This window comes from Microcystis viridis FACHB-1342 (assembly GCF_014698335.1).
GTDB lineage: Bacteria > Cyanobacteriota > Cyanobacteriia > Cyanobacteriales > Microcystaceae > Microcystis > Microcystis ichthyoblabe_A.
On sequence record NZ_JACJSV010000009.1, the window covers coordinates 1 to 56,686 of the forward strand.

59 protein-coding genes, 2 pseudogenes and 1 riboswitch are annotated in these 56,686 nt (G+C 42.3%); of the genes and pseudogenes, 19 read left to right on the forward strand and 42 right to left on the reverse strand.

Features of this window, described 5'->3' with window-relative positions; translation table 11 throughout:
* The 7 genes and pseudogenes from H6G40_RS04905 to H6G40_RS04935 all read right to left on the reverse strand — a co-directional run.
* Positions 1-201: pseudogene (locus H6G40_RS04905) on the reverse strand (hypothetical protein); the annotation flags it as partial.
* Positions 202-254: 53 nt separating this feature from the next.
* Positions 255-545 carry a DUF4347 domain-containing protein gene (locus H6G40_RS04910; protein WP_190537347.1) on the reverse strand — a complete coding sequence of 97 codons (291 nt, stop codon included), beginning with the start codon at positions 543-545 and terminating at the stop codon, positions 255-257.
* Positions 546-758: 213 nt separating this feature from the next.
* Positions 759-1,167 (reverse strand): annotated as a pseudogene (locus H6G40_RS23875) (type II toxin-antitoxin system VapC family toxin).
* A 5-nt stretch (positions 1,168-1,172) separates the two neighbouring features.
* Positions 1,173-1,433, reverse strand: a complete 261-nt coding sequence (locus H6G40_RS04920; protein ID WP_002733873.1) for a hypothetical protein — start codon at positions 1,431-1,433, stop codon at positions 1,173-1,175.
* 325 nt (positions 1,434-1,758) lie between these two features.
* Positions 1,759-2,874, reverse strand: a complete 1,116-nt coding sequence (locus H6G40_RS04925; protein WP_190537349.1) for a TIGR03032 family protein — start codon at positions 2,872-2,874, stop codon at positions 1,759-1,761.
* A 539-nt stretch (positions 2,875-3,413) separates the two neighbouring features.
* A complete protein-coding gene (locus H6G40_RS04930; RefSeq protein ID WP_002732736.1) occupies positions 3,414-3,752 on the reverse strand; it encodes a XisI protein in 339 nt (112 codons plus the stop codon).
* Positions 3,737-4,156, reverse strand: coding sequence for an element excision factor XisH family protein (locus H6G40_RS04935; protein ID WP_002764234.1), 420 nt, complete (start codon positions 4,154-4,156; stop codon positions 3,737-3,739). The genes H6G40_RS04930 and H6G40_RS04935 overlap by 16 nt, the downstream gene beginning before the upstream one ends.
* Positions 4,157-4,671: 515 nt before the next feature.
* On the opposite strand from H6G40_RS04935, the gene chrA reads away from it, so the two are divergent.
* Positions 4,672-5,829, forward strand: coding sequence for a chromate efflux transporter (gene chrA / locus H6G40_RS04945; protein WP_069474987.1), 1,158 nt, complete (start codon positions 4,672-4,674; stop codon positions 5,827-5,829).
* Between the two features lie 262 nt (positions 5,830-6,091).
* On the opposite strand, the gene hisG is transcribed toward chrA, so the two are convergent.
* The 3 genes from hisG to deoC form a co-directional block, all read right to left on the reverse strand.
* Positions 6,092-6,739, reverse strand: coding sequence for an ATP phosphoribosyltransferase (gene hisG / locus H6G40_RS04950; protein WP_002794444.1), 648 nt, complete (start codon positions 6,737-6,739; stop codon positions 6,092-6,094).
* A gap of 60 nt (positions 6,740-6,799) precedes the next feature.
* Entirely contained in the window at positions 6,800-7,591 is a 792-nt protein-coding gene (locus H6G40_RS04955) for an HAD family hydrolase (protein WP_069474986.1), read from the reverse strand.
* Positions 7,592-7,720: 129 nt separating this feature from the next.
* Complete coding sequence (deoC, locus tag H6G40_RS04960; protein WP_190537352.1) at positions 7,721-8,398, reverse strand: deoxyribose-phosphate aldolase; 678 nt, start codon at positions 8,396-8,398, stop codon at positions 7,721-7,723.
* A 159-nt stretch (positions 8,399-8,557) separates the two neighbouring features.
* Here deoC and acnB point away from each other — a divergent pair, with 159 nt between their 5' ends.
* From acnB to H6G40_RS04995, 7 genes are all read left to right on the forward strand, one after another.
* Positions 8,558-11,167 (forward strand): bifunctional aconitate hydratase 2/2-methylisocitrate dehydratase, encoded by a 2,610-nt coding sequence (gene acnB / locus H6G40_RS04965; RefSeq protein ID WP_190537353.1) that lies wholly within the window; start codon positions 8,558-8,560, stop codon positions 11,165-11,167.
* Positions 11,168-11,306: 139 nt separating this feature from the next.
* Positions 11,307-11,600: a BrnT family toxin gene (locus tag H6G40_RS04970; RefSeq protein WP_002735016.1), complete on the forward strand. Its 294-nt coding sequence runs from the start codon at positions 11,307-11,309 to the stop codon at positions 11,598-11,600.
* A complete protein-coding gene (locus H6G40_RS04975; RefSeq protein WP_002746336.1) occupies positions 11,548-11,814 on the forward strand; it encodes a BrnA antitoxin family protein in 267 nt (88 codons plus the stop codon). The genes H6G40_RS04970 and H6G40_RS04975 overlap by 53 nt, the downstream gene beginning before the upstream one ends.
* Before the next feature lie 131 nt (positions 11,815-11,945).
* On the forward strand, positions 11,946-12,911 hold the full coding sequence (locus tag H6G40_RS04980; RefSeq protein ID WP_069474983.1) for a hypothetical protein: 966 nt from the start codon (positions 11,946-11,948) through the stop codon (positions 12,909-12,911).
* Positions 12,912-12,986: 75 nt separating this feature from the next.
* Positions 12,987-13,211 (forward strand): element excision factor XisH family protein, encoded by a 225-nt coding sequence (locus H6G40_RS23135; RefSeq protein ID WP_069474982.1) that lies wholly within the window; start codon positions 12,987-12,989, stop codon positions 13,209-13,211.
* Positions 13,199-13,540 (forward strand): XisI protein, encoded by a 342-nt coding sequence (locus H6G40_RS04990; protein ID WP_069474981.1) that lies wholly within the window; start codon positions 13,199-13,201, stop codon positions 13,538-13,540. The genes H6G40_RS23135 and H6G40_RS04990 overlap by 13 nt, the downstream gene beginning before the upstream one ends.
* A gap of 178 nt (positions 13,541-13,718) precedes the next feature.
* Positions 13,719-14,615, forward strand: coding sequence for a polyphosphate kinase 2 family protein (locus tag H6G40_RS04995; protein WP_069474980.1), 897 nt, complete (start codon positions 13,719-13,721; stop codon positions 14,613-14,615).
* Positions 14,616-14,715: 100 nt separating this feature from the next.
* Here the strand turns inward: H6G40_RS04995 and H6G40_RS05000 are convergent, their stop codons facing one another.
* From H6G40_RS05000 to H6G40_RS05045, 10 genes are all read right to left on the reverse strand, one after another.
* A complete protein-coding gene (locus H6G40_RS05000) occupies positions 14,716-15,630 on the reverse strand; it encodes a DNA adenine methylase (protein WP_002733157.1) in 915 nt (304 codons plus the stop codon).
* Positions 15,631-15,703: 73 nt separating this feature from the next.
* Positions 15,704-16,219: an alpha/beta hydrolase gene (locus H6G40_RS05005; protein WP_123230515.1), complete on the reverse strand. Its 516-nt coding sequence runs from the start codon at positions 16,217-16,219 to the stop codon at positions 15,704-15,706.
* A gap of 167 nt (positions 16,220-16,386) precedes the next feature.
* Entirely contained in the window at positions 16,387-16,776 is a 390-nt protein-coding gene (locus H6G40_RS05010) for a hypothetical protein (protein WP_002777582.1), read from the reverse strand.
* 166 nt (positions 16,777-16,942) lie between these two features.
* A complete protein-coding gene (locus H6G40_RS05015; RefSeq protein ID WP_002777584.1) occupies positions 16,943-17,905 on the reverse strand; it encodes an orange carotenoid-binding protein in 963 nt (320 codons plus the stop codon).
* A 301-nt stretch (positions 17,906-18,206) separates the two neighbouring features.
* Complete coding sequence (locus H6G40_RS05020; RefSeq protein ID WP_002760935.1) at positions 18,207-18,965, reverse strand: ABC transporter ATP-binding protein; 759 nt, start codon at positions 18,963-18,965, stop codon at positions 18,207-18,209.
* A 70-nt stretch (positions 18,966-19,035) separates the two neighbouring features.
* On the reverse strand, positions 19,036-19,851 hold the full coding sequence (locus tag H6G40_RS05025) for an ABC transporter permease (RefSeq protein WP_069474978.1): 816 nt from the start codon (positions 19,849-19,851) through the stop codon (positions 19,036-19,038).
* Positions 19,852-19,937: 86 nt separating this feature from the next.
* Positions 19,938-20,978, reverse strand: coding sequence for an ABC transporter substrate-binding protein (locus tag H6G40_RS05030; protein WP_069474977.1), 1,041 nt, complete (start codon positions 20,976-20,978; stop codon positions 19,938-19,940).
* 63 nt (positions 20,979-21,041) lie between these two features.
* A complete protein-coding gene (gene hypB / locus H6G40_RS05035) occupies positions 21,042-21,731 on the reverse strand; it encodes a hydrogenase nickel incorporation protein HypB (protein WP_002734828.1) in 690 nt (229 codons plus the stop codon).
* A 58-nt stretch (positions 21,732-21,789) separates the two neighbouring features.
* Positions 21,790-22,146, reverse strand: a complete 357-nt coding sequence (hypA, locus tag H6G40_RS05040) for a hydrogenase maturation nickel metallochaperone HypA (protein ID WP_002760929.1) — start codon at positions 22,144-22,146, stop codon at positions 21,790-21,792.
* 6 nt (positions 22,147-22,152) lie between these two features.
* The gene (locus H6G40_RS05045) at positions 22,153-23,331 is read right to left on the reverse strand and encodes an agmatinase family protein (protein WP_069474976.1); all 1,179 of its coding nucleotides are present in this window, start codon (positions 23,329-23,331) and stop codon (positions 22,153-22,155) included.
* Positions 23,332-23,399: 68 nt separating this feature from the next.
* Positions 23,400-23,534, reverse strand: a riboswitch (guanidine-I (ykkC/yxkD leader).
* Positions 23,535-23,816: 282 nt separating this feature from the next.
* Here H6G40_RS05045 and H6G40_RS05050 point away from each other — a divergent pair.
* Together H6G40_RS05050 and H6G40_RS05055 are read left to right on the forward strand one after the other, a co-directional pair.
* Complete coding sequence (locus H6G40_RS05050; protein WP_190537355.1) at positions 23,817-25,238, forward strand: hypothetical protein; 1,422 nt, start codon at positions 23,817-23,819, stop codon at positions 25,236-25,238.
* Positions 25,207-27,714 carry a tetratricopeptide repeat protein gene (locus H6G40_RS05055; protein ID WP_190537369.1) on the forward strand — a complete coding sequence of 836 codons (2,508 nt, stop codon included), beginning with the start codon at positions 25,207-25,209 and terminating at the stop codon, positions 27,712-27,714. Before H6G40_RS05050 ends, H6G40_RS05055 begins: the two co-directional genes overlap by 32 nt.
* Before the next feature lie 118 nt (positions 27,715-27,832).
* On the opposite strand, the gene H6G40_RS05060 is transcribed toward H6G40_RS05055, so the two are convergent.
* From H6G40_RS05060 to H6G40_RS05095, 9 genes are all read right to left on the reverse strand, one after another.
* Positions 27,833-28,798: a permease gene (locus H6G40_RS05060; protein ID WP_190537357.1), complete on the reverse strand. Its 966-nt coding sequence runs from the start codon at positions 28,796-28,798 to the stop codon at positions 27,833-27,835.
* A gap of 161 nt (positions 28,799-28,959) precedes the next feature.
* Positions 28,960-30,297, reverse strand: a complete 1,338-nt coding sequence (locus H6G40_RS05065) for an anthranilate synthase component I (RefSeq protein ID WP_069474973.1) — start codon at positions 30,295-30,297, stop codon at positions 28,960-28,962.
* Between the two features lie 129 nt (positions 30,298-30,426).
* Positions 30,427-30,804 (reverse strand): hypothetical protein, encoded by a 378-nt coding sequence (locus H6G40_RS05070; protein ID WP_002734118.1) that lies wholly within the window; start codon positions 30,802-30,804, stop codon positions 30,427-30,429.
* 36 nt (positions 30,805-30,840) lie between these two features.
* On the reverse strand, positions 30,841-32,559 hold the full coding sequence (locus H6G40_RS05075; RefSeq protein WP_190537359.1) for an AarF/UbiB family protein: 1,719 nt from the start codon (positions 32,557-32,559) through the stop codon (positions 30,841-30,843).
* A gap of 146 nt (positions 32,560-32,705) precedes the next feature.
* Entirely contained in the window at positions 32,706-33,284 is a 579-nt protein-coding gene (locus H6G40_RS05080) for a HEPN domain-containing protein (protein ID WP_242028711.1), read from the reverse strand.
* A gap of 2 nt (positions 33,285-33,286) precedes the next feature.
* The gene (locus tag H6G40_RS23140) at positions 33,287-33,466 is read right to left on the reverse strand and encodes a hypothetical protein (protein WP_242028712.1); all 180 of its coding nucleotides are present in this window, start codon (positions 33,464-33,466) and stop codon (positions 33,287-33,289) included.
* Entirely contained in the window at positions 33,450-34,523 is a 1,074-nt protein-coding gene (locus H6G40_RS05085; RefSeq protein ID WP_069474971.1) for a ParA family protein, read from the reverse strand. The genes H6G40_RS23140 and H6G40_RS05085 overlap by 17 nt, the downstream gene beginning before the upstream one ends.
* A gap of 172 nt (positions 34,524-34,695) precedes the next feature.
* Positions 34,696-35,400, reverse strand: a complete 705-nt coding sequence (locus tag H6G40_RS05090; protein WP_002731745.1) for a Uma2 family endonuclease — start codon at positions 35,398-35,400, stop codon at positions 34,696-34,698.
* A gap of 159 nt (positions 35,401-35,559) precedes the next feature.
* Positions 35,560-35,799 carry a hypothetical protein gene (locus H6G40_RS05095; protein ID WP_002750530.1) on the reverse strand — a complete coding sequence of 80 codons (240 nt, stop codon included), beginning with the start codon at positions 35,797-35,799 and terminating at the stop codon, positions 35,560-35,562.
* Positions 35,800-35,807: 8 nt separating this feature from the next.
* Here H6G40_RS05095 and H6G40_RS05100 point away from each other — a divergent pair, with 8 nt between their 5' ends.
* Positions 35,808-36,074: a glutaredoxin family protein gene (locus tag H6G40_RS05100; RefSeq protein ID WP_002777606.1), complete on the forward strand. Its 267-nt coding sequence runs from the start codon at positions 35,808-35,810 to the stop codon at positions 36,072-36,074.
* Between the two features lie 3 nt (positions 36,075-36,077).
* Here H6G40_RS05100 and H6G40_RS05105 read toward each other — a convergent pair whose 3' ends face one another.
* Together H6G40_RS05105 and H6G40_RS05110 are read right to left on the reverse strand one after the other, a co-directional pair.
* Positions 36,078-37,259: a serine hydrolase gene (locus H6G40_RS05105; protein ID WP_002777608.1), complete on the reverse strand. Its 1,182-nt coding sequence runs from the start codon at positions 37,257-37,259 to the stop codon at positions 36,078-36,080.
* Positions 37,260-37,286: 27 nt separating this feature from the next.
* Positions 37,287-38,087, reverse strand: coding sequence for an RNA methyltransferase (locus H6G40_RS05110; protein ID WP_069474970.1), 801 nt, complete (start codon positions 38,085-38,087; stop codon positions 37,287-37,289).
* Positions 38,088-38,123: 36 nt separating this feature from the next.
* Here H6G40_RS05110 and H6G40_RS05115 point away from each other — a divergent pair, with 36 nt between their 5' ends.
* The 4 genes from H6G40_RS05115 (at position 38,124) to H6G40_RS05130 (ending at position 41,709) form a co-directional block, all read left to right on the forward strand.
* Complete coding sequence (locus H6G40_RS05115) at positions 38,124-38,279, forward strand: DUF2256 domain-containing protein (protein ID WP_002801262.1); 156 nt, start codon at positions 38,124-38,126, stop codon at positions 38,277-38,279.
* A 169-nt stretch (positions 38,280-38,448) separates the two neighbouring features.
* A complete protein-coding gene (locus H6G40_RS05120; RefSeq protein WP_069474969.1) occupies positions 38,449-39,597 on the forward strand; it encodes a glycosyltransferase family 4 protein in 1,149 nt (382 codons plus the stop codon).
* A gap of 9 nt (positions 39,598-39,606) precedes the next feature.
* The gene (locus H6G40_RS05125; RefSeq protein WP_069474968.1) at positions 39,607-40,941 is read left to right on the forward strand and encodes a TrkH family potassium uptake protein; all 1,335 of its coding nucleotides are present in this window, start codon (positions 39,607-39,609) and stop codon (positions 40,939-40,941) included.
* A 78-nt stretch (positions 40,942-41,019) separates the two neighbouring features.
* Positions 41,020-41,709, forward strand: a complete 690-nt coding sequence (locus H6G40_RS05130) for a potassium channel family protein (RefSeq protein ID WP_002732601.1) — start codon at positions 41,020-41,022, stop codon at positions 41,707-41,709.
* A gap of 148 nt (positions 41,710-41,857) precedes the next feature.
* Here H6G40_RS05130 and H6G40_RS05135 read toward each other — a convergent pair whose 3' ends face one another.
* The 6 genes from H6G40_RS05135 to pirA all read right to left on the reverse strand — a co-directional run bounded on the left by H6G40_RS05135 (position 41,858) and on the right by pirA (position 47,972).
* Positions 41,858-43,456 (reverse strand): SpoIID/LytB domain-containing protein, encoded by a 1,599-nt coding sequence (locus H6G40_RS05135; protein WP_002733423.1) that lies wholly within the window; start codon positions 43,454-43,456, stop codon positions 41,858-41,860.
* 157 nt (positions 43,457-43,613) lie between these two features.
* Positions 43,614-44,663, reverse strand: coding sequence for a hypothetical protein (locus H6G40_RS05140; protein ID WP_002734161.1), 1,050 nt, complete (start codon positions 44,661-44,663; stop codon positions 43,614-43,616).
* A gap of 124 nt (positions 44,664-44,787) precedes the next feature.
* Positions 44,788-46,791, reverse strand: a complete 2,004-nt coding sequence (locus H6G40_RS05145; RefSeq protein WP_190537361.1) for a PP2C family protein-serine/threonine phosphatase — start codon at positions 46,789-46,791, stop codon at positions 44,788-44,790.
* A gap of 256 nt (positions 46,792-47,047) precedes the next feature.
* Positions 47,048-47,503: a GNAT family N-acetyltransferase gene (locus H6G40_RS05150; protein ID WP_002732819.1), complete on the reverse strand. Its 456-nt coding sequence runs from the start codon at positions 47,501-47,503 to the stop codon at positions 47,048-47,050.
* On the reverse strand, positions 47,496-47,660 hold the full coding sequence (locus tag H6G40_RS05155; protein WP_002732944.1) for a hypothetical protein: 165 nt from the start codon (positions 47,658-47,660) through the stop codon (positions 47,496-47,498). The genes H6G40_RS05150 and H6G40_RS05155 overlap by 8 nt, the downstream gene beginning before the upstream one ends.
* A gap of 150 nt (positions 47,661-47,810) precedes the next feature.
* A complete protein-coding gene (gene pirA, locus H6G40_RS05160) occupies positions 47,811-47,972 on the reverse strand; it encodes an arginine synthesis PII-interacting regulator PirA (RefSeq protein ID WP_002733724.1) in 162 nt (53 codons plus the stop codon).
* 134 nt (positions 47,973-48,106) lie between these two features.
* Between pirA and H6G40_RS05165 the strand changes: the two genes are divergently transcribed.
* On the forward strand, positions 48,107-48,904 hold the full coding sequence (locus tag H6G40_RS05165) for an SAM hydrolase/SAM-dependent halogenase family protein (RefSeq protein ID WP_123230502.1): 798 nt from the start codon (positions 48,107-48,109) through the stop codon (positions 48,902-48,904).
* A 47-nt stretch (positions 48,905-48,951) separates the two neighbouring features.
* On the opposite strand, the gene nadC is transcribed toward H6G40_RS05165, so the two are convergent.
* The gene (gene nadC / locus H6G40_RS05170; RefSeq protein WP_002731530.1) at positions 48,952-49,800 is read right to left on the reverse strand and encodes a carboxylating nicotinate-nucleotide diphosphorylase; all 849 of its coding nucleotides are present in this window, start codon (positions 49,798-49,800) and stop codon (positions 48,952-48,954) included.
* A 71-nt stretch (positions 49,801-49,871) separates the two neighbouring features.
* Positions 49,872-50,438, reverse strand: a complete 567-nt coding sequence (locus H6G40_RS05175; RefSeq protein ID WP_002750507.1) for a Uma2 family endonuclease — start codon at positions 50,436-50,438, stop codon at positions 49,872-49,874.
* 161 nt (positions 50,439-50,599) lie between these two features.
* Between H6G40_RS05175 and H6G40_RS05180 the strand changes: the two genes are divergently transcribed.
* The 3 genes from H6G40_RS05180 to H6G40_RS05190 all read left to right on the forward strand — a co-directional run bounded on the left by H6G40_RS05180 (position 50,600) and on the right by H6G40_RS05190 (position 52,499).
* Positions 50,600-51,067: a CBS domain-containing protein gene (locus H6G40_RS05180; protein WP_002750505.1), complete on the forward strand. Its 468-nt coding sequence runs from the start codon at positions 50,600-50,602 to the stop codon at positions 51,065-51,067.
* A gap of 42 nt (positions 51,068-51,109) precedes the next feature.
* Positions 51,110-51,361 (forward strand): hemolysin XhlA family protein, encoded by a 252-nt coding sequence (locus tag H6G40_RS05185; protein WP_069474967.1) that lies wholly within the window; start codon positions 51,110-51,112, stop codon positions 51,359-51,361.
* Between the two features lie 91 nt (positions 51,362-51,452).
* Positions 51,453-52,499 carry a S66 peptidase family protein gene (locus H6G40_RS05190; RefSeq protein WP_190537363.1) on the forward strand — a complete coding sequence of 349 codons (1,047 nt, stop codon included), beginning with the start codon at positions 51,453-51,455 and terminating at the stop codon, positions 52,497-52,499.
* Positions 52,500-52,826: 327 nt separating this feature from the next.
* On the opposite strand, the gene H6G40_RS05195 is transcribed toward H6G40_RS05190, so the two are convergent.
* The 3 genes from H6G40_RS05195 to H6G40_RS05205 form a co-directional block, all read right to left on the reverse strand.
* Positions 52,827-54,932: a secretin N-terminal domain-containing protein gene (locus H6G40_RS05195; protein ID WP_002732522.1), complete on the reverse strand. Its 2,106-nt coding sequence runs from the start codon at positions 54,930-54,932 to the stop codon at positions 52,827-52,829.
* Between the two features lie 73 nt (positions 54,933-55,005).
* Positions 55,006-55,797 carry a hypothetical protein gene (locus tag H6G40_RS05200; protein WP_002734484.1) on the reverse strand — a complete coding sequence of 264 codons (792 nt, stop codon included), beginning with the start codon at positions 55,795-55,797 and terminating at the stop codon, positions 55,006-55,008.
* Complete coding sequence (locus H6G40_RS05205; RefSeq protein ID WP_002733761.1) at positions 55,794-56,555, reverse strand: PilN domain-containing protein; 762 nt, start codon at positions 56,553-56,555, stop codon at positions 55,794-55,796. Before H6G40_RS05205 ends, H6G40_RS05200 begins: the two co-directional genes overlap by 4 nt.
* Positions 56,556-56,686: the final 131 nt, after the last annotated feature.

Sequence of the window (56,686 nt, forward strand, 5' to 3'; positions counted from 1 at the left end):
TTTATAGAGTTTGTCAGCGAAACGTTTTTTTGTCTTTGCTGAAGCGGTAATCCGTTTGAGTTCTTTTTCTAGGGATTCGGGAATTTTTGTCCAATCAATTAGTTGGTGAACTTCAGGAAAAAAGAAGTATAAAAACGCTTCAAAATACTCGGTTAATGCTTCTTTCCAGGGTTCATCATAATTGGCGGTTGTTGGGTTCATTTGAGTTGTCCGCTTACTCTTAGGGGTGAAGCGCGATAGCGTAACGCACCGATTTAATAATAGAGGTGAATGGTGGTAATCTGGGGATTTTGTTGTAAAAAAGCGGATATTTGTTCGATTCCGTCTTCGTTGGGAGAGAGAATAACGGTGGCGACTTCTGGAATTACTCCAGCTTGGAGACTTTGATAATCGGTAACACCAGCATCGAGGAAAACTACGGTAGCGGTTAAACGCTGATTTCTCGCACTATCCACCCGATTAGCTTGACTCAAGCCATCAGATTGAGCAAAATTGCACAAAACATCGTCAACAGCAGAAAGGCTCGGCAAAAGGGTAGAAGTCATGACGTTAACCGCAAAAGATTAATGCGACTATTTTGTGCAAACAATCCCGAATTTTTCAAGGTTTCTATAACAAAAATTAACATTTATACAAGAAACCGGGTTTCTAAATAGGCGTTTTCTCATGGTTTCTTGAAAAAAACCATTTTCTCAGTTTCGTGGGTTGTTGCAAGATATGCAATCTGAACGACGTTCATAAATTGTATTTTTATTAGTTTATGGGACACAAACAATTCCTAATCCTGCCATTTGACGAATATGATCATCAAAAGCGAATACCTTAAATATTTGTAAACGATGAGCCATAACTAAAATAGAACAATCTGTGTAACTCCATTTTTTATCATTGTACTGACAGAAAGCTTCCAAATATTGCCAGATCATCGCTATCTGACACATTGATATAACGATGATCTTCTCTTAGTATTTGACCCACTTGGATTGAGGCTCGACTAGATACCTTGCTCCGAATCCAAGTCACAGTTTCATCGAATACCGATTCGAGAATAATCCAATTATTATGAGGATTTTCTAAGTAATATTTTTGAGCGCTTTCGTGATGAGTTTCAGATTTGACAAAAAAGGCAATTAAAGCAGAAGTATCAACAATAATTTCTTTGTCCACAATTTTTAATAAATAATTTCATCGATGTTTTCAGCGTAGTTAGTTACAACTTGACCCCGATTATCTTGTCCGATAATATATTTAGGCTCAGGTTGGACAATTTCTAAACTTCCACAAAGTTCCCAAGTACGAGTCTTAGTAATATCTGGTAATTCAGCTTGAACATAATTTTCCAAAGCTTTGATAACAATCTCTTGAACCGAGGATTTTTGTTCTTGCAAACGAGATATTAATTCGTCGGGAATTTCGATCAATATTTGAGTCATTGATAAACCTTAGAGATTAACGTTGTTTTACTAACATTATAGCCTGTTTGTGAATTATAACCAAGAGACGCAAATGCAATTACCTGAATCAGTTACCAAAAGGCTAACAACTGTTCACTGATTCAGGTGATTCGCCATAAGTCCAGAAAACGGGTTTCTTGAAGAAACCCGTTTTCTAGATATTGATTTTTGCCAAAGACTGCTTAAATTCTGCGAGAGAATTAGCAGTAGCTGCTAATTTTAGTAGCTCTTCTAAGATAGTAGGGTTAGTCATTTTAAGGAGTTGACATGATTTTTTCCTGAATAAAGAGTAAAAATTAAACAATTAAGCCCCTAAAGAAGGCACCATCCACACCGATTGAGTGCCGTCGAGGTCGGTATCTGGTCCAATTAGCGCCGGGTTGCGGTAGCCCGGGAGGACGGAGACGGCGAAAACCTCCTCCACGCCGCTATTGAACCAAAAAGTCGCCACCAGTTGACTGGTAGCCAGGTTGACAATAGCCAACCCGCACCGCAATTGATTACGTCGCTCATCCAGGGGTAAACCGCCAAAAATCGCAGTTTCCCGGATTTGGGACAACCCGACAAAGGCGTGACCTTCCCAACAGTCTAAACCCCGGGTAAAACCGGGCAATTCCGCCACGATTTCCGTGCTACCAGTTTGGGGATGCCAACGGTTCAAGGTTCCATAACCGGAATTGAGGAAATAGAGATTACCCTGGTAAAGACGGGGAGAATGGGGCATGGCTAAACCCCGCAAAATCACCTCTCCCCTAGCCACATCAATTAAGCATCCGCCCTGGGCCTTATTCTCTCGCCAGAGGCTTTCCTCGTTGGTTTCCCCCAATGCCGTTACATATACGGGAGTGCCGCTATTTTCAGCCATAGCCAAGCCATTGAGGTGGCAGCGGTCTCCGGGGACTAACTCGGTAATAAAGGGCGGTTTCCACTGGGGTAGAAAACTCCAATTTCCTTCGATAGTTGCCAGACAGTTAAATAGGGTATTGACCACCCAAAGGCGATTACTGCCAAAGGCCAAATCATGACCCATAATCGGGCCGGTGAGGTGAGAGGAGCGGGCCAAAAAGGCGATATCCTGTTCCCCTTCCGGTTTAATCTGGGGGGCAATCTCTCGATTAGCGGGTAAATTCCAAATTGCCTGACGAGCGCCCACAGCAATTCCGGTAGCGGTTCGGGTTAAACCCATTGCTTGGTCAAAATGGGCGAAACTCACCCGTATTTGTCCTTTATAAGTGCCAATGCTGGCCACTCGTCCCGCTTGGTAGGTGGAAATCAACACTGAGAGGTCAAGCTGGTTGAGTAATTCCGGCAGATTGAGGCTGTACTCATAATTGACCGGCACTGCTTGGCGCTGAGATGGACTCGCTGCTGGCTCTTGGGTATCTGAAAACTGGTTAGTCTTGGGCGGCAAGCTGTCCATAGAGTTTTTTTTGCATGGATTAGAATCGATTGTGATAATTGATTATTGTTTATGGTTTGTTGACTAAGGGGTTCTAATTAATCCCCCCTTGCCCCCCTTAATAAGGTTTGATCCCCCCTTGCCCCCCTTAATAAGCTATCCCTTATAGGGATCTTTCTTAACAATTTTTGCAGTAAGCACTCCAACCCTTATCCTGACTTGATTTCAGTTTTTTCTTTGTTTTGTAAGGGTGTCAACAAGGAATATTACAAATTGTTAACCGAGTCTTGAAAGCCTTGTGCTACAAAGGTTTGAAATGTTAAGAAAGATGTGACTAAAGGACAGCTTAATAAGGGGGGTGGTGATGGGTTTCAGTTGGCATTAATGGGTTCTATTATAGACAAATTAATCAATATTATTTATAAAGTTTTCTTAACTTTTTTTGTATCAAATTTACCTGAACGGTAGTATTAAATACTTATGATTGAGTTTGTATAAAACACTTTTGCAATTTAAGCTTGTGTATAAAGTTTTATACACAGATTCAACATTTCTGGTCACTAAGCCACAGCAAATCCCGTATATTTGCGTATTTTAGGATAACGAAAACCCAGGACTATATCTTCTTTGGGAATACCTGCCTCCATCAAATCAGTAGCTATGCCTTCCTCCGTTTCATCACATTGAATCCAGACTTTATCGACAACCAAGCTAAGGTGAATTGGTGTTGCATGGAGATACTTATTACCACTCCAACCGAAATCTAAAACTAGATAATGTCCTCGTTCATCATCAAATATAACCTGAGAAGTGTAGCCATCAGGTAAAGTAGCACGATAGTTAGCATGATTCTGGAGAACAGTCTTAATAATACCTTGATATTTTAATCGGGTATCCATTGCACGATTACCTCACTTTCATCATCAAAGACAATTAATTTCACAATCTGATTCTTTAGCAATACCTGCCCTAATTCTATACTAAAAACACTGTTAAAAGTTGGCTGAGATATGGCCAGATAAAGAACTCGCTCAACTTTCATCTCGTTAAGGATTTGACGATACAAGACGTACTGCCCCAAAGCTTGCTGTAAATCCTTTACGTCAGACTGTCCTACAAAGCTTTTCACTTCAACGACAATTTTCCGCAATTCTTTCTCCGCACTGATTAAGCGTTCTGCTCCCAAATCAGCGGATAAACGCTTCTTGCCAATTTGAAGTGGAAAAGGATCGTGAGTGATTGCCCACCCGTCCTTCTCTAAAGCAAGTTTTACAGTGTCGTGGTAAATATCTCTTGCAGACACAAAAATTCAGAGGATAAATACTCTAATCAGCAGTATAGCAAATTTTTCTGTTCTCAAGACCTCTTGTAAAAATCAAAAGACGAGTGCCTACAGCAATTCCGGTAGCAGTTCGGGATAATTGACCGACACTGCTTGGCGCTGAGATGGACTCGCTGCTGGCTCTTGGGTATCTGAAAACTGGTTAGTGTTAGGCGGCAAGCTGTCCATAGAGTTTTTTTTGCATGGATTAGAATCGATTGTGATAATTGATTATTGTCTATGGTTTATTATGGTTTCAGTTGGCATTAATGGGTTCTATTATAGACAAATTAATCAATATTATTTATAAAGTTTTCTTAACTTTTTTTGTATCAAATTTACTTGAACGGGAGCATTAAATATTTATAATTGAGTTTGTGTAAAACACTTTTGCAATTATGGAATTTTGGAATTGATGAAATCTAGCCAAGAATTTAACTTAAGCTTATTCTTTTGGATATAAACTTGATTCTAGAAAAACTATTGGTAATCAGAAAATGCTGACTTCATCGCCTCCCAATCTCTCGCAACTTGCCCTTTTATTTCTCAAAATCGGCATTATCGGTTTTGGTGGTCCGGCTGCCCATATCGCTTTAATGGAGGAAGAAGTGGTTAAGCGTCGCGGTTGGATGACTAAGGAGCGATTTCTCGATTTGGTGGGGGCAACTAATCTGATTCCCGGTCCTAATTCCACGGAAATGGCCATTCATATCGGTTATATTTTTGGTGGTTTAGCGGGTTTAATAATCACGGGGGTTTGTTTTATCACTCCTGCGGTGTTAATTACGGGTTTTCTAGCTTGGATTTATACTACCTACGGGACTTTACCGGATGTGGCTCCGATTTTTGCGGGGATTAAACCGGTAGTAATTGCGGTGATTTTTCAGGCCCTCTGGCGCCTAGGCAAAAAGGCACTGAAAACCCGTCAATTACTCTTCATCGGATTGGGAGTTATCGGATTATTAATCTTAGGTTTAAATGAAATTATCGCTTTACTGTTAGGGGGAATTATCGGGATGTTTATCCTAAAAAAATTCGCTACTTTTCCCCTGATTGTGGCAGGAATAGGCGGTGCGACGGCGGTTGCTACTCCTAGCAATATCCCACCGACATTAACAGGATTAGGGCTATTTTTTCTCAAGGTGGGTAGTGTTTTATTTGGTAGTGGTTATGTGTTAGTTGCCTTTTTAGAAGCGGATTTAGTGCAGGGGAGAGGATGGTTAACCCAGCAACAATTATTAGATGCTATTGCTGTAGGTCAATTTACCCCCGGTCCAGTGTTATCTACAGCCACTTTTATCGGTTATCAAATATTAGGAGTATCGGGGGCAATTGTGGCAACTCTAGCGATTTTCTTTCCTTCTTTTATCTTTGTTTTATTACTTAATCCTCTTATTCCTAAACTGAGAGAATCGGCTTGGGCAGGGGCTTTTTTAGATGCAATTAATGCTAGTGCTGTGGCTTTAATGGCAGCGGTAATTTTTAATTTAGCTCTAGCTACTTGGTTACAACCCTACGGGAATTTACCTTTTAATTTATTGGCTATCATTCTATCTCTTATCTCCGCTATTCTTTTACTACGTTTTCAGGTTAATTCTACTTGGTTAATTCTTGCTGGCGCGCTTATTGGTTTGCTCTTAAAACAATTAGGTTAGGGGGAAATAAGTCAATGGTTCTAATTGAATATTAAGATAGATTTTGCCTTTTATCCCCCCTTAATTCCCCCTTGATACCCGCTTAATAAGGGGGGTGCTGATCCCCCCTTAATCCCCCCTTAATAAGGGGGGCGCTGATCCCCCCTTAATCCCCCCTTAATAAGGATTGATCCCCCCTTGATACCCGCTTAATAAGGGGGGTGCTGATCCCCCCTTAATCCCCCCTTAATAAGGGGGGTGCTGATCCCCCCTTAATCCCCCCTTAATAAGGGGGGCGCTGATTCGTTAAACTGAGCTTTTCTACCCAGTTGTAGATCTGATCGCGATTTAGTCTATAGCTTAGAGGATGGGCGATTAATCGAGCGCTACTAGCAAATAATTCGGCAATTTCTACTAAACCATTTTCGCGTAAAGTTCGACCAGTGGAAACTAGGTCAACTATCGCTTCTGACATCCCCGTAATCGGGCCTAATTCTACGGAACCATAGAGAGGTATAATCTCGACGGGAATATCTAAACGACGAAAATAATCCTTAGCACAATTGACAAATTTTGAGGCAACTTTACCGTGATGGGGAATATCTAAGGGACTTTGATAGGGACTATCAGCAGGGACAGCTACCGACATCCGACAATAACCAAATTTTAGGTCAATTAAATTAGCCACATCGGGAGATTTTTCCAATAAAATATCATAACCGGCGATGCCTAATTGTGCCTGACCGTATTCTACATAAACTGGTACATCTGTGGCTCTGACTAATAACGCTTTCGCTTGGTTAGTGGGATCGGTAATCTGTAATTGGCGATTTTTTGAGTCAAGAAAGGCACTAAAATCTAAGCCAATCTTTTGAAATATTTGGATACTTTCGTTTAGTAAAGCACCCTTCGGTAAGGCAATTGTTAGCATAGAGGGAATTATGAATTGGGGTGTGGGGTTTTTCAGTGAACAGTAAACAGTAATCAGTAATCAGTGAACTGAAAATTCGCCTCTGATAACCGAGATGGCAGTAAGTTCTCTAATGACCACATCAGCTAATTGTAAATCTTGATGGTTTTCCGGTTGCCAACTAATTGCGATCGCAGCTGCTGATTTTGCCTGTTTAGCCATTTCCCAATCGGCCCTAGTATCCCCTATCATCAGGGTTTTGTCCACTGGGGTCCCCAAAGCTTGACAGGTTTCTTGCAATAATAAGGGATCGGGTTTACTTAAACCTCGATCGCAGCCCCGAACAATTTTAATATAATTTAATAGGTGATTTTCCTTGACAAATTGCTCAACTCGTGCTGTGGTATCGGAGGAAAGAATCGCCAATTGTAAACCGGCCGCGTGCAGATAACGAATTACTTCTAAACATTGGGGATAGAGGGGATTTAAGCGGGGGGGAACCTTTTCATCGGCCGCTTGAAAGGCCGCTTTTGCGATCGCCATGGCCGTTAACCAATCCCGGCCGGTGGAAGCAATACAACCGGCAGCGACGATATGATTATCTCTGCGGCTGCCCACTGCCATTAAACCAGCAGGATTGAGACTATTTGCCCCAATACCGAAAGTTTTGGTTAATAAAGACTCTAAACCAGGGATTTGCGATTCAATGGCTTGTATCCGGGCTATAGCTCGATCGTACCAGAAAGCTCGCGAATCCTCTAGCGTACCGTCCTTATCAAAAACAATCCCTTGAATATCTCTAAATTCTCGATTACCACAGCGAATTATCGGCAAATAAACCTCCTTATTTTTATCTATATTGTCAGTCATCATTTTAGCTTTCAGGATTAAGGAGACAGGATTCAGGAGACAGGAGATTATTTCTATTTATTCTCCCCATCCCCCCACTACCCCACTACCCCACACCCCACTTTCCTATACCTTTTAAAACAGGATTTAGTATTACTCCTCAAAAGCAGCTTTTTGCTGACGGACTAAATCGACACCGCGAGAAGTCCCCAGACGGGTGGCCCCGGCCTGGATAAGAGCGATTGCTTGTTCAATGGTGCGAATTCCGCCGGATGCTTTAATTCCTACCCGGCCTTTGCTAATTTCCTTGAGAAACTTCACATCGCTAACCGTTGCTCCTCCAAACCAGCCGGTACTGGTTTTTAGATAACTCACTCCTGCATCCATGCAAATTTCTGCCGCTAAACGTTTCTCGGTGTCCGTTAGTTGCGAGGTTTCCAGAATCGCTTTCACTGTCTGGCCAGTTTCCTGACAAATACTAGCAATTTCTTGGAATAATTCCTCGGATTTCCCATCTTTTAGCCAACCGAGATTAATAACCACCTCTAACTCCTTAGCACCATTATCTACGGCTTCTAAAGCCTCATAACGTTTAACTGCGGAGGTAGTGGCCCCTGCGGGAAAACCAATCACGGTAGAAACTAAAGTTTTTTTGCCGTGGAGTAACTGCACCGCTTGCTTAACGGCAGCGGGATAAACGCAGACGGTGGGAAAATGATATTGATCAGCCTGTTGACAGTAAGCCTCTAATTGTTCCCTGGTGGCGGTGGGGATGAGGAGAGAATGGTCGATATATTGTGCTAAATCTAGATCAGAATCGGTGATAGCCATTATCTACGCCTCAATATAGTCAATCGATCGCTATTTTCTCATTTTATGGAAGTCACACAGCAAAGTCATCTCTCGTTAACCTAGAAATTCCGAGACTAGCAAAAATCCAGTAACCTAGGAAGAAACCGTCACAAGTGAAGACTAGGAGACAATAGACCTATGTTAGAAGCGTATCATCAGCACGTTGCCGACCGAGCGAAATTAGGTATCCCTCCCCTTCCCCTCAACGCTCAACAAACGGCGGAATTATGCGAAATACTCAAAAATCCGTCCGAAGAACTCAAAGGAGAATTGCTGACCCTGCTGCGTGACCGTGTTCCCCCCGGAGTTGACGAAGCGGCCTACGTTAAAGCGGGATTTTTAACAGGAATTGCCAAAGGTGAAATAAAATCTAGCGTTATCTCCGCTCAGGGTGCGGTTAGCTTACTGGGAACCATGGTAGGTGGTTATAACGTTCATTCTCTGATTGAACTGCTGAAATCCAGAGATATTAATATCGCCGCCGCTGCTGCCAGCGCTTTAAGTAAAACCCTGCTGGTATTCGACGCATTTAACGAGGTTTTGGAATTATCCGACACCAATCCCTATGCTAAACAGGTCATCGATGCTTGGGCCAATGGCGCTTGGTTTATCGCTAAACCGAAACTTGCTAAAGAAATTACCGTCACCGTCTTCAAAGTACCGGGAGAAACCAATACAGATGACCTATCTCCTGCCCCCCATGCCACCACCCGGCCCGATATTCCCCTTCATGCCTTGGTAATGTTAGAAACCCGTCAACCGGGGTCCTTAGAAACCATTGCCGAATTGAAAAAATTAGGCCATCCGGTCGCCTATGTGGGGGATGTGGTTGGGACTGGTTCCAGCCGAAAATCGGCAATTAACTCGGTTCTCTGGCATATCGGCGATGATATTCCCTTTGTACCTAATAAACGTGCTGGTGGCTATATTTTAGGTAGTAAAATCGCCCCTATCTTCTTTAATACTGCTGAAGATTCCGGCGCTTTACCGATTGAATGCGATGTTAGCCAAATGAACACGGGGGATGTGATTAAAATCTATCCCTACGAAGGCAAAATCACCAACGAAGCGGGCGCAACTATTAGCACTTTTAGCCTCAAACCTGAGACAATTCTGGATGAAGTGCGCGCCGGCGGTCGTATTCCCCTCTTAATCGGTCGCAGTCTCACCGATAAAACCCGTCACGCCTTGGGACTTGAGGCTAGTACCCTATTTACTCGTCCAACTATGCCTAGTGACACGGGTAAAGGTTACACCCTAGCGCAAAAAATGGTCGGCAAAGCTTGCGGTTTACCCGGGGTGCGGCCGGGTACTTCCTGTGACCCAATTATGACTACGGTAGGGTCTCAGGATACCACCGGCCCGATGACCAGAGACGAGTTAAAAGAGTTAGCCTGTTTAGGTTTTAGCGCCGATTTAGTCATGCAGAGTTTCTGTCACACGGCAGCCTATCCCAAACCGGTTGATATTCAAACTCATCACCAATTACCGGACTTTTTCTCTACCCGGGGTGGGGTGGCTTTACGTCCGGGAGATGGCATTATTCATTCCTGGTTAAATCGGATGTTATTGCCGGATACGGTGGGGACTGGAGGCGATTCTCATACTCGTTTTCCCCTGGGAATTTCCTTTCCTGCGGGGTCGGGTTTAGTGGCATTTGCGGCCGCTTTGGGAGTAATGCCTTTGGATATGCCGGAATCGGTTTTAGTGCGTTTTACGGGGGAATTACAACCCGGTGTAACTCTGCGCGATATTGTTAATGCTATTCCCTACGTTGCCATGCAAGAAGGCAAATTAACCGTGGAAAAACAGAACAAAAAAAATGTTTTTAACGGTCGTATTATGGAGATGGAAGGGCTGCCGGATTTGAAATTAGAACAGGCTTTTGAGTTAACCGATGCCACGGCGGAACGTTCCTGTGCCGGTTGTACGATTAAGTTAAGTACCGAGACAGTGGCGGAATATTTACGCTCTAATGTGGCCCTGTTAAAAAATATGGCGGCCCGGGGTTATAGTGATGCCAAAACTATCCTACGTCGGGTAGCAAAAATGGAACAATGGTTAGCTAATCCTGTCCTGATGGAGGCGGATAAGGATGCCGAATATGCGGATATTATCACCATCAACTTAAGCGAGATTAAAGAACCCATTGTCGCGGCACCCAATGACCCCGATAATATCAAGTTAATGTCGGAATGTGCCGGGGATAAAATTGATGAGGTGTTCATCGGTTCTTGTATGACTAATATTGGTCATTATCGCGCCGCCGCTAAGATATTAGAAGGCGCAGGAGTTGCTAAGGCTAAACTGTGGATTTGTCCCCCCACCCGCATGGATGAAAAACAATTGCGCGATGAGGGAATGTATGGCATTTTTGCCGCTTCTGGGGCCCGTACTGAGATGCCTGGATGTTCCCTTTGTATGGGTAATCAAGCGCGGGTTGAAGACAGAGCGACGGTATTTTCTACCTCGACTCGTAACTTCAATAATCGCATGGGAAAAGATGCGCGAGTCTATCTCGGTTCCGCTGAATTAGCGGCGGTTTGTGCGCTGCTAGGACGCATTCCCACCCTTGAGGAATACCTGGCAATTGTCACCGAGAAAATTAATCCTTTTGCCAGCGATTTATACCGCTATTTGAACTTTAATGAAATCGCTGGTTTTGAGGATGAAGGCCGGGTAATTCCCCTAGAAGATTTACCTAAGATTGAGGATATCTTAGGGATTCCTTCTGGTGTTTTGAGTTAGTTGACCGGTTATGGGTCATTTTGATCGAGGCGAAAGATTTCTTTTGATTTCGATCAAGATGACCCCTCTAACGATCAAATTTTCGACAATTATAGGATTTTTTTCGATATACGGAATGACAACTCGATAAAATAAAAATATGAAATTCGAGTGGGATCGACAAAAGAACCGAGCGAATATCATCAAGCACGATCTAGACTTCGCGGACGCGCAGCGGATATTTGAACATCCCATTCGAGTTTCCCTTGACGAACGAGAAAATTATGGCGAAGATCGATTGATAGGAATCGGTACGCTCGATGGCCGAGTGGTAGTTGTCGTTTTTACAGAACCGAGTAGAGATACAATTCGTATTATTTCACTTCGTAAAGCTTTACCCTATGAACGAAAACGATATGAACAATACCTCCGAGACGAATTGGGAGAAAGTTGACGCTCTTACGGAAGAGGAAATCGACACATCCGATATTCCGCCCTTAACCGAGGAGTTTTTTAGTAAATCGCGGTGGTGGAAACCTGTAGAGAAAGTAAATGTTCTTGTTCAAGTAGATCCCGAAACCCTAGCTTGGTTTCAATCACAGGGCGAGGATTGTGAACAAAAAATGTCCGCCGCTTTACGGATTTATGCGGAGGCTCACAAAGTATAGTCAAGTTTAGTTCGGGTACAAGCCACACAATAAAAAAGTTCGCTATCATTTTGAGCGGGATGAAAAGCCACACAATCTCATTTACCAATAAATCGCCTTAAATGAAATGATAAAAGTGAGTACGAAAAATTATGATTATAGATGTACCGACTGGAGATGATTTTAAATCCGCTGGCATTGATTTTTTAAATCTGGCTTGGGATACGCTGATAAGTTTATCTACAAAACTTAAGGATGCGGAATATTTTTATAATGTGTATTATAGCGATGAGAATGAAGAAGTAATCGATCAATTGTCATCTGAGCAATATTGGAAACAAGCACAACGTCCATTGAGTACAGCCCTTTCCCTTATTCAACAAGGAACCGAATTTCTCTTAAAAGGTCATATTGCTACAGTTAGCCCGTATTTACTAATTTCAGGAGATCCGAGTAATTATCCCAGTAAATCTCATGAGCGCAATATCCGTTTTAGTGAATTTAAAACAATTGATGCACAGGATTTAGTCAAAGTTTATAATACCGTATCGACTGATCGATTACCAGATAACTTTCGACAAAGATTTGAAGATTTGAGAAGCAAGCGAAATATAATTATGCACACTGTAGATCCTGAATTATATATAAAAACTAAAGATCTGTTTGTTGAAATTCTAGAAATTTGTCATTATTTGATAGAGCCAAACTCGTGGATAAAAATTCGAGGACAATTCATTCAAAATGAACCTGAATCTGTTCTATATAGCTCTGAAACCAGAGAATTATATAATTTGCTGCCTTTAGAAATAAACCTTGTAATTGATTTATTAACACCTTCAGAAAATAATAAATATTTTAATTTTAATAAAAAAACAAGACGTTATTTCTGTCCTAGTTGTTATAGTGGTTTTAGGGAAGATTACGAAGACGAACAGATTCCAAGATTAGCTCAACTAATACCTAATGAACCAACTAGCAACACTATTTATTGCCTTGTATGTAATGAATCTTATGAAGTATTGCGGGAAGATTGCACAGCTGAAGATTGTCTGGGTAATGTCATAGATCCTGATGATGGTACATGTCTTACCTGTGGTTCGGACAATTTTCGAGATTAATTGTTGAAATTGTAATATAGCGTTTCCTAAGCTAGTGAGGTACACCTGTTTTTCTTCCCCTTTGCCCTTTGCCTTTTGCCTCTTGCCTTTTGCCTAAAACCCATAACTTTTGTACCTCAGCAGACTGAAAAACGCTATAAATATCTTGTATGTATTAATTTCTTTATTTTTTTAATCGGACAAGAAATTTATGAAAAGTTTTTCGCTCAAGCTGCCATACAAATAATCTTGCAAAAGTATCAAATTTTATTGTTAATTGTTGACACTAATCAGGAGGAAATAGTTCAATGGATAAACTAAATTATTATCAAAACATAATCAAGAAAATTCTCACAGAATATGCAGAAATTTCCTCACAAGTACCCGATCAAGACATAGAAGAAATATTGATGTTTGACGATAATAGAAGCCAATATCTTTGGTTTAATATTGGCTGGAAAAATGGCAAACGAATTAAAGCAATTTCCGTTTATCTTCGTCTAAAAAATGACAAAATTTATATTGAAGAAGATTGGACAGAAGCAGGTATCGCCACGGAATTAATGCGCTTAGGAATTCCCAGCAGTGAGATAGTTTTAGCTTTTCAACCTCCCGAAGTGCGTCAGTTTACCGAGTTTGCGATCGCCTAAAAATTATTCTTTACTTTCTCTTCAGATGAGGAGTCGCTAAAATCGAGTATTTAAATATACTTGTTTCTCGGTCATTGCTGCCACTTCATCCTTGACTCGCCAGTTCAAGGGTTGGATATTTTCCGAGCAAAAGTGCTACAATGTAATTTTAGGGGTCAAAACAATCAAGGAGAAGAGCATGGTCAGCAAAATTGATCGCCAAGCATTTTTACAATCCTTAATCGTGCCACCGGGTAAAGAAATTTCTCTGCACAAAGACTACGATCCTGGGTTTAAGCCAGACTACATTACCAAAGAAGATGCCACACTGCTGCTGCAACAGGGGATCGAAAAAATGGCCGAGTTTCAAGATAAACTCTATGCCCAGGATACCTATGCCCTCTTAATTAATCTGCAAGCCATGGATGCGGCGGGTAAAGATGGTACGATCAGACACGTTATGTCGGGCTTAAATCCCCAAGGCTGTCAGGTATTTAGCTTTAAAGTTCCCTCGGCCGAAGAACTAGATCACGATTATCTCTGGCGATATTATAAAGCTTTACCAGAGCGGGGTCGTATCGGTATTTTTAATCGTTCCTACTACGAAGAATTATTAGTCGTGCGCGTCCATCAAGATTTATTGGAACGGCAAAAACTCCCCCCAGAAGACAGAACCAAGAAAGTTTGGCAGCGACGTTTTGAGGAGATTAATAATTTTGAAAAATATCTAGTTAACAATGGGGTTATTGTCCTAAAATTCTTTCTCAATGTTTCTAAAGAAGAACAGAAAAAACGATTTTTAGAAAGAATTGATCGCCCCGAAAAAAACTGGAAGTTTTCCGAAAATGATGTCAAAGAAAGAGCTTTTTGGGATGATTACACGAAAGCCTACGAGGAGGTATTCAATCATACCAGTACCGAGTGGGCCCCCTGGTATATTATCCCGGCTGATCGCAAATGGTTTACCCGTTTAGCTGTGGGGGCGGTTATTTATCACACCCTGGAATCCCTCGGTTTACGATATCCCACCGTCACGGAAGAACATCGCCAAGCTTTACTGAAAGCCAAAGAAATCCTCGAAAACGAGCCAGATTAAAAATGGAAGAAAATCCCGAAAAAGCGATAATTGCCAGAAAATCGATCTCTTGAAGAAATATTTTTATTCATGTCGTCTTTTCTGTTAGGCTGAATTTTTGTCAGTTATTGATCAGTAATTCCCAGATTTCTCCCCTATTATTGCCCTGGGAATTAATATTTCTTCGGGCTTTTACCCTTTGAATATTATAATTTTTATATAAGTCATCAAAAAAATTATTGTCAGAGTCAAAGTTTTTAAGGTCGGAATTGCTTAAAATAAATTTATAACCCGCTCGATCGACTTGATCGATAAATTGTTTTAATCGCATTTGCTCCTCATCGTTAAAATCTTCTTTGGTATAAGAGGTAAAAGCTGATGTTTTTTTAATCGGTTTATAGGGAGGATCAAAATAAAATAAAGTCTTGTTATTGGCATAATTTAGAGTTTGGACAAAATCTCCTTGTAGGATCGTCACTTTCTGTAAATGATGATTGACAGCTAATAAGTTTTCTTCATTGCAGATCAACGGTTTGACATATTTTCCAAAGGGGACATTAAAAAGTCCTTTGCTATTGACTCTATAAAGTCCATTAAAACAAGTTCTATTGAGAAATAATAACAAAACTGTTTTTTCTAGACAGTCATCGCAGCTGCGAGAATTAAATTCTATTCTTTTATCCAAAAAAAACTTTTGTTGTTCCTCTAGATTTTTAAGTTCATAAAAATCCTGCTGAATTTTTTTAAGCTTGACTATTAATTCTTTGACATTATTTTTAATAACATTATAAGCCATGATTAAATCAGGATTAATGTCATTAATAATGACTTTTTGGACAGGAGAAAAATCATTTAAGACTGAGAATAAAACTGCCCCACCTCCGACAAAAGGTTCAATGTAGTTAAACTGACAATTTTGAGAAATCTGGGAATTAATCAAAGATAGAATATTGGGAACCAGTTGAGTTTTGCCTCCCGCCCACTTTAAAAAAGGTTTGGCACTAACTGTTTTCCTTTCAGACAAAGAAGTGGTCATTATTCCTACCAGATTATCCTAATCTATTCAATTTACAGCGCAATTCATGAAAACCTGAAAGGCGGATTTGATATCAGAAAGGTAAACGGGGCATTTTTTTCAATACTGACTCAATTTGGTTGATTAAATCCAGCAGACGATTGCCATCCACATGAACCTCGCTGGTGGGATAATTAGCGAGGACTTCGATGATTTGAATCTCATTATCATTAAGTGCAGAAGTGACTAAGGCACCGCGTAAAGCTTGCCGACTAGCAGCTCTATTGGGGGTATGGACAATTTCAGTCGCATAATCTAGCAAACTTTCGCCAAAAAAACTATTAAGAAATTTGGAAAGAAAGACGGCATCCACCGCTACCCGACGATTAAGGATTTTGCGGAATTCTTCAGGTTTTTGGTTAGCCATCTTTAATTGTGCCGCTAAAGCGGGGGCTAATTCGCCTGTTTCGCTCAATTGCTTTAATTCTGATACCGATACGGACCCTTGGAAGATGTAGTATTTGATGATAGCTGATTCGGCGGCTGACAAAGGCTGACAAACACCGAGAAAGATAGATATTCCTAGGGGAAGTAAAAGATTTTTGAACATAAACCAAAGGTACAAAACAAGCGAAAAGCGATCAGGATGATTGACTCATTCTAGCGAAATTGGTTGCCGCTTAGGAAAAACTGAAGACGGTGTTGGTTATCTAGAGATGAATTTTCTAGTCACCCAACTAGAAGCAGAAAGCTGATAGCTTAATGCCAATCATTAATTTACATTCGCGAGAGGGCAGCGATTTTTGCTAGTTTATCTTTTTCCAAACCGTTGAGATCCTCTAGCTTCAACCATCCTTCCTTTAATAGTTGAGCAAAGACAAAAATTAGGGAAGTATAGCGATACTCATATTTACCATCAATCTGATGTCGTCGGGCGCTTAGATAATCGTGCATTTGCCAGATATCATCTAAAACCGTGATCTGACCAGACTGTTCTTTAATATGTTCTATTAAAGTCCTAGTTTCTCGCTGATAAGCTTTTTGGAAAGCAGTTTGAGCAATTTCTTGTTCGGTATCTGACCAAATTATTTCACTCATAGGCATGATTTTAGTTTTAGGGATGATAATTTTGGGTTTTTGAACTACCTCGACTCTTTTCGCCCACATCTGTAAGAATGATTGTTTAGTTATTCTTACCTAGATCGCAGAAGAAACCGGTGTATTTACCAATTTTTTTAAGTCAGCCTTTTAATTGTATAAAAAAAAGAGTTCACTTGACAAGGAACTCTAATAAGTTTCATCAGAATTTTTAATGATTTCTCTCAGTAGCTATTTAGCCACGGGCAAAGTTTAATAATTCTTTCGGAGAAGCTAATAAATCGATCGCCACGAAGAAAATTTTATTATCAGGAGTTAGGAGGAAGCGCCATGCCATATTCATACCCACACCCGCACCAAACCAGGGGGTTTGTACTTTTCCCGTCACTTTAATCTGAGTAAAACCGTCATCGGCGGGTTCCACCACACCGCGTTCGGGGATTAATTTTAAATTTTGGCATTCTTCGCGGAAAAAGCGATATACTGCCTCTTTACCGACGACGGGACGTTGGAAAGGTGGTTGCAGAGCGCCGTCAGGGGTGAATAATTCAATTAATACATCAAAGTCATTAGCGTTGAGGTTGTCCATATAGTTGAGGACGGTGGCATTGGTAACGCCTTCAATGCTAACTTTGGTCCGTTCGGCAATATTTTGGGGAGGAACCACGGGTTCGGAAATACGGTTATAATCGCCCAGTTTCTTCGGATCGTAGCCCATATCGACCACACAATTCCGCAGAACGGTGATTTGTTGTCCCGACTCTAATTTTTTAATCCCGTCTAAAACGGCACTAGCATTAGCAGATAGTTCATAACCCTTGGGAATTGGGGCAACACTGCCATCTTCCATCCATTGTCCTAATTGATACCAGAATCCCAGCTTGATATTAGCAGACCAAGTGCCATAGGTACGACAAATCGGGGTGTCAGCATGGTTGGCTAAGTCGCACATCACCTGCGACTGTTGCAGGGGTGACATCTGCCGAATTTCATTCATGGTTTTTTCGGCAAAGACCATACTAGCAGCGCCGGGGGCGGCAACGGTGATGGTTTTGCCCATTTCTAGATAGGCAAACCAAATCAAGGCTAGTTGATCTTCGGTATTCAGCTGATTGAAACGCGCAATCGTGGCAGGAACCACATCCGCTGACAGCGTGTTGGGGAAAATGCTCCGCGCTGATTCGATCGTAAACGGCATAGATTCACCTTGAAGTAAAGTTTTGTATCAATTTACCCTCATTCTATCATATTTGCGCCCCAAGGCAGCACCACTAGAGAAACTTTCCCAAAAAAAGCTGTACTTTAGATCACACTTACCCGGGATTATCACAAAATCTTAATGGTTGAACAACTGTTCCATCACTTATTTAGGGTTGGCGGCAGCAGCGAGCGATCGCTGTTTGGCGATGCTAGATAATGAAAAGTATCTCTAGAGGATGATTTTTGCTGCTCTAACTCGTTTTCAACCCGGGACTACTCTTGATCATCCCTAGTTTTTTCTAGGATTTCTCACCCCGTAGCAGGCCGTAAATTTCATCGGTATAGTCATAAAACTGAGCTTGTCGTTTAATTTTATGATTACGATCTAGGGGTAAATTAATTGTTAATTCTCGTTGTATAGTCCCGGGCCTAGCACTCAAAACATAAATACGTTGAGCTAAAAAAACCGCTTCATCCACATCATGGGTAATCATTAAAATACTACACCTAATTTTTTGCCAAATTTCAATTAAATATTCGTGCATTCTTTCTTTGGTTTGTACATCTAAAGCTGCAAAGGGTTCGTCCATTAATAAAACTTTGGGATGACAAGCAAGAGAACGGGCGATCGCTACCCGTTGTTTCATCCCACCCGATAGTTCTCTGGGGTAAGCATTAGCGAATTGAGTTAAACCGACAATATCCAGATAATAACAGGCCACTTCCCAGCATTCTTTTGTCGATAATCCCTGTAGTTTTAAGCCAAATTCAACATTTTTTTGGATCGTCATCCAGGGATAGAGTGTATAATTTTGGAAAACCATGCCGCGATCGGCTCCTGGCCCTGTCACTTCAACACCATCAACGGTAATTTTGCCGGAAGTGGGCAGCTCTAAACCCGCAATCATTCGCAACAAAGTTGATTTTCCCGAACCAGAGGCCCCGACCGCACAGACAAATTCAGCACTTTCAACGTGTAAATTAATATCTTTCAGAGCGACCACAGCACCTCGTTTAGTGGTGAAAATTTTATTGAGTTGAGTAATTTCTAAGTGCATTAAGGTTCTTCTCTTATCATTAAAATAACTTTATTGGTGACATAATCAACTCTGTTATTGAGTTTTTAAGTTAACGAGTAATTGACCATTTACAAGTCCACTGCAAAAACAAACGAAAACTTAAATCTAGGGCAAAGCCAATAATTCCCAGGACAATTAAACAGGCAAAAATTTCATCGGTTCTCAGAAATTTCTGGGCCAATAAAATCCGTTTGCCTAATCCATTATCGGCCGCCACCAATTCCGCCACCACTACCAAATTCCAGGCGGCTGCCATATTAACACGAAAAGTATCGATAACATTAGGAATAATATAGGGAGTAATCACTTTAAATAAAACCTGTTTTCGAGTTCCTCCAAGGGTATAAGTTACTTCGATCAATTCACGGGGAATGAACTTAACTGCATCCATAATCATCAGGGTATTAAAGAAAATTGTCCCGATAAAAATGAGCATAATCTTTGATGTTTCTCCAATACCCAAATAAATAACCAATAGGGGAATAAAAGCAGGAGCGGGCATATAACGTACAACGCCAATGATCGGTTCCATTAAACTACGAATACTCGGAAAAGTTCCCATTAAAATCCCCAGGGGAATAGCAAACAATCCTCCCCAAAAAAAGCCCCCAACTACTCGTAAAAAACTGGTAATAGTATCTTGAATTAAAAAGCCCTGTTCTGCCAATTTTCCTAGGGCCTGAATAACGGCTAAAGGAGAAGGCAAAAATACGGATTCAATGCCCGCAAAACTAGAGATTAGTAACCAGAAAATAAGCGGGACAATAATAGAGGAAACCATTAAAGTCCATTTGAGGGATTCGGGAATATCCTCGGTAATCCGCCAAAAAGTGCTTTGAGGAAGCGTTTTAGGTGTTGTGGTCATGGGATTTGCCAAAGAAAAGAATAATTTTGATAGCCAATATCACCCAGTTATCAAACAATTCTTGAAGTCAATGATCGAGGGACTAATTAGGATTTTTTGTCTTGATTTGCCAACGACTTGACAAATTTGGGCTCTAAAATGGTTGTTAGATCGGGGACTTTTTTAATAAAGCCAACTTCCCTCATAAAACCAGCCATTTTTTGAGCGGCAAAGGGCATATTTTTCATGGTTTTCCCCGGACTAAAAGCTTCTAAGTTTTCTTCTAAGGTGAAAAACTTCGTTCCCTCTTTATATAAGGCCAATTCTTCTGGGCTAATGCCGGCACGCTTGGCCATAATCTCATCGGCTTTTTGGGGATTTTTAGCCATAAACTCTCGAACATCAAACCAGGTTTTGACAAGAGCCTGAACCTGTTCTGGTTTTTCTTTGATTAATTTGGCACTGACAACTAATAAATCGGGAATAGCACCGGGAAAAGCTTTGGAACTAATTAATTCTTTAGAACCTTTTCTTTTAAGGGCTGTTGACCAAAAAGGTGGAAAAGCACCAACTGCATCTACTTTTCCCGATGCAAAAGCGGCAGCAGCAGCCCCTGTTTCCATGGGGACAATTTGCACATCTTTACGGCTCATTCCTTCTTTTTCTAGAGCTAAACTGAGGAGAAAATCACCGACAACGCCTTCTTCGACTGCAACTTTTTTGCCTTTTAAATCTTGAATAGTTTTAATCTCTTCTGTGACAATAACTTTGTCATTTCCTGACGAGTTATCATTAACTAAAACAGCAACTTGACCATTCACTGCATCTCCCGCAAAAGCGATTGTATCGTTGAGAGTTTGACTATTTCCATCTAATTGTCCGGCGGCCAAAGCTTGTAAGGATTCAAGATAACCATCAAACCATTTCATTTGAACATTAGCCCCATTTTTAGCAAATAATCCCTCTTCTTCAGCGATCGCCCATGGCCACCAACCGGCCCAGTTACTATAACCAATGACAATCGGGGCAGTATTACTCAGAGAACTACTTGCATTGGGGGTTTGCTGAGGAGCTTGATTGCAACTAATGGTCAGGAGTAAGCTACTAAAAAAAACGAGAAGTAAGGAGAAAAAATGGCGCCGTTTCATAGGTAATAGCCTTTAGAGATGACAGCTAGTAAAACAGAAATAAATCTCAAAAACTGTTACTGATTAACAATTCAAAAACCTCGGAATATTGACTTGGCTTTTTAGCCAATTTAACCAGTCTTCTAAACCTTCTCCTGTTTGAGCAGAAAGAGCGATAATCTTTACATCGGGATTCATAGAACGAACATTTGCTTCTAAACGTTGTAAATCAATCTCTAAATAAGGAGCCAGATCTAATTTGGTAATAATCAGACAATCCGCTTCTTGAAACATAATTGGATATTTGAGGGGTTTATCTTCTCCTTCAGTAATACTTAATAGAGCAACTTTAGCGTGTTCCCCTACCTCAAATTCGGCGGGACAAACTAAATTTCCCACATTTTCCACCAACAATAAATCAAACTCTTTGGGGTTATAATCTTCTTTGAAACGATGAATTCCCCCAGCTACCATTTTGGAATCTAAGTGACAGGAGCGACCTGTATTAATGGCAATTACCGGAACTCCATATTGTCTCAGGCGCTCTGCATCTAGTTCTGTAGTCATATCGCCTTCAATAACAGCCATTTTTAATTGATCTTTTAAGGCTGCGAGGGTTTTTTCCAATAATACAGTTTTACCCGCACCAGGACTACTCATCAGGTTTAAACAGGTAATGCCCCACTCGTCAAAATGTTCCCGGTTGTGATCGGCTCCTGCTTGATTGGCATGAAGTAGATTAATTTCTAGGGCTGCGTCAAAAGTTTGGTGCATTTTAGTTGAGAATGAATAATTGATCATCGAACTTGTAGAAGCGATCGCCCAACTTTGTTTAAGAATCTAAAGAATATTCAATGTGGTCAATTTTTAACTCTCGACCTGAACGAATATCCTCCATCGGCGATCGACAAGTTGGGCAGGAATATTGCTGGCCAATTTGGGGTTGATAATCCTTTTGACAGCAATGACAATAAGCAATTAGGGGAATATTTTTAATCGCTAATTCCACGCCAGCCAGAAAAGTATTGGCAGTTTGAACTTCAAAGGCAAATTGTAAACTGACTGGTTCGACACAGGTAAATTCACCAACCATGAGATGAATTTTTTCAATTTTGAGCTTTTCAGGTTGGCTATCATACCAATCTCGAACTGTCATAATTAACGCCTTGGTCATATCAGTTTCGTGCATAGGAAATTACTGCCAGGGTTCGTCAACGGCCAGATTGGCATCAGGATGAATATAATAGGGCTTTTCTTTACGCGGTAATTGACCTGAAATAACCAGATGGGCCATGGCATCACAAATAACACGGGTAGCCATCAAAGAGGTCATATCACTAATATCGTAGGGAGGGGAAACTTCCACCACTTCCATACCACAAATGGGAGCTTTTTGGATAATTTTACCTAATAAAGCTAAGGCTTCACGGGGTAATAAACCCCCCGGTTCTGGCCAACCCGTGCCGGGGACAAAACCGGCATCAATGCAATCAATATCAAAACTAATCCAAACGCAATCCGTACCATCTAAAGCTCGTTCTAAGGCAAATTCGGCGGCCGCATCAATGCCTCGTTCCACAATGTCGGTGACGGTCAAAATATTAGTGGCCCGCTCGCGGCAAACTTTAACACCTTGACGGGGAACTTGCCAACCACCAATCCCTAATTGGACGAGATTTTTAGCAGGAGCATTTTTCATATTGGTGGCATGAAACCAGGGGCAAGTGTGCATCCGTTCATCTAAATCCGTTTCCTGGGTATCCACATGGCGATCAAAGTGAATAATACCAACTTTTTTATTCCCTAAATGCCGACAAATACCCCGCACTGTCGGAAAACCAATAGAATGATCACCCCCTAAAATAATCGGCAAGGCACCGGAACTAAAGACATGGGCAACCCCTTTAGAGATTTGATCAAAGGACTTTTCATTATTAGCAGGAATGGTGAAAATATCCCCTAAATCACAGAGCGTAATTTGTTCGCGCAGATCTACCCCTAATTCAAAATTGTAGGGCGTATAAAGGGCCGAAATCCGCCGAATTCCCTGGGGTCCAAAACGAGTTCCGGGTCGGTAAGTTGTCCCCGAATCATGGGGAACACCGACGATGGCCACGTCATAATTGCCCACATTCCGCACATCTTCCAAATAGGGGGCCTTCATAAAGGTGTTAATTCCCGCATAGTGGGGTAACTCACCCCTGGAAAAGGTGGGAATACTGCGATCGCGAATACTATCGGCCGCCTCTAAACCGTAGGTTAACCCCTGGGAAACTTCCTGTTGCCAACCGGTTAGGGGCAAATGGCGTTCTTTTTCTAGGGCCTGTTGAGCTTCAGTTACATGAGGGGGTTGAAAAGTAGATTCCTCGGACATCATTTTACCTCAAAATACAATAACCCGGGAGTCTTCAAAGACACTGCCTCAAAACAGTTATCCTTAAAGTCTCCCGGGCTTTTATCCCGCCGTGTAGCCAGCTTAGACGGAAAAAATGTTTGATCCGCTCATTTAAGACTAGCTTGCTCCTCTCGGACCTGACATTTAAGGACGCTTAAATCGGAACCCTAGAAGCAATTTTCTTGACATTAGACGATCTCAATCCCAAAAACAGTATCATAGACTACACAAAAGGGGATTTTTTCCCGCTTAAATATGGTTTGCTGAATAATTAGGTGGGTATTAAAAACTTTCAGATGCCCCCCTTATTAAGGGGGGATTAAAGGGGGGACTAAGGGGGGATCGGCATCCTCCTTATCAAGGGGGGCTAGGGGGGATCGAACCTAAAATCCATTTTTAATTTAATTATAACCAGCTACTTATATAATAAAAAGTATCTCCAGAGAATGATTTTTCCTGTCTCTATGCAACACCCCTCTCTGACTCGCTTTGAACCTGCGACTACTCTTGATGAAATCCATTTAACTATATCTCCTGAACCCCTATTAACTCAGAAGGAAATAGATGCTTTTTATCGAGAAGAAATGAATAAAGTGAGAGGGGAAGATAAAATTCAGCTTCTAAAATTAGGGTTAAAACGGGTCATAGATACGCAACAATATTACAAAGCCTGTTTAATGGGACACACGGGGGTAGGCAAATCGACAGAATTAACTCGTTTAATTAATGATCATGAGATTAAACAGCATTTTGAACCCCTGCGATTTAGTGTTTTAAGTGAACTCGATGCGATTAATTTCAGTCCCCTTGATGTGTTTCTCTTTATGGTGGTGGAAATTGTTGAGAAAACCGCTAAAATTTCTCGACAACCCAGTGATGAAAATTTACAAAAGCTTTGGGATTGGTTTAGTTCTGAAGAATTTACCCGCAAGGAAACCAGAGAAAGTCAAATCAAAACGGAAGCAGGAGCGGGAGTAAAGGAAGATTCTTTCTGGAATAAAATTCTCGGACTTTTTGCCTCTCTCAAGGGAGAATTCCGGTTTGCTTCCTCGCGAGAGAAAAAAGTTGTTGAATACCGTCTTTCCCGTTCCAGAGATTTAATTAATATTGCTAATCAACTCCTGAAAGAGTGTAATCAGAACTTACAGGAAACTATGCAGAGAAGCTGGTTAATTATTGGAGAAGACTTCGATAAAGCTGGTGTTTCACAAGAAGCGGTCAGGGATTTATTTTTAAACTATTCTAACATTTTCAAAGATTTAGACATTCACATTATTTTTAATATTCCGATTGGATTGTATAATTCATCTCCTGGGATTAACCTCACTTTTGACCATAATCTCCTGATTCCCGATACTCCAGTTTTTTGCCAAAAAGATCATACTCCTAACCAAAAAGGACGGGAAGCGGTTAGAAAAGTTTTAGAAGCAAGAGTTAAATCTAATTTATTTGAAGATGGACAAATAGAGCGGGTTATTATTGCCTCTGGTGGCAATATCAGAGATTTATTTTATTTAGTTAGAGAAGCTTCTGATGAGGCAATTGTCAATCAACAAAATCTGATCATGTCTAGTCATATTAGCAGGGCAATTCGCAGTTTAAGAACAGAATATGAAAGACGTTTAGGCCAAAATCCTTATGATATCGATTCTGTTAGTTATGGGGATAAGGTATTATTGTTAAAACGAATTTATGATGCTAATCCAGAAGCACAAATTCCCAATGAGATATTATACGCTTTATTAAATGATCGAGCGATTCAAGAAGTAGATGGAGACGGGGAAAGATGCTTTATGGTGCATCCCCTTGTGGTTGATATTTTAAATGCTCAAGGTCGTATTCCTACTGGTCCCGATGGAGGTGTCCCCGGTGGTACATCAAGTTAATCAAACTAATCAATCGGAGTTAGAACCGGGTACTATTTCCCATACGGCAGCTCGTTTGCTATTATGGGGACGAAGACCATCTAGAGGTTTAGCTAGGGTGGAATTTTATGATGAGTTTTCCCGTCAGCAAGTAGTTAGAGAATTAGAGAATAAACTGCAAGAACAAGGCATTATTTTTCATAAAATTGTCTTACCAAGATGGGAAAAACCCTCTTTTGTCTTGAACTTCTTGTTAACACAATTGGCAGAATTGGAGTCGGGAGTAGTATCAATTACTGGTTTTGAAACCGCTTTTTCTGATGTTTCCCTAGTAGATGCCTTGCAATTAATTAATTTCAATCGAGAAAATTTAGCTCGCTTTAATCTCCGACAAATTTGGTGGATGAATCATGATTTTACTAACAAAGTTATTCGGTATATGCCAGATTTAAATTCTTGGTTTTTCCTGCGGTTATTTTTAACAGAAAATTCAACCCAAGCTACCAACTATAATCAGCTATTTACCGATAAAAATACCGTTCATGATCCCTATAATTTACCAGGAACAGCAGTTAACTTTGTTGGTAGAGAACAGGAATTATCCCGGATTCATCAAGCTTTTCAGCAATCTTCCCCAATTGTTTTAAGTGGGATGGGAGGTTCGGGAAAAACTGAATTAGCTTTACAGTATGCTTGGCAACATAAAGGGGATTATCCTGCGGGTATTTGTTGGATAAATGTCCTTAACAGTGACCCCGGTTTGGCTATTTTATTTTTTGCCAGAGAATACCTGGGTTTAAACATCCCCAATCAGGGAACCTTAAGTGAACGAGTGCGTTACTGTTGGCAAAATTGGCCCGAGGGAAATGCTTTAATTATTTTTGATGATGTGCGTGACTACGACCAAATTACATCTTATCTACCACCGGGAAAAGATTCTCGTTTTCGGGTTTTAATTACCACTCGCTTTAGTTACTTAGGGGTATCGCTATCAACGATAAACTTAGATGTTCTCACGGCAGCGCAAGCTTTAGATTTACTGCAAACCTACTTAGGAAAAGAACGTCTAACCGCGGAGTTAGAGGCAGCCAAGCAACTTTGTCAGTGTTTAGGATATTTGCCTCTAGGATTACAATTACTAGGCAGTTTTCTGAGACAAGCAACCACTGAAACTTTAGCAAATATCAAGGAAAAATTCCCCAAAAAAGGCTTAAAATATCTCAACTCTGATAAGGAGGAAGTCCGCAGTATTAAAACAATTCTGGATCTCAGTTGGCAACTGTTAGAAACAGAAAAACAAAAATTAGCTCTTTATCTCAGTTTATTTGCTTCGGCACCTTTTCCCAAGCACTTAATCATCAGTTTATTTTCTGATGAAGCTAAAGACGAGATAGAAAAATGGTTAACCGATAGCTTGGTTAAGCTTAATTTGCTGAAATCTTTAGGCAATGAATGGTATCAACTGCATCCCCTCATCCGTCTTTATCTACGGGAAAAATTAGAAGGTTCCGAGATAGCCAATACCGCAAAAAGTCGTTATTGTACGGTGATGACAGATACATCGAGAACAGTCCCCGAAACTCCTACTCTAGATATTATTCAAAATCTGACTCCCTTAATTCCCCATATTGAACAAGCTGTCAGGGAATATCCCCAATATATCGCTGATGAGGATTTAGTTTCGTCCTATACGGGTTTAGCTCGTTATTATAAAGGACAAGGATTGTATGCTATTGCTGAACCTTACTATCAAGCTTGTTTAACCGCAACTCGAACTCGCTTAGGAGAAAATCATCCCCATGTGGCACTTTCCCTCAACAATTTAGCACTATTGTACCAATCCCAAGGCAGGTACACAGAAGCGGAACCTCTCCATCTAGAAGCTTTAGATTTGTATAAACGACTCTTAGGAGACAATCATCCCGATGTGGCAACTTCCCTCAACAATTTAGCAGCATTGTACCGTTCCCAAGGCAGGTACACAGAAGCAGAACCTCTCTATCTAGAAGCATTAGATTTGAGAAAACAACTCTTAGGAGACAATCATCCCGATGTGGCAACTTCCCTCAACAATTTAGCAGCATTGTACCGTTCCCAAGGCAGGTACACAGAAGCAGAACCTCTCTATCTAGAAGCTTTAGATTTGAGAAAACGACTCTTAGGAGACAATCATCCCCATGTGGCAACTTCCCTCAACAATTTAGCAGGATTGTACGAATCCCAAGGTAGATACTCAGAAGCGGAACCTCTCTATCTAGAAGCATTAGATTTGAGAAAACGACTCTTAGGAGACAATCATCCCGATGTGGCAACTTCCCTCAACAATTTAGCAGCATTGTACGATTCCCAAGGCAGGTACACAGAAGCGGAACCTCTCTATCGAGAAGCGATTAAGATTGCTACCCAAGTATTAGGAGACAATCATCCCGATAGCCAAACAATTATGGAGAACTATAAAACTATGTTGTCGCAACTCCGACAAGCAGAATTAAGATGAGTTAGAGTTTAAATGCTTAGGAAAATAGGGTTCGTAGGCGCACGGATTTTCCATTATGAATATAGTATCATGTCAAGGGGCTTTTGTCAAGAGAAAATTTTTTTGACCCGGAAGAAATTCAACCTAGATAAAAACTGAGGATCAGAGCCACTAAAAAACTCATTAACAGGCATAAAATTCCGAAATAAAGGACGATTTTAGCACGGAAAGCTGATAGGAGAAGGATAAAAGCTTTAATATCAATGAGGGAAGCGACCAGTAAAAAAGCTAGAGTGGAACCCACGGACAGATTAGTAATTAAAGAACCGGGGACAAAAGTGCTAAGACTGGCATTAACAGGGAGAGTGAAACCAAAAAACAACTGCACGAGAATTTGAGTAACGGGAGTATTCCCCCAGGCAATTAATTGACTCTGAGGTAATAATAACTGAAAGACACTAGCGATCGCACAGCCAATAATTAATAATCCCCCTAATTCCAGTGCTTCATCGATAAAGTTATCGAGAAATAACTGCACAGAAATTGGCCAAGCTTGCCTATCTCTAGTTTTATACTCATAAACAAGACTGCCGACTCTTTGTAGGGGTTGACTGGCTGCTTCCTCCGGTAAAAAACTACCGGAAAGAACTAAACTCGATTCTAGGGGAATTTCACTATCGGTGCGGGGTTTTTCCCGATAGAAACTAAAGAGAGTGCCGATAAAAATTGCCATTAACCAGACCGAAAGCGATCGATAGAAGAAAATACTAGAATAGCTGAAAGTCTGCCAAGTTAGCCAAAGAGTGACGATATTTAGGGTAGGTGCAGCGGTGAGAAAGCTAAACACCACCCCTGGGGGTACTCCCTCTAATAAGAATCTTCTAGCGACGGGAATCGTGCCGTATTGTCCGACGGGTAAGATTAATCCGATGGCACTGCCAACGATCGCTCCTAACAGTCGATTACGGGGAAATATCGCCGCTAATCGCTGTTTATTGACGAAAACCAGCAAAAAACTGGAAACGGCTGCCCCGAAAAGTAAAAAGGGAAGCGAGGTCAAGACTAAACTAAGAAAAAAAGTAACGGCGATAGAAATTTGATTCATGAATAGGGTTCAAGATCGGAAGCTATCCTACAAAATAGCAGATAAGGTAAAAAGTAAGTAGTCGTGCCAAATTAATTTCTTGGTTAGGATAGGCACTCATGCAAAAGGCAAAAGGCACTCATGCAAGATGCAACAATAGGTTAGTTTGTTGAAATCAACAATTAAAAAGAACGTAAAGCGATTAATTGTGCCTCAGCTTTATGAAGGGATTCTAACCATTCTTTTTCGGGATCGCTATCGGCAACTATTCCCGCTCCCACTTGTCCCCAAACGGTGTTTAAATTCCCTTGAGTAGTCATTAATAGGGTACGGATGAGAATATTCAAATCTAAATGACCCCGTAGGTCAATATAGCCACAGGAACCATAGAATAAATTGCGTCGCATCGGTTCCAATTCTTCGATAATTTCTAGACAGCGAACTTTCGGACAACCGGTAATTGTTCCCCCGGGGAAAAGAGCTTTAATTAAATCAATAGCATGATACTTTTTATCTAATTTTCCTCGAACATTACTGACCAAGTGCATAACATGACTATAACGCTCGATCGTCAGTAATTCATCCACATCCACCGATCCCCATTCACAAACTCTACCTAGATCATTACGTTCTAGATCCACTAGCATAATATGCTCGGCCTGTTCTTTTTTATTAGTTAATAGTTCCTCGGCCAATTGTCGATCGAGTGCCTCGGTTTTACCCCGGGGACGGGTTCCAGCGATCGGTCTAGTGCTGGCTATTCCCCTTTCTAATTTGACCAATCTTTCGGGAGAACAACTAATCATTTCTCCCCAAGGGGTGCGCCAATAACTGGCAAAAGGAGAAGGGTTAATCTGTTGTAAACTGCGATAAATTTGCCATCCTTTTGCCCTAGTTGTGCTTTGAAATCTTAGGGATAAATTTGCTTGAAAAATATCACCTTTTCTGATATAATCTAAGGCTTTTTTAACAGCTTTTTCGTAGTCGAGTTGAGAAGTATAAAAGATTAAGGGAGAGGGTTGGGGATCGATGAACTCAAAATCGGGGTTAGTGGTTAAAGATTGTTCGTATTTATCTAAATCTTCGGGTTTAGTGGCAGCTAACCAGAGAATTTGTGCTTGGTGATCGAGAATGGCAAAACTATCCGGTTCATACCAATAAGCGACGGGAAAAGGGAGAGTATCAGCTTTCCTGTCGGGTAATTTTTCTATTTCCCAAGCTAAATCGTAGCCTAACCACCCCAACCAACCGCCATGGAAGGGAAGATGATCGGGAAGATGATCACATCGGGGTTGGGGGAGTAAACTGCTTAAAAAGGGCAAAATTTCCCCTAATGCAGGGGTCCAAAGCTGACGCGGGGAACCAGCACAAAGAGAGTAACGGGAGAGGGAATTACCCGGATAGGGACTTTCTAGTAAAGTAGCGATCGCATCTTGGGAGAATAAGCAGGCAAAAACCTCGGAACCAGTGCGCTGATGCAGAGGAAGCGATCGCCAATGCCATGCTAAAGGTTTTTGCATCTAAAATCGCGGGCCAAAATAGCTGGAAAATTGGGTATAACTAGGGTTTTGGTGTTAGTTGTGGGGGAGTTGATCTTTCCTATCTGCTAACACCTATTATCTTAGTCCTAAATGTTTGCTGCCTCGTAATTATCCCCGATAATCGAGGTCAATTTCTTTAGAACCGCCGCGCTGTAATTGGCCTAACAATTCCCCTAACTGACTCCAAACCAAACCACCGATAAAGATAGTCATCGGGAGAGAGATAGCGTAGGCAACCCAACCATTGAGAATAAATATATCTAATCCCGAGGCCAGGAAAAGACAGATTCCTACACAAATACCAATAAAAGGAATTTGTAAGGAACTGGATTTTAAAAGATTTTGATCGTCTGAACCCTTATTTTTATACCAATTGTTAACCACTTGCTTGAGACTAGCTTCAAAAGCGGCCCCGCAGGTAATACCGATAAATAAACCGGCAAAAACTAGAAAATAGGGAGGTTGGGGCAGAAAATAATAATCCATAGAAAAAGTGATTAAGCGATAATGACCTTAAACACTTTAACGCGAACTGGTTTCTCGCGGAAGGACAGCGGCCACACCTTGGGACGATAATTCCCGAAAAGCGCTCATGGCCACATCCAAGAGTCGCCGCGGTTGCAATTCTCCTTGAATTAAACCCCAGAGACGTTGCACTTCGGCAGTATGGAGACGGTCATCTTCCGTTAAAGCTAATAGCAATTGACGACGCAGATAACGACCTTCTTCCGAGAGAAGAAAAGTGATGCCTAATTGCGCTGTGGGCAGTAAATCGAAGTTACTTTCCGATCGAGCCATTGTAATCATGTTTTCTAGGCGTTGCCACTGGAATTTACCGTCTTTGAACAGCACATCCAGTAAACGCCGGCGCAGTTGAGGCGATTCCCCGGTCAGGAGACGTTTAGCGACGTAGGGATAGGCCACTTGGACGATTTTGAAGTTAGGATCGAGGGTAAGGGCCACCCCTTCTTGGGTGACGAGGGAACGAATAATCAGGGCGAATTTGGCGGGAATCCGGAAGGGATATTGGTACATCAATTCGGAGAACTCATCGGTAATAGTGCGGAAATTGAAGTCACCGACCCTTTGACCGATGGCATTGCCTAAAACCCGTTCTAGAGCCGGAATAATGGGTTTTATATCCGTTTCTGGGGTTAAAAATCCCAGTTTGACAAAGTTGGCGGCCAGGTTTTCGTAGTCTTTGTTAATTAAATCGACGACGCAACTAGCGAGGGTTTCTTTAGTTTCCTCCTCTAACTGGTCCATCATGCCAAAATCAATATAGGCCATGCGACCATCAAAAGTGGCGAAAAGATTACCCGGGTGGGGATCAGCGTGGAAAAAGCCGTGTTCGAGGAGTTGCTGTAATCCGGAGGTTACGCCGATTTTAACGATATTATTGGGGTCTAATCCTAAAGCTTTGATGTTCTCGGTATCGGTGAGTTTATAGCCATCAATCCATTCCAGGGTGAGGACGCGGCGACCGCTATAACGCCAGTAGATACTGGGAACTTTAACTTCGGGGTTATTTTGGAAGTTGGTGGCGAATTTTTCGGCGTTGCGACCTTCGTTTTGATAGTCGATTTCCTCAAAGAGTTTGGTGCCGAATTCATCGACAATCAGGGTGAGGTCGTGGCCGAGATTGAGGGGTAATAAACGGCCGAATTTTTGGGCGGCCCAGCGCATTAGATATAAATCAAGGCTTAAAAGCGCCCGCAGCCCCGGTCTTTGCACTTTAACGGCTACTTCTTCGCCGGTGGGTAGAATAGCTTTGTAAACCTGTCCTAAACTAGCGGCAGCCACAGGGGTGGGGGATATTTCTCGATAGGCTTTTTCTACAGGCATCCCCAATTCTGTCTCGATAAGGGCAAAAGCGATGTGGTTATCGAAGGGGGTAAGTTGGTCCTGCAGTTTAACTAATTCGTCTAAAAAGTCTTTGCGAACGAGGTCGGGGCGGGTAGAGAGAGCTTGACCGACTTTGATGAAGGTGGGACCCAAACGGGTGAGAATTTGCCTAAGTTCGCTGGCACGCCGGTATTTATTGGCTTCTTCTTGCTTTGTCCATTTGTCCCAGAGGAGACTGAGGAGAAATAATCCTAAAGACCAAGTAATCACGAAAGCGCGACCGAACAATTGCCAAGGTTTGTAACGGTATTGTTGAGCGATCGCTTCTGCACTGTAAGGAGTGAACTGTGTTTCTTCTCGTTTCCGGTCAGTTTGACTGTCTTGATGCCGACTCACTAGCTAATCTCTATATATCTTACGCCACTTCATATTGTAGCTAAGTTCTTGACTTCAGTATACAAAACTACACATTATTTAATAATTGTTATAATTCCCTGAGAAATCATAAGTATTTATGGATGGACTGCCGGGGAAATTTTCGGCTAGTGGATGTCCTCAAGTACCTGATGGATATTTTCAACAAGCTGTTCTATAAAGGTAACGGCATCATTAACGAGATTTTCATCGATATTCCAGCGACTGCCAATGCCGTAACTCGGGTCTATATCAGCTTCGTGGGCGATTTTGTTCCTTCGATCAACAATTATGCTAAGTTGGCTTTTAATATCTTTGGCTGGTTTATTTAGTTTGCTGGCCACTTCTTCCCACAATTTCTTGGCTGAAATTAATCTAATGGCCTCCGCTATCTTGTCCGGTTGTTGAAAGCTTTTATATCTGAGGTTTTCTCTAATTTCAGTCTCTAGCCAATAATTACTATTAAGTTTGTTGGTGAGGAGATTTTCAATCATTGGTAGTACCTCGGAAATTGAGCGAGATTCTTGATCAAAAAAAGAACCGTAGTTTTGTTGAATTTCGTTCTCTAACCAAGAGCCAATACTAATAGCTATCAATCGTTCTTGTCGTGCGCCATTCAAGGAGACTTGAAAACGAGAAAAGGCAGATTGAGAACTGTTAGGAGTGGGAGAAGGTTCTGAACGTTGGCCTCGATAAATTTCTAGCATTCCTAGAGTAACCACTTCGTGAACATAATATCTAAAGCGCTCACAGTCAGGACTAAAGCGGCTCTGAGGATATCCGATACATCTAGGTCCGAAGTAGTCTGAGATTTGAGGGAATTGTGGATAGCGATCAAGTCACGAACGCGGGCAAGACTAAGGCGAAATTGTTCAATGGCTAACTGCATAAATCTCGGAGGTAAGACCGATAACTTTGTCTGCTAAGTCAGAAAAAATCTTTTTAAAGTCCTCTTGTTTTTCTTGGGCTTTACCTAACACTTTACCCTGCCACTTAGCTGATTTCAATTGTTCAGCAGTTAGCGCAAAAACAGGCATTTGATGCTCTTGAGATAAGGCAATAAGACTATTAAAATTAGGAATTTTTACTAGAGTACAGCAGTCTGGTACACCATTCTGATCGTAGATAAATTTCGGTAGCATCATGCCATTTTTTCCTAGGGCTGGAATCATTTTATTGCCGATATTTTCCTCGATTGTGTTAATCCAGTTTTCAAAGGCTTTTGTTTCTTTTCCACGAATAATTCGATAGTTTTGAACAATAGTTCCCAAAAAATGTAGGTTAACTTCAGGGAAGGGATAGTTGGCGGTTTTGAGAATTGGTAAAGCACTAGCTGCCTTGGCCCATTGGTGCCACTTAGGCAAGATTTTAGTTAAAGAATCGATAGCCATAACCGAGAAAAAATCCGCTGTGGTTGGCACAATAAAAAAGTTGCTGGTCATCAGTATATTTTGATTGATTGACCCCAAACTGGGACTCATATCGATTAAAATATAGTCAGCTTGAAATCTTTCGGCAGTTTTGTCTAATAAATATGTAATCGCACCAGGGAGATTTTTTAAAGCCTGAATTGACCCACTAAGTTCTTGAGCAATACCTAGGGTAACTTCATATTCAGCTAACCCCACATGACCGGGCAATAGAAATAAACGATCACGACCATCAATAGGAATACAGTCCACAGCTTCAATTAATCTCGGTTGAGACTCAAAAGCAGGTGCTAAAGCTGTTTTAATATTATAGTAAGTATTGTAGATGGCTTGTAGTCTTTCCTCCCTATCTTCACTTTCTTTAGCCAAAGCCATACCAGTTAAGTTACATTGGGGATCGGTATCGACAATAATTACTCTTTTGCCCTTCTCAGCAAGCATCCAACCAAGGTTAAAAGTGGTTGTAGTTTTGCTGACTCCACCTTTATGATTAAAAAAAGCTATTTTTTGCACCATGGCATTAATTATATTTGAAGATTGTTGCCCTTGGTCATTATTGTAACATCAGTGTGGAGATTTTGCCATGATTTCTAGGCTAGAATCAGAGTTTCGGATTACTCGTTTTAATGCCTAGCAATTAAGGAAAAATTGCGCCGTGGTTTCCACCCTAACACCCCCAATCGGATATTTAAGCAATTTCATCGGGATTAATGCCCAATTCTCGCAGCTTTTGGGCTAATTTTTCCGCCCGTTGTTGTTCTCTTTCTTTGGCTAATCTTTCCTGTTCTTTGGCTAATCTTTCCTGTCGGGCCGACTCTTGAGGGGTGGGAACCAATTCACCTGATTCGGTGAAATAGCGCAATTTATTGGCAAAAATTCCTAAATATAATCCTAGTTGCTTACTCCATAAATAACCGTTTTCATTGGGGGTAATCGGTTGGTATTGTCCCTCGATTAAAGTGAATCCTTGCCATTCTAAAGTATTAGGATCAAACCAAAAATATTCAGGAGTCCGGAAAGTATGCTGATATAGTTCCTTTTTGGCTTTTCTGTCCACATTAGCGGTGGAATCGGAGAGAATTTCGATGATTAGATTGGGATATTTACCCCCTTCTCCCCAGACAACCCAACTTTTCCTGGGACGTTTCTCTGTATCTAAAACCACGAAAAAATCTGGTCCACAAAAATCTCGCTGTTTCAGTTGTCTTTCGTTATAATAAATAGTCAAATTGCCCGAGGCATAGTAATCGTTTCTATCTTGCCAGAGCCAATCAAGACAAGATAATAATAAAATAATTTGTTGTAAATGCAGATCACTTTCCAAGGGTGGTTCATCACTCCATAAATCGGTGGGAGGACAGACAATATCGGTAGCAATATCTAGGGTTGTCATCGTTTATAAACCCATTGAGTCAATTTGGGGTGATTCTAGCAACAAGCCACAATCAATACAATTATATTATAAGTCCGATCGTTTTGCTTGTATATAGGGTGTTAGGAGTCGGTTGGGGAAGTCAGAATATCATGACCTCAATCCCCTTGGTTGAAGGACTTATAAAAACCAGAAAAAAGCAACTAAAATAACGGTGAGAGTGGCGGCAAAAATGAGAGCGTATTCAATTTTTTGATTGATAATACCAATAACCATGACTAGGGTAATTGCCAGAAGAAACACACCGATATAGACTAGATTTTGAGAACCTGAATTAACTAAATTATTATTTAAAGTCGGTGTGGGTGTGGGAGTTTGTAGAATTGTTGATGAGAGACTAATCGTGGAGGTAATGAACATAAATATTTATGACTACCATAGAACTAATTTTATACAGTAAGCCGGACTGTCATCTTTGCGAAGGGTTGCTAGAAAAACTAGAAAAAATCCGTCAACCGGAGTGGCAGTTAGAAATTAGGGACATTACCAGTCGAGAGGATTGGTTTAACGCTTATCAGTACGAAATCCCCGTTCTCTGTCAAAAACTGGCCACGGGGGAAAAAATCATCCCTCGTCTTTCCCCCCGGGCAAATGCCGAACAATTAGCCCGTCTTTTAGCCAATAATTTAACCTAGGGGCTAATTACCCGGACTAGGAATAACGACTGGACTAGGAGAGGGAGAAGACTGGGCGACTGGTTGCGGTTTGGCTGCGGGTTGAGTTTGATACCATTTAAAGTGTTGGTAGGCCGTGCGCGATATTTGTTGAATCAGAGTCCTAGCGTTACTATCATTGTGGGGACGTTTGACCATCACTGCTCCTAGATAGCGTTTCCCGTTGGGCATATCAATAATCCCCGCATCCGCTAACATTGAGCCAATATCACCGGTTTTATGGGCAATATCGGCGGATTTCTCGATACCTTGGGGCAGCAGGGTGCGAGTGCGCGTTTCCTGCATAATATTCAATAGACGATCGCGGGAACGTAAACTAAGTAATTCCCCTTGATTAACTTTTCCTAAGATTGTCACCAAATCTCTCGGACTTGTGGTATTAGTTCCTTCCAAGTCTGGTAAAGGGTTATTAATTACCGTACTGGTCAAACCCCAAGCTTGAAAACGCTGATTAAGAGCCTTTTTGCCGCCCATCCGCTTAATTAACATATTAGTAGCGGTATTATCGCTAATTACGTTCATTTTAGTGGCGGTTTCTAGGGCAGTATAGGTTTTATTCAATCCTAGATACTGCATATCCCCGGACCCACTGGCCAGGACATCCTTAGTGGCCACAAGGGTTTCATCGAGACGAATTTTCCCCGCGTCCACATCCTCAAAAAAGGCCACCAGAATCGGGATTTTAATCGTACTAGCGGCAGCAAAAATAGTATCTCCGCGAAAATTAGCGTAAGCACCGTTATCAAGGTCAATAAATAATGCTCCCGCCTGTAATTTCGGATATTTGACCGCTAAAGCCTGTAATTTCTGGTTAAGGCTGCTGAGATTTTCGTTTAAGACTAAGGTGGTCGGTTTTGGGGTGACGAGTTTGAGAGTCGGGGAATTAGTAGCGGTGGGTTTTGGGTGTAGGGGTAATTTGCTCGGATCCACCACCGTTAAAACCGTACCAGCGATCGCACCTAAACCGACACCAAGGATAGAGAAGCGAAGAACCTGAAGGAGAAAAGAAGCGATTAGGTTGGGTTTACGCTGTTTTTTTGTCCTTTTAACTGGTACAGGCTTTTTGTTATTGTTTAAGTCCATGGACCTAGGGGACTCAGGGCCAGATTGAACTTTACTAGGACGACGAGTTACTTGACGAGTCACGGTTTTCCTCAAGGGTATCCAGATTTATTATCGGTCGCTAGGAGAATTTTTTTTCTTGCCCTTGAGACTATCAAGACCGAGAAAAAGTTGCCCGATACTTTCAATATGACCGATAATACCCCGCAGCAGGGCTAATTCCTCCACCGTGGGCCGGGCCCGATGATAAAATTGCCGGAATTTCTCCATCCTAGCGGCGGCGGTGTGGGGGTAAAGATAGCCAATTTTGAGCAAAAAGCTCTCTAAGTGCTGATAATAGCCTTCTAGAGCCTCAAAAGTGGCATTAGGGAGCATTTCTAACGGGGGTTCGAGCCTATTTTCCGTCGCCATTTGGTACAGTTCGTAGGAGCAAACCGCCACCGCTTGGGCCAGATTAAGGGAGGAATATTGAGGATTAGCGGGAATACCGACAAAACGCTGGGCGTGGTTCAGTTCGCTGTTACTTAAACCCCGGTCTTCTGGCCCGAAAATTAGGGCCGATTCTAGGTTAGGGGTGAGTAACCAGGGTAAGGCGGTCCGGGGTGTTTCGAGGGGAGTATTCAGGTGACGGGGTTTCGAGGTGGTGGCAATGATGCGATGACAACCCTGCAAAGCTTCCAGAAGGGTGGCTACCTGTGAACAGTTTTCTAGGACTTCAATTCCGTGTACTGCCATGCGTCGCGCTTCTTCTGCAAGGATATCACAGGCGGGATTGACGATAATTAAGCGACTTAAGCCCATATTCCGCATAATTCTGGCAGTGGAACCCACATTTAAGGCTCCTGCAGGTTCAACTAAAATAATTCTCAGGCGATCGAGTGGGGAACTCTGATTATTTTCATCTACACTCATAGATAAGGCGCAGTTTTTGACTTTTTAATTTTAATCATGGCACGTCAGGTCTCGAAGTCCGATCTTCCCAGTAAAATTTGTCCCGTTTGCGGTTTATCCTTTACTTGGCGCAAAAAGTGGCAAAACTGTTGGCATGAGGTCAAATACTGTTCAGAACGCTGTCGTCGTCGCAAGTCCTCGGCCAATCAGTAAAAAGCCGAGAATTTTAACTATCAAATAGGCACTCTTGCAAAGGGCAATTTTTAGCTGAGGACTTAGATGGGTAATTAATTTTGCTTGGGTACTCTATTAGCTTTTAATTTTACGGTTAATTTAGTAAGCTGATACTTGACTAAATTAAATTTTTCTTAAGAGAATCTCAATGCACATTGCCTGGTTAGGAAAAAAATCTCCTTTTTGCGGTAACGTTACCTATGGGCGAGAAGTGACTAATTCCCTGCTCGATCGAGATTATCAAGTCAGTTTTCTGCATTTTTCTTCCGAAAAACCCACCGTAAGCGATTGGCCCGACTTTTACGACGAAATCACCCTGCCACGTCTCTATAGTTCCCAAGTCTATACTATTCCCACCCTGAAATCGAGTCGGGTTCTACAGGATAAACTCAGGGAACTGAAACCCGATCTAGTTCATGCGTCCTTACCCCTGTCTCCCCTCGATTTTCTGCTACCGGAAATTTGTGAGTCTTTAGATTTGCCTCTAGTGGCGACTTTTCACCCGGCTTTTGATAGTAAAATTCGCAATCTCATCTCTAGTACCCAATTATTAACCTACCAACTACACGCCCCTTTTTTAGCTAATTACGATAAGGTAATTATTTTTTCCACCTCTCAACGGGATTTTTTAGTTAAATTGGGAGTTCCCGAAGAAAAATTAGCAATTATTCCCAATGGGGTTGATATTAATAAGTATTGTCCAGGACTATCGAATATTAAAGCTCAATATAATGCCGATTGTTTATTTATTTATCTCGGTCGGATCATGCCGGAGAAAAATGTAGAATCTTTATTGAAAGCCTGGAAAAAAACCAATTTAGGGGATAGATGCAAACTGCTCATTGTTGGAGATGGTCCGTTGACTCCTTCCCTTAAACCTTTTTATGGGGAAGAAGATGGTATTATCTGGTTAGGTTTTATCGGCGATGAAAATAAACGAATTGAAATTCTGCGCGGGGTTGACGGCTTTATTTTACCCTCTTTAGTGGAAGGTTTATCGATTTCCCTTTTGGAAGCGATGGCCTGCGGTGTTGCTTGTCTGGCTACGGATGTGGGTGCCGATGGGGAAGTGTTAAAAGGTGCGGGAATAGTTCTAGATACTAGAGGACTAATTACCCAATTAAAAACTCTCTTGCCTGTATTACGAGATCATCCCGAATTAACCACAATTTTAGGTCAAAAAGCCCGTCAAAGAGTTTTAGAATCTTACACTCTTAGCAAAAATATCGATCGCTTACAGTTAGTTTATCAAGAAGTGTTAGCCCAAAAACATTCTTCTCTTAGCTACTTTCACTAAGGAATTTATATGACGATTGCCCGGACAATTTGCTTGGGATTTATGGCGGTAATTTTAGCGGGAACTTCCCTGTTAATGTTGCCTGTTTCTACCACTAGCGGCACTTGGAATGATCCAATTGTTGCCCTCTTTACCTCCACTTCTGCTGTCTGTGTCACGGGTTTAGCAGTGGTAGATACGGGTACTTATTTTTCTTTTTGGGGTCAATTATTTATCGCTTTATTAATTCAAGTGGGTGGACTGGGATATATGACCACTACCACTTTTTTAATGTTATTAATTGGGCGAAAATTTGACCTGAGACAGAAGTTAGCAATTCAAGAATCTTTTGATCGACCTTTCCTACAAGGTAGTCAAAGTTTAATGAAATCAGTGATTGCTACTACTTTAGTTTTTGAGTTAACAGCAACTTTGGTTATGTTAACTGTCTTCGCCCAAAAGTATGATTTTAGATATGCGGTGTGGTTATCTTTATTTCATAGTATTAGTGCTTGGAATAATGCGGGTTTTGGCTTGTTTAAAGATAACTTGATGTCCTATCATTCTTCAATTATTATTAACTTATCTATCACAGGACTGATCATTTTTGGAGGTATCGGTTATCAGGTAATTATCGAGTTTTACACTTGGTTTATTTACCGCTTTCAATATAAACGAAAAGGCTTTGTTTTTTCTCTTAACTATAAAGTTGCTATCAGCACAACTATATTTTTATTAGTGATAGGAACCTTGGCTTTTTTACTTACTGAACAGGGAAATGGTGACACTTTGGCTAATTTATCACTGAAAGATAAATTGCTGGGTGCTTGGTTCCAATCGGTAACATCGAGAACAGCAGGATTTAATACCATTGATATTGGTAAAATTTCCGTAGAAGGTTTATTAATTACCATGGCTTTGATGTTTATAGGAGCCAGTCCTAGCGGTACAGGGGGAGGTATTAAAACCACAACTTTTAGGATTTTATATAACTGTACCCGCTCGGTTTTACGGGGACGTGAAGAAGTGACTCTTTATCAAAGACGCATTCCTATGCCGTTAATTTTAAAGTCAATGGCGGTGGTTTTTGGTTCAGTTATAGCGATTATTATCTCCACCCTAGCTATCTCATTTGTGGAGACAGATTTTAAAATGATTCAACTATTTTTCGAGGTAGTTTCTGCCTTTGGAACTGTCGGCTTATCTATGGGAATAACCGCCGCTTTATCACCGATCTCTAAGTTAATTATCGTTTTTATGATGTATCTTGGACGGGTAGGAGTTATACTTTTAATAGCGGCCATTATCGGCGATCCGAAACCAACAGTTATTAATTACCCCGAAGAAAACCTTTTAGTGGGATAATTAATATCAGTTATCAGTTTCTCTTGTCTCCTCACTCATTGACACTAGCATTTTAAATGCGTAACAGTTTAACTTCTTATGCAATCAATTAAATTTTTTAGTAGTATGCGTCCCCAAAATCGCCAATTTGCCGTCATCGGATTAGGCAGATTTGGGCGAGCCGTTTGTGAAACCCTACGCAAACAAGGTTATCAAGTGGTAGGGACAGATATTGACGAAGGATTAGTAGCACAAGCGTTATCTGATCGAATAGTAGATAATGCGATCGAACTTGATTCTACCAAACCTAACGCTCTGCGAGAAGCGGGAATTTTTGAAACCGATACGGTGATTGTCGCTATTGGTAAATACGTGGAAGAAAGTATCATTACTACTCTCAATTGTAAGGAAGCGGGGGTTAATTTTGTCGCCGCTAAAGCCTCCACAGAAATCCATGGAAAATTACTCAAAAAAGTTGGCGCAGATTTAGTAGTGTTTCCCGAATACGATGCCGGTTGTGAGTTAGCGCACCGTTTAACTAGACCATCAATTTTAGAACGATTTGATCTCGATCCTGAACATAGTATTGTCGAGTTAAAAGTCCCGGAAGCTTTTCACGGTAAAACCCTAGCAGAGTTAGAAATTCGTAATCGTTATGGGTTAAATATTGTCGCTGTCGGTAATGCGGAAAAATTCAAGATTAACCCCAATCCCCAAGAAAGATTACACAAGGATTTAGCCATGGTGGTAATTGGTTCTAACCGAGATATTCAGCGTTTACCGATGTAAAATTTAGTCAAATAGATGAAGGCGATTTTTTAGCCGTCAGCCTTTTAGCCGTCAGCCGTCAGCTTTTTTCTCCTGATATCCCTGTTCACTGATAACTGATAACTGATAACTGATAACTGATAACTGATAACTGATAACTGATAACTGATTAATTTCCTCGCCAAAAGATAATCGAATTATTGAGAGGTTGGATGGTGGTACCGGGATAATAGAAAGCGAGAATTTGTTCAGGAGACCAACCCAAACGGGCTAAATTATAGGAACCAAATTGACTTAATCCTACCCCGTGGCCGAAACCGCCACCAATAAAGTTATAACCCTGGATCTGTCGATTGGTATCGTAGATAGGATCGATGTAGAATAGGGTACTGCGAGGCGGTCCTAAGGCACTACGCACCTCATTTTTATGCAGTTCCAAAATCCCCTTATCGGTTTGAATGGTCATAGTCAGAATCCGACCGGAAGGAGAGCGTTTAGTCACTTCCATCCATTGGATTTTCTGGAAGTCGGCCAGGGGATGTTTTCGCCGTGTTAAATAGGTTTCTAGGTCTTGACTCAAATCAGCTAAAGAAGCTTGTTTTTGCCAGCGAAAAACCCGTCGTCCCGTCTCATTAAAACCATCTTTAAGATTAATAAACTGGCGAAAAGTTGTCTCATTAGCGAGGGATTGTTTCGACAGATCCCAGACTCGATTAGGGGAGTCCACCACTGCCCGGAGATAAGGTCTTTCTTCCCCATCCCACACATCACTAAAGAGGGCAGTTATTCCGCCGGTGGTGGAGGAATAAAGGGCATCCACTAACTCATTTTGGTAGGTTAAAACCAGTCCTTGGGTAGCTGCGATCGCTTGATCAGCCCGGGGATTAGTTCCCGTCAATCCATAATAAACTTGACAATGGGTATCGGCACAGAGTTCGTAATTATCGGCTTGAAAACGGCGGAGATTGCGGAGGGCGTAGGTACGGGCGATAATAGTTTGCGCTTGGGTGGCACTTTCTGGGGCATCATGACCGATTTCGTGGGGGACAACCCCACGCAGGTAGGTTTCAAGGGGAACGTTATTAACTAGGGTAAAAGTGCCGTAGGCGTTGGGCTGTAGGCGCATAGTCCCACCGTACAAACGTACCTGATCGGGGCTATGGCTGACTTGAATCAGGTTTTTTTGGCTCTCGATTTCCAATTCTTTGGGAAAATAGCGCACCCCGTTGATTTGGAAAGAAACTTGCGGCTTTTCTTTGAGTAAAACACTATTAATATAGGGTTGATTGTAGCCTTTGGCTTGCAAACTGGTCAGCAACCAATGTCGCACTAGGGGATTTTCATAAACTTCTCGCTTTGCCCAAACCTGCCAGCGTCCGGGTTGGGTGATTTCCACTTTAATGCCCATTTTTGCCCAGTTTTTGGCGCTATTTTCGGCGGTTTCAAAGGTGGCGTGGTCGCTTAAAATGACTTTTTCTTGGAGGATGGGAGAAGCAAGGGGACGGGGAATAACTTCTAATTGTAGGCGATTGGTTTGCAGGGTTTGGGATTGGCCATCTTCTCCTACCACGCGCAGGGTGAGATTATCACCACTGGTACTGCTCAGGGTTAATTTTTCCTTGGCTTCATCGCCAAAACGTTGGACAATGCCCACTCTCAGAAGTACATCCTTGGCCATAGCGGCAGGAATTAGGGTTAAACTGAGCAAGATCGCCGCAGTTATGGAATCGATGCTAATTATTGGTTTTTTTTCCTTGATTTTTAGCATAAAGTCAAGTATCTGTTAATAAGTTTTCATAAAATTTGAGGATATTCAGAGATTATAGCAGCAAGCCGTTGGGGAAATGGGGAAATGGGGAAATGGGGAATTTCAGCTAAAACCCTAAAAACCCAACACCCTAAAACCCCAACCGCCAACAAAGCACCTAACTTCCCCCATCGCTGATAATGCGTAAACGTACCGTTTTTTGCCCACCCTCATCCAGTTCTACTTCGATCACTTCACTGGTTAAACTTTCTAAACAGGTTAACATCGATCGCAGATGGGGATTACTTGCTCCTGTATCCACATAGAGGCGATCGGACAAACTACCCAAACGTTTCCAAGTAGTATAAAGTTTAGCCACAGCCTGCTCTAATTGTGTGGCTTGTTTAACCAGATCCGCCGCCGTATTTAGACAATCGACGCGCAAAGCTTCTTCTAGAGCCATTTCAATATCTAAATTACCCCGTCGGAGAGTTTGTACTTGGGCCGCCGCGTCGAGATATTTGGCTAAACTGCGTGCTTCCGAGGTGATTAATTTTACCGTGTCCACATCGGGATTAGCGGCGATTTCTTGACGGAGAGTGTCGATATGAGTATCGGGTAACTTTTCTAATTCTTTCACTAGGGGAGCGAGATGACGCGCCGGTAAACTGCCATCGCTGGCTTTTTCCTTCACTTCATCGGGTAGTAAGTCTGAACTCATCGCCGTCCATTCATCGGCCAATTGTTTCACCTCCCGACGAGTAATTCTCTCCCCTTGTCGGGCCGCATCACTGACTAATTTTTGAATTTCGGGGGCAGATTTGGCCGTTTCTACGAAGGCGCGTTTACTAAAATTATTGATACTATCGGGATCCAGTTGTCCTTCTGCTAGGAGAGTATCGGCACTATTAGCCAATTGAATCAGAGCATAAGCTTGACTTTTAGTGATTTCTCGCTGTTTTAACCAGTTTAAAAAGCCCGTACCGCGACTATCACCGCCTTGCTTCTCCCGGTCGCGAATAGCTCGCAAAATTCGCCCCCGCCAGATTTCTGTTTGCAAATCAAAGCGATCGCAAACTTTCCAAAAAGAATCCAGTTGCTGCTGAAAGTCATGATCTTGGATAGTTTCATCTTCGGGATCCGGCAGTTGAAAGTTAAACTCTAGAGGCGTTTCAAAGGCATCAATGATCGCGGAGGTGTCGGAGGAGAACGTCGCAGCATCAACCATAGGATAGACTCGGCAGTTAATCAGGCATTTTATCTTAACTCGCTCAGGCAACCCCCGACAAGCCGATTAATCTTCAGGTAAAACCCCACACCCTGTTCCCACGAACAACTTTTTGCCGCAAACCCTAGTTAGGGGAAGCATTGGGGGGACTCGGACTGGTGACGGGTGCGGAAGGTGTCGTCCCGGTCGTGGGACTCGGACTGGTGACAGGTGCGGGAGGTGTCGTCCCGGTCGTGGGACTGGTGACGGGTGCGGGAGAAATCGATGGATTGGGAGCGGGATGACGACCCAAGAATTGCCAAGCGATCGCAGCCAGCAAACCGAGAACACCGACGGCGATCGCCACCATCGGGGGTGAAACGCTAGTGAGCGCGGGGGGAAAAGTACGACTAGAAACCGAAGAAGATGCAGGGGAGGGAGTGGGTATTGCCGTCACCACTTCTTCTCCGGGGTCGGTGTCCCCGTTGTGATCAAAATCTTGGTCATTAAGATGGGGAATAATTCGTTCTTTGGCCTCAGCATAAATTAAAGGCCTGACAGTTTCAGCCGCAGGAACTACCCGACAATAAACTAGGGCGATGGTGGAGTTATCGTGACCGTTTTTCTGGTTAGCTAGTTGTAATAAACTTTCCCCCACGGCCGTCACGGTTTTCTCTCCTCGCAAAAGAGGCAGAATTTCACTGTCCCAGTATTGTTCTACCCGATCATAATCACTTAAACCATCGGAACAGAGGAGAAAAACACAATCTTGATCAACAATCAACCTCTGAACAGTGGGATGGAGATTAGTGGCGCTACTCATGCCCAAAGCTTGCACCAAGGCCCCCGCGTTGGGATACTGTATGGCATCACGATAGAGGAGATAGCCTAATTTCACTTCCCTAGAAGCGAGATCATCATCTACCGTCACTTGATGACAACCCTGGGGGGTAATCCAATAGATACGGGAATCCCCCACATGGGCAACGTACATTTCCTGAGCATGGCCAAAGGCCATAACTAGAGTCGTACCCATGCGCCGGCGGTCTTGTCTTGACTCCTGATCGTTGCGTTGACTGATCAGATCATTGGTGACACGAATCGCCTGTTCGAGGACAAGACTGTAACTATCGGGATAGACTTCCATATCAGTGGTGGGACTGGGATTAATTTCCCTAGGCAGGGTTTCGATCGCCAATTGAGAAGCGATTTCGCCCCCTTCCTGACCGCCGATGCCATCACAGACAATCGCCAGGGGATTTTGACCATTAGACAGGGTTATGGCCTGATTAGCTGGGGGATAACAGCCATCCTCGTTGTGTTCCCGCATCGGACCGGTATCGGTGCAGGTGAAAATCTCATAGCTGCGCTCTTGACCTGCACCGTAGTGCTGTAGGGCATAATCGAGAATAGCGATCAGGGATTCTGGGCGATCGAGATCACCGGATTCTAGTTCTTGGGTTAGGGATGCGAGAAAATCTTGAATATTAGCGGCTGCCGTCGGGATCAGACTGGACCAGAAGGCCCCTAAATCTTTGAAATTGGGAGCGGCAGCCTCGTCTTTGCTTAATTCTAGCAATTGCAGCAGCTGATTATTCACTCTCGTCAGCGAAGGGTTAAGCAGACTAGAAACCACAGCTTTTTTCTGGAGGGGATGCCAGAGTTTGGCCATTTGCCATAACCAGTGAATTTGCCTTAAATCGGAAGCTTGCGACCAAACCTCGGCCAGAGTGGGCAATAGTTGTGGATAAATTAATTCTCCCGTTTCATCGAGGGGAATAGTGCCGTATTCTAACAGCCAGATGTCCATATTTAAGCGTTCGTCGGGACTGGGAATATAGCCATAGACTTGGGGAATATGGAGATGAAATGGTAACAATTTTAGGTAGAGGGAGAGCCAGCTAGGAGGTTCTTCCGGTGCTTGGGGTGCTTGAGCGGGTTTAGTATCAAGAACAATTTGTGGTTGTTTGACCAAATAACGATTATCAATTAGCTCACCAACACGATAATAGGTTCTCACCCAATCACCCATCATCCATAAATAGCGCTTAACTAAAGGAGTACCGCATTTTTCACAGAATCTATTAGTGAGAGCGTTCGAGGATAGACAAGTTAGGTTTTGACATTGGAGGGTTGTCAGGGAGTCCATGAAAACTGCTTACTCCTAAAGCGCGATTAGTATAGGTTACTAAAATAGCGTGTTTTTACCACGTTGACTGCCAGTGTATTGCAGTGTTTCCCAAATTTTAACCTTTGTCGCTTGATCGACAATAATTAGGGTTTGCGGCAAAAAGTTTTTCCTAGGGCCAGGGTGTGGGGTGTGGGGTGTGGGGAGAATAAATAAAATAATCTCCTGTCTCCTGTCTCCTGAATCCTGTCTCCTGACGACCAGCTCCTAAAAGTTTCTAAATATTTTTCCACATCAGCAAAGAGCGAGTTTGAAAGCCGAGATTTTGGTAGAGATTGAGAGCATTGTCGTTATTGATGAAGACCTGTAAACCGATGCGGGTTTGTCCGCGACTTTTTGCCCAATCCTTAGCTCGATCGATTAGTGCGCTGGCGATACCTTGGCGACGATGCTGGGGATCGACGTAAATTAGGAAAATATGACCATAGCGATCGCCTGTCACCTGATCGACGGCGCTCCCCATCCAGAGACAAGCGATCGCCGTTTGTTGTCCTTCGACGATCCACAGAGGAGTATCAAGGCAAAAAAACTGTCTGACTGTATCAGCTAGATGGGAGAGGTTTTTTTGTTCGGGAAAAAATTCTTGATAGCTGCGGGTGAGAAAATTAATGAGTAGATAGCGATCGCCCATTTTGCCCAGTCGCAGCCGATAATCTTCGGGAAGGTTAGCCATGCCAAGGATAAGAGAAAATTATGCCCAGGGATGGCTCGATCGGAGCGGGTGCCGCTAAATCTGCCGGCAAAAAAATCCGGATGCCAGTGGCAACCAGAGCCACTAAAAACACTAAGATAGTCAGGAGCGGGGCGATATATTGTCGGAAAAAAGCCATAATTATTTGATCTCTAAATTGCTGTTCCTTCTATTTTAGGGATTGCCAGTTAGGATATCAGCAATTAAAAAAAATTCGCCCAAAAAAAAGTGATCGGCATACCGATCACTACATACCGACAACTAGACTATGACTAAACACCGATTAAATCTAACGAAGGTGCAAATAGGCCGCCTCTGCTTCTAATTGACGCACTAAAGCTTCATTTCCCTGCGCTCTAGCTACTTCCAGTCGGTGTTGCAAATTTCTGCGGAGTGTTTCTCTATGAGCGACGGTGGCCTGTGTTAGGACTTGCTGACGATTTTTGTTCATGATGGACAGACTTTTGAGCGACTTAACTTACCTTATATCTAAATCATAACATTCTCCTTGGTAAAATGTATCTTTAGCTACTGAATTTCCCATTAAGATTTATTAACGCTGTTGGCCAACCTAGGGACAAGTCGATGAAGGAACAGGCACTAATAACCCTTACTAGCGATTTTGGACTACAGGACGGTTATGTGGGCATTATCAAGGGAGTAATCGCAGGAATTGCCCCCCATGCTCGCACGATCGATCTGAATCATCAAATTTCGCCCCAAGACCTCTACGCTGGTCGTTTTATCCTCCTGAATGCCTATCAATATTTTCCCCAAGGCACTATTCATCTGGCAGTTATAGATCCGGGGGTGGGAAGCAAAAGACGCGGGGTAGGGATTCGTTTTGCTGGTGGTTATTTAGTCGGGCCAGATAATGGTTTATTTAGTGGCATTTTAAGCCAATCTCCCGCTATATCTGCCGTTAATCTCAATAATTCTTCCTATTGGCGCACCCCTAACCCTAGCACTACTTTTCACGGTCGTGATATTTTTGCTGCTGTGGCCGCTTATTTGGCCCAGGGAGTACCCCTAGAAATATTAGGTGAGATTATTGATCCCGATAGCTTGCAACAGTTAGCGATCGCTGTTCCGCAAATCGAGGAAGATAAAATGAGGGGACAAATCCAATATATTGACATTTTCGGCAATTTAATCAGTAATATTCCCGATTATCTCCTAGAAGGAAAAAATTGGTCAGTGCAGTTGGGTCCAAAAATTATCCCCACAAAAAACACCTACAGTGATGTTCCTTCGGGGGAAATAGTCGCTTTTATCGGTAGTCACGGGGGGTTAGAAATTGCCGTCAATAGTGGCAGCGCCCAAAAGCAATTACACTTAAATATTGGCGATGCGATCGAGGTTACAATAGATAGGAGTCAGTGATCAAAACTGATAACTGACAACTGATAACTGATAACTGATATAGCCTTTTAATCAATTTTCATACTAATATCTAACCAAGTAGAACGGGTAACTGGGGCGCTAGTGGAAATATAATCTACTCCTGTTTCGGCCACGTTGCGAATGCGATCGAGGGTAATATTTCCCGATGCTTCTATTTTGGTTTTACTATTAAAATTGCGGATCATCTCCACAGCAGTTTGCATCATCTCTAAATCCATATTATCTAACATAATGATCTCTACCTGCTGCTGCAGAGCTTGATTCACTTCTTCTAATTGACTGGTTTCCACCTCAATTGTGAGAGGATAGGGCATATTTTGCCGTACACGAAGCACTGCTTCCTCGATGCTGCCGGCTGCTTGAATATGATTATCTTTAATCATAATTGCATCATCTAACCCCAAACGATGGTTAATAGCGCCACCGATACCGGAGGCATATTTTTCTAAAATTCGCAATCCGGGGGTAGTTTTGCGAGTATCCACCAATCTTGTCGATAAATCGGCAATTTTCTCCACATATTTGCGAGTTTCACTAGCAATCCCACTCAAGCGCATGGCAAGATTTAAAGCGACTCTTTCCCCGATTAACAGCGCATCGAAGGAACCCTCTATCTCGGCAATAACTTTAGATTTGGGGCAGAATTCCCCCTCGGCAACGGTGGGGGTAAAGTGAATAGTGGGGTTAAGTAGTTGAAAAACTCTTTCAGCTACGGGTAAACCGGCAATAACTCCCGCTTCCTTGGCAATCCAAGTGGCTTGACCGATTTTAGCATGACCGAAGAAAATTGCTTGGGTGGTGCGATCGCCTCTACCGAGATCTTCTCGTAACCAGTTTTCTAACAAGGGATCAAGAACTAATAGGGGCGGTAACATAGAATTTATCGAAACAATCGGGACGTATTTATTTTAATTCTAGGAAGGTTTGACCTGTTTGTAAACTTTCTTTAATCGAAACTTATCCCTTCATAGATTAACTCGATCGCACAGTGAAAATCGAGACTAGATAGAATAATTTCTTCCCCTTGACTATAAGCGCAGTAAAACCAAATTTTATCTTCACCGCGACGATAAACCTCAACACTGATCGATTCAGGATCGACTAAAACGTATTCTTGTAAACTAGGAATCTGACGATAATATTGTAACTTTTTAGTGCGATCATAGTTTCCTGTGCTGGGGGAAAGCACTTCAATAATCACTTGTGGATGTTGAATAAAATTACGAGATTCTCTATCCCTAAAATCGCAACTAATCACCAAATCGGGATAAAAATAACGACTATTATTAGCTTGTACTTTCGCATCAGATACATTGACTCGACAGCCTCGCGGACGGAGATGAAGTCTTAAAGCAGTGTAAAAATTCAAGGTAATATCATTATGGGGCAGACTACCCCCAGTCATGGCGATAATTTCCCCATCAATGTATTCATGGCGCAATTCCTGTGTAGCTTCCCATTCTAGATACTCTTCCGGGGTCATTCTTTCTGGGTATTGAGGTTGAGCGATCATTTTTCTTTTTCCTTGTCAACTAACTAAATTAATATCCCATTTCCTTTTTATGTTATACCATTTTCTCAGCCGAAGATTGAAGAATAGTCATAATTAAGCGGCGACTGATTACCCTAATGATAAGATAGAGAGAGAAAGCATTATTATCGCGAGTCCCTAAGATGACGAAAACAGTTGCCGATATCATGACTCCCAATCCCATCACCGTCACCGCTAACACTTCTCTGTCTGAAGCAGTGAAGATTTTGGCCGAAAAGCGGTTTAGTGGTTTACCCGTGGTGGATGACAATATACGACTGATTGGGGTTATCTCCGAAACTGACCTTATGTGGCAGGAAACGGGAGTAGAAGCTCCTCCTTACATTATGCTCCTCGATAGCGTCATCTATCTACAAAATCCTAGCCGTCACGAGAAATTACTCCATAAAGCTCTCGGTCAAACCGTGGGGGAAGTAATGACCGATAAACCTATTAGTATCACGGCTGATCGCCCTTTGAAAGAAGCGGCCTCGTTAATGTATGATCGTCATGTGCGTCGTTTACCGGTGATTGAGGAAGAAACCCACAAAGTAATTGGTATTGTCACTCGCGGCGATATCATTCGCGATATGGCAAAATCGGAAGCATAATGGCTTTTCTAGGGCAACAATTAACTAAAAAGTCTTGAACAAATGAATCAATCTCAGGAAACGGTTACTTATTCCCTAGAAACTATCTTGATGCGGATTGAGGGAAAAATCGATTCGTTACAAAAAGATATGAGGGATTTAAAGGTAGGACAAGCGGTGTTAACGGGAAAAGTTGAGGGAATAGAAAATCGACTAAACTCATTAGAAGGAAACCAAAAATATCAGGTTTGGACATTAATTGTCCTCTTAGCCGGGGTAATTGTGAAAAATTTTTTTCCCTCGATCCTCCCTTAATCCCCCCTTAATAAGGGGAGCTTCTGATAATTTTTAACGCCTACCTACTTAAATTCTTATTTCCCTGGCAATTTCTCTAAAAACTATCAGGATGAAGCGCCGTCAATTTCTCACTACTACTGCCCTAACTGCTCTTAGTTTTTCCCTAATTCCTAGAAAAGTTGTTAGTAATAATTTTCCTCTAATTAAACCGCCACATCTACAACCGGGGGATGGAGTGGGTATTATTAGTCCGGCGGGGGCAACTTTTAAAGAAGATGACTTGAATATAGTCATTGAGGCTGTTAAAGCTTTAAAATTAGTCCCAAAAGTTGGTCAACACGCTTTAAATCGTTATGGTTATTTAGCTGGTAAAGATAGGGAGCGAGCATCGGATATAAATCGATTTTTTGCTGATGATAATATTGCCTTAATTTTACCAATTCGCGGCGGTTGGGGCAGCGCTCGTTTATTACCTTATCTCGACTACGATTTAATTCGTCGTCATCCGAAAATCATCTGTGGTTTTAGTGATATAACTTCCTTATTATTGGCTATTTATGCCAAAACTGGTTTAGTTACTTTCCATGCTCCCAATGGCTTTTCTAGTTGGCGCACTGCTCAAACTGAAAGCTTTCGACAAGTTTTATTTTCTGGGGAAAAGTTAACTTTTAGAAATCTTCCCGATCCCGATGATGCTAATCGTTTAATGCAGGTAAAAAACCGCATTCAAACTATTACTAAAGGTCAAGCAAAAGGTCAATTAATCGGTGGTAATTTAACCACTTTAGCCTCAATAGTTGGCTCTCCCTATCTACCAGATTTTACCGGAGCTATCCTATTTTTGGAAGATATTGGTGAAGATGTTTATGAAATTGATCGACTGTTAAATCAATTAAAATTAGCGGGAATTTTCGATAATTTAGCTGGATTTATCTTCGGTCAATGTAGCAATTGTAGTGCCAATAGTGAGTATGGTTCCTTAACTTTAGAAGAAGTAATCAGAGAATATATCCAACCCTTAAAAATTCCCGCTTGTCTAGGATTAACTATCGGACATTTAGAAATTATTGAAACTATTCCCATCGGTATTGCAGTAGAATTTGATGCTAATCGGGGAACAATCACTATGTTAGAATCGGCGGTTAGTAAACCCTAAAATAGGTGACTGTTGCTATTCGCTTTTTTAACTGATAAAGGAATATTTAGACCAGCGAATTCGGCTCCATCTTATTATTAGACTAAATCCTTGGCTCTTCTCGACTTTGTGTGATAAGTTTAACTTATATAGTAGCGATCGATCTTTGTGTCCTCTGTGTCTGGAGTGGTTCCTTCCACTCCCTCGCCCGCAAGACTGTATCTTAGAATACATTTTACCCACCAAACCTGGGAGAGCCCCTTTGAGTATAGGCTAGTTATCAGGAGAGGCACTCATGCAAGAGGCAAAAGCTTCAGAAGCTGATTACTGATTACTGAAAAAAGCTGATCACTGTCGTGGTTGTACGGGGAAACCTTGACGCTGCAACACTTCCGCCGCATCTTGGCCCGGTTGATAGTTGATACCGAGGGTAGAGGTGGCCGTATCTTCGATGATTTTGGGAGTGAGGAGAATAATCACCTCCGAGCGACTATTCTGATTGGTACGACTGCGGAATAAAGCCCCTAAAATAGGAATATCCCCTAAAATCGGCACTTTTGTCTCAGAACTTTGTTGGCGCTCTTGTATAATCCCGGAAAGAATTAAACTCTGTCCATCCCGGAGACGAATTAAACCCGATAATAATTCCCGGGTAATCAAAGGAGTCAATTGGTTGATTGTCGCCCCACCGCTATTAAATGGAATCTGGGGACCTGGTTGGGCAATTGTAGGCGCAACATTTAAACTGATGTAACCATTATCATCAATTTGATTCACATCGACGGTTAAGGTCAGTCCAGCATCACCAAACACAGGAGTTGTAGTTCTCACATTGCCATTGCTATTGGTATCAATTGTTGTTGTAACACTGACCAGCACTTTCTCGGTTAGTTTCACCACTGCCTGTTGACCTTCCTGCACCACCAGCGAGGGATCGGTGAGAATCTTGGCATTTCCTGTCTGAATTGAGGCTTGCAGGGTCATCAGGAATCTTTGGGGATATTGAAATAGGGTCGGGGGTTCGTATTCATACTCTATTATTCCCGTCTCTGGGTCAATATTAACATCACTCAAACCGGGTTGGAAGGGGTTAACAGTGCGACCAAAACTGGGACGAGCATAGGGTGTTGTGCCACCTACAAAGTCATTCGGTCCCTGGTTAACACGGCCAAAGGAAGCGCCATTCTGAACATCAAAAAAAGGTGCTATTTCCTGGTCCGCGTTTGTACTCCCCGATATGATATCGAAAATCGGCACAACAGGCTGTGCAAAAGCCCCCGGTCTGCCTACAGTCGAGCTAGTGGGTGGGTTGATATTGCCAAAGTTCAGTACTGCCGCCCCGTTATCTTGAACAAAGAAACCATCGTTAAAACCGAAGGAAAAACTACTGTTAAAACGGTCTGTATTGAGCAGGTTGACATCGATAACTTTGACATTAACCACTACCTGACGACGACGGGCATCCAGTTGGGTTAATAAGGAGGTGGCGATCTGGACTTGTCGGGGTTCGCCGATTAAATTGATAGAATTAAGGCGCTCGTCGGCGGCAATTCTTAAACCGGTTAAAAGTAGGGCAGCTTTTGAGCCTTCTGTGTTTTGGGGTTTCAGTGGCTCTAGGGTGGGAGGAACATCCCGGCGACCGATTACCCGTTGGGTGAGGGGATCGACGATATCTTCGGTTTGGGTAACTAAACGCTGGTATTCTGCCCCTTGGGTGGCGAGGAAAGTAGCAGCATTGACGGCTTTCACTTGGTTGAGACGCAGGGTGCGGCTAATCAGATTACGAGCGCCCTGGGGTAATTGCGCCCCGACAAAGATGGTCTTACCCTGACGGTTGGCCTGGAGTCCAGAAACTAACAACACGGCGTTAAAAATGTTTTCCACCGATTCGTTAGTAAATTCCAAGGAAACTGTCTGAGAAGTGGCGTTAGCTTCCCCCTGGGCGCTGGTGAAAACGACGTTATAACCGGCAATGTTAGCAAGGGTCATTAACACTTCTCTAGCGGAAGCTTCCCGCAGTAAAACACGAGGTACGGTGATATTGCGATCAAATTTGATCTTTTCGGCACTAGCATCGATATTAGAGATGGCAATATCTCCCACTGGTGGGGCGACGGCCCGGGGTAGGGTGGGAGCGCCGGGGGCTTGAGGTATGCCTTGAATGATAATTTCCGGATTGGGGACAAGGGGCACACTTTGGGCAAGTAGTTTTTCACTGTCTAAAATGCGATCGCTGATTTCCTTTTCTACGGCCGCGCTGGAAGGGACAAGCTGATTTAGCGATTTTTGTAAAGTTTCTTGACTAAACTCTTGCGAAAATTCAATTTTTGATGTAGCAGATTTTAACTCTGAACCATGGAAGGAAATGGCGGTTTCGGCCAAGACGCTCAGGGGAGCCATCAATAAAAACGAGGCAATTGGGGGGATAAACAGGGCATAACGGGACGGATTCACTTTAACTTCACTCCTCAACGATTACGGGATTCAACGGACAAAAAACGCAATACTCACACCGGATTGAAGACTATTATTGGCGCGGACTGGCGGAGGGTTGACCTTCGGCGGGGGGTTGACCTTCAGGAGGTGGGGGTGGTGCTAACTTGGCTAATTCGGCGGCACTGAGAGGAATAATTACATTGAGAAGAAAAGTCGTGGTCACGGGTCGATCGCCTTGGAGAACGATAGTGGCCTTATTGTTGCCAGTACTAACTACTTTAAACGTCGATCCTTGCTTTTCCATCTGGGTATTGAGACTGTTGAGCAAAATGAGCGGCTGTAATCTTTCTAAATCCCGAATAACCTCTTGAGTGTTAACATAGTTTCCTTGAATCTTGACGTTAAAAGTTTGACGTTTGAGCTTATTATTAACCTCACTACCGAGGGAACCATCGGAGACTACCACCGGTTCTAGTCCTTGGGGTTGAAAACTAACCAGCTTAACATCGCCAGACTTAAAGATATTACTAACATCTAAGAGAATAGTGCTTAAGTCCCTTTCTCTAGCAAAAAGCGAGAGTATTTGCTGTTTCATAGCTTTTTGTTGTTGTAACTGACTCTCGATTTTTTGGAATTCTGAAAATTCGAGACGGCTTTTTTGTTGATCTAGCAGTTGTTGTTTGTCGGCGGCATCGGTTTGCAGTTGCTGCAAGGTATCATAAGCGGGCATCACCCAGTTAAAAAGCAGATAGAGGGAGCCAAGTAAACCTAGCATAGCGGCAGCGATGCCACTATTACGGGGAGTAAAATTTATCCCGAAAGCGATAGGATACTCCTGAAATTCCTCTAATGTCAGCTTCTCAAATTCTTCGTTAAAGGTCATGGTTGAATGGCTCCTTGGCTTTTGAGAGTATTAATCCTAGTGATAACTCCGATCGCTCCATTCCTGACCAGATTGGGCAGTTGTTGAGTGGTGGGAGTATCACTTAATTGGGCGGTGATCACAAATTGAACCACTTGGGGGAAAGTAATATTAATATTTTTATACTGATTGTCCACCTCTACGGGTAAATCGGCCAGGGCAGCACTTTCGATCACCGTTTGCTTACCCTGCAAAAAAGGAGAAGCTTGTAGAGTTAAGAGATAATCATTGACTGCTTCGTAATTACTGGCAAAACCACTGATTTTTAAGCGCGTAGCCGAATTGGGTTGCCCTTGATTGAGGTTCGCGGGAACCTCCACCTGTTGCACACTATTTAACTGCACCCTAGGAGGAGTTTGTTGGCGAATTTCTTGGAGAATGGCTGACCAAGGACTAATCTGATTGAATACACCCACCAGAGCTTGATTTTCTGCTTCTACCGCCTTTAGTTCCCCTCTGATGTCTTCTAGTTTTTTACTTTGGACTTGTACTTGACCTAATTCCCCGTCCAATTGCTGAATTTTGGCCTGAGCTTCGCCAGTTTTCCAACCGACGGCTAAACCGAGTAATCCCGTCAGTGCCAATAATCCGGCCCCAACTCCCACACCGATGAACAGGGGTATTTGTTTACTTCGGTCAATAACGGTGGAAACCTCGAAGTTAGAGGCTGTTTGGTTAAGATGGCGATCTTTAAGAAAATTAACGTCAAGACTATACATAATTTCTGTTTATACCGATACTTTTTTGCTAACATTGATTAAGCTGAGACGTATTTTAATCGCTTATTCTTGGATTAGCCGAATTTCCCCCAATCCCTTTACTTTTGCCTCTTGCCTCGTTTCAACAAGCA

Coding starts and splice junctions, on each gene's coding strand:
- H6G40_RS04910 (WP_190537347.1), bottom strand. CDS start 545: ATGACTTCTACCCTTTTGCCGAGCCTTTCTGCTGTTGACGATGTTTTG.
- H6G40_RS04920 (WP_002733873.1), bottom strand. CDS start 1,433: ATGACTCAAATATTGATCGAAATTCCCGACGAATTAATATCTCGTTTG.
- H6G40_RS04925 (WP_190537349.1), bottom strand. CDS start 2,874: ATGGACAGCTTGCCGCCCAAGACTAACCAGTTTTCAGATACCCAAGAG.
- H6G40_RS04930 (WP_002732736.1), bottom strand. CDS start 3,752: ATGGATACCCGATTAAAATATCAAGGTATTATTAAGACTGTTCTCCAG.
- chrA (WP_069474987.1), top strand. CDS start 4,672: ATGCTGACTTCATCGCCTCCCAATCTCTCGCAACTTGCCCTTTTATTT.
- hisG (WP_002794444.1), bottom strand. CDS start 6,739: ATGCTAACAATTGCCTTACCGAAGGGTGCTTTACTAAACGAAAGTATC.
- H6G40_RS04955 (WP_069474986.1), bottom strand. CDS start 7,591: ATGATGACTGACAATATAGATAAAAATAAGGAGGTTTATTTGCCGATA.
- deoC (WP_190537352.1), bottom strand. CDS start 8,398: ATGGCTATCACCGATTCTGATCTAGATTTAGCACAATATATCGACCAT.
- acnB (WP_190537353.1), top strand. CDS start 8,558: ATGTTAGAAGCGTATCATCAGCACGTTGCCGACCGAGCGAAATTAGGT.
- H6G40_RS04970 (WP_002735016.1), top strand. CDS start 11,307: ATGAAATTCGAGTGGGATCGACAAAAGAACCGAGCGAATATCATCAAG.
- H6G40_RS04975 (WP_002746336.1), top strand. CDS start 11,548: ATGAACGAAAACGATATGAACAATACCTCCGAGACGAATTGGGAGAAA.
- H6G40_RS04980 (WP_069474983.1), top strand. CDS start 11,946: ATGATTATAGATGTACCGACTGGAGATGATTTTAAATCCGCTGGCATT.
- H6G40_RS04990 (WP_069474981.1), top strand. CDS start 13,199: ATGGATAAACTAAATTATTATCAAAACATAATCAAGAAAATTCTCACA.
- H6G40_RS04995 (WP_069474980.1), top strand. CDS start 13,719: ATGGTCAGCAAAATTGATCGCCAAGCATTTTTACAATCCTTAATCGTG.
- H6G40_RS05000 (WP_002733157.1), bottom strand. CDS start 15,630: ATGACCACTTCTTTGTCTGAAAGGAAAACAGTTAGTGCCAAACCTTTT.
- H6G40_RS05005 (WP_123230515.1), bottom strand. CDS start 16,219: ATGTTCAAAAATCTTTTACTTCCCCTAGGAATATCTATCTTTCTCGGT.
- H6G40_RS05010 (WP_002777582.1), bottom strand. CDS start 16,776: ATGTGGGCGAAAAGAGTCGAGGTAGTTCAAAAACCCAAAATTATCATC.
- H6G40_RS05015 (WP_002777584.1), bottom strand. CDS start 17,905: ATGCCGTTTACGATCGAATCAGCGCGGAGCATTTTCCCCAACACGCTG.
- H6G40_RS05020 (WP_002760935.1), bottom strand. CDS start 18,965: ATGCACTTAGAAATTACTCAACTCAATAAAATTTTCACCACTAAACGA.
- H6G40_RS05025 (WP_069474978.1), bottom strand. CDS start 19,851: ATGACCACAACACCTAAAACGCTTCCTCAAAGCACTTTTTGGCGGATT.
- H6G40_RS05030 (WP_069474977.1), bottom strand. CDS start 20,978: ATGAAACGGCGCCATTTTTTCTCCTTACTTCTCGTTTTTTTTAGTAGC.
- hypB (WP_002734828.1), bottom strand. CDS start 21,731: ATGCACCAAACTTTTGACGCAGCCCTAGAAATTAATCTACTTCATGCC.
- hypA (WP_002760929.1), bottom strand. CDS start 22,146: ATGCACGAAACTGATATGACCAAGGCGTTAATTATGACAGTTCGAGAT.
- H6G40_RS05045 (WP_069474976.1), bottom strand. CDS start 23,331: ATGTCCGAGGAATCTACTTTTCAACCCCCTCATGTAACTGAAGCTCAA.
- H6G40_RS05050 (WP_190537355.1), top strand. CDS start 23,817: ATGCAACACCCCTCTCTGACTCGCTTTGAACCTGCGACTACTCTTGAT.
- H6G40_RS05055 (WP_190537369.1), top strand. CDS start 25,207: ATGGAGGTGTCCCCGGTGGTACATCAAGTTAATCAAACTAATCAATCG.
- H6G40_RS05060 (WP_190537357.1), bottom strand. CDS start 28,798: ATGAATCAAATTTCTATCGCCGTTACTTTTTTTCTTAGTTTAGTCTTG.
- H6G40_RS05065 (WP_069474973.1), bottom strand. CDS start 30,297: ATGCAAAAACCTTTAGCATGGCATTGGCGATCGCTTCCTCTGCATCAG.
- H6G40_RS05070 (WP_002734118.1), bottom strand. CDS start 30,804: ATGGATTATTATTTTCTGCCCCAACCTCCCTATTTTCTAGTTTTTGCC.
- H6G40_RS05080 (WP_242028711.1), bottom strand. CDS start 33,284: ATGCTAGAAATTTATCGAGGCCAACGTTCAGAACCTTCTCCCACTCCT.
- H6G40_RS23140 (WP_242028712.1), bottom strand. CDS start 33,466: ATGCAGTTAGCCATTGAACAATTTCGCCTTAGTCTTGCCCGCGTTCGT.
- H6G40_RS05085 (WP_069474971.1), bottom strand. CDS start 34,523: ATGGTGCAAAAAATAGCTTTTTTTAATCATAAAGGTGGAGTCAGCAAA.
- H6G40_RS05090 (WP_002731745.1), bottom strand. CDS start 35,400: ATGACAACCCTAGATATTGCTACCGATATTGTCTGTCCTCCCACCGAT.
- H6G40_RS05095 (WP_002750530.1), bottom strand. CDS start 35,799: ATGTTCATTACCTCCACGATTAGTCTCTCATCAACAATTCTACAAACT.
- H6G40_RS05100 (WP_002777606.1), top strand. CDS start 35,808: ATGACTACCATAGAACTAATTTTATACAGTAAGCCGGACTGTCATCTT.
- H6G40_RS05110 (WP_069474970.1), bottom strand. CDS start 38,087: ATGAGTGTAGATGAAAATAATCAGAGTTCCCCACTCGATCGCCTGAGA.
- H6G40_RS05115 (WP_002801262.1), top strand. CDS start 38,124: ATGGCACGTCAGGTCTCGAAGTCCGATCTTCCCAGTAAAATTTGTCCC.
- H6G40_RS05120 (WP_069474969.1), top strand. CDS start 38,449: ATGCACATTGCCTGGTTAGGAAAAAAATCTCCTTTTTGCGGTAACGTT.
- H6G40_RS05125 (WP_069474968.1), top strand. CDS start 39,607: ATGACGATTGCCCGGACAATTTGCTTGGGATTTATGGCGGTAATTTTA.
- H6G40_RS05130 (WP_002732601.1), top strand. CDS start 41,020: ATGCAATCAATTAAATTTTTTAGTAGTATGCGTCCCCAAAATCGCCAA.
- H6G40_RS05135 (WP_002733423.1), bottom strand. CDS start 43,456: ATGCTAAAAATCAAGGAAAAAAAACCAATAATTAGCATCGATTCCATA.
- H6G40_RS05140 (WP_002734161.1), bottom strand. CDS start 44,663: ATGGTTGATGCTGCGACGTTCTCCTCCGACACCTCCGCGATCATTGAT.
- H6G40_RS05145 (WP_190537361.1), bottom strand. CDS start 46,791: ATGGACTCCCTGACAACCCTCCAATGTCAAAACCTAACTTGTCTATCC.
- H6G40_RS05150 (WP_002732819.1), bottom strand. CDS start 47,503: ATGGCTAACCTTCCCGAAGATTATCGGCTGCGACTGGGCAAAATGGGC.
- H6G40_RS05155 (WP_002732944.1), bottom strand. CDS start 47,660: ATGGCTTTTTTCCGACAATATATCGCCCCGCTCCTGACTATCTTAGTG.
- pirA (WP_002733724.1), bottom strand. CDS start 47,972: ATGAACAAAAATCGTCAGCAAGTCCTAACACAGGCCACCGTCGCTCAT.
- H6G40_RS05165 (WP_123230502.1), top strand. CDS start 48,107: ATGAAGGAACAGGCACTAATAACCCTTACTAGCGATTTTGGACTACAG.
- nadC (WP_002731530.1), bottom strand. CDS start 49,800: ATGTTACCGCCCCTATTAGTTCTTGATCCCTTGTTAGAAAACTGGTTA.
- H6G40_RS05175 (WP_002750507.1), bottom strand. CDS start 50,438: ATGATCGCTCAACCTCAATACCCAGAAAGAATGACCCCGGAAGAGTAT.
- H6G40_RS05180 (WP_002750505.1), top strand. CDS start 50,600: ATGACGAAAACAGTTGCCGATATCATGACTCCCAATCCCATCACCGTC.
- H6G40_RS05185 (WP_069474967.1), top strand. CDS start 51,110: ATGAATCAATCTCAGGAAACGGTTACTTATTCCCTAGAAACTATCTTG.
- H6G40_RS05190 (WP_190537363.1), top strand. CDS start 51,453: ATGAAGCGCCGTCAATTTCTCACTACTACTGCCCTAACTGCTCTTAGT.
- H6G40_RS05200 (WP_002734484.1), bottom strand. CDS start 55,797: ATGACCTTTAACGAAGAATTTGAGAAGCTGACATTAGAGGAATTTCAG.
- H6G40_RS05205 (WP_002733761.1), bottom strand. CDS start 56,555: ATGTATAGTCTTGACGTTAATTTTCTTAAAGATCGCCATCTTAACCAA.